Source organism: Paenibacillus sp. MZ03-122A (assembly GCF_024213325.1).
Lineage (GTDB): Bacteria > Bacillota > Bacilli > Paenibacillales > Paenibacillaceae > Paenibacillus > Paenibacillus polymyxa_B.
Genome location: NZ_JANAVI010000021.1, coordinates 1 through 54,856, shown reverse-complemented (window position 1 = coordinate 54,856; position 54,856 = coordinate 1). Strand labels below are relative to the sequence as shown.

The following is a 54,856-nucleotide window of genomic DNA, read 5'->3' as shown; positions in this document are numbered from 1 at the left end:
CTTCACGCTTTATGCGAATTGCCAAGGGGCTAGGTATTGCTACGGTATTGGTAGGACATGTGACCAAGGAAGGGGCCATTGCAGGTCCGCGTTTGTTGGAGCATATGGTTGATTGTGTACTTTATTTTGAAGGAGAGCGTCATCATACGTATCGGCTTTTGCGTGCAGTTAAAAATCGTTTCGGTTCTACAAATGAAATTGGTATTTTTGAAATGGCTGAAAGCGGTTTGCGTGAGGTGTCGAATCCTTCTGAACTTTTCCTGTCTGAACGACCACTGGGTGTGGCAGGTTCTACTGTTGTAGCCAGTATGGAAGGAACCCGACCTGTATTGGTTGAACTGCAAGCATTGATTGCAGCTACACATTTTCCCTCTCCACGCCGAATGGGCACAGGAGTCGACCATCATCGAATGGGATTAATCATAGCCGTGCTAGAAAAGCGGATGGGCATGTTTTTGCAAAACCAGGACGCTTATCTCAACGTAGCCGGAGGCGTGAAGTTGGATGAACCGGCGGTGGATTTGGCTATAGCTGTGAGTATTGCTTCCAGCTTTAGGGATGCTCCTACAAAGCCATATGATGTGATTTTTGGCGAGGTGGGACTGACAGGTGAGGTGCGCGCGGTATCCCGAGCAGAACAGCGAGTACGAGAAGCGGAGAAACTAGGTTTCAAACGGGTGATCATGCCGGAGAAAAGCTTGAAGGGCTGGACACATCCGAAAGGGATACAAATTATAGGAGTAGGAACGGTGGCAGATGCACTGGCAGCCGCATTAGATTAGGGGGCATTGAGAATGAAAGAAGCGAGCCAACTGGATAAAATGAACGATTTGCTGCGGCTTGTGGCACCGGGAACTCCCTTTCGCGACGGGTTGGAAAACGTTTTGCGTGCCAAAACGGGTGCTCTTCTGGTCGTTGGCTATAGCCCAGAAGTTATGGAAGTCGTGGATGGCGGTTTCTCCATCAATTGTGATTTTTCACCGAACTATTTGTATGAGTTGGCTAAAATGGACGGCGCAATCATATTGAGCGAGGATTTAAAACGAATTTTATATGCCAATACGCAACTGATTCCGGACTCCTCCATTTCTTCAATTGAGACGGGAATTCGGCACCGGACAGCAGAACGAGTTGCAAAGCAGACTGGAAAATTAGTTGTGTCTATTTCCCAACGGCGTAATATTATTACCTTGTATCAGGGGACATTACGGTATGCGCTTAAGGAAATCGGGGTTATTCTAACGAAAGCCAATCAGGCTATTCAGACGTTAGAAAAATATAGATCTGTGTTGGGGCAAGCCTCTACGAATTTGACAGCATCTGAATTTGAAGAGCTGGTTACCATGCCGGAAGTCGTTAATGTCATCCAGCGGATCGAAATGGTGCTGCGCATCAAAATGGAAATCAAACGATTTATTAACGAGCTCGGAAATGAGGGCCGTCTGATTAGTATGCAGATGGAAGAGCTTGTCAGCAACATTGAGGAAGAAGCTTGGTTGCTGTATAAGGATTATGCCAAAGACGATAGCGACGAGAAGATTCGTGAAATTATATTGGGACTCAAACGTTCTACGGACGATGAATTGTTGGATGTGAATCATATTGTACGTTTACTAGGCTACCCTTCTTCAGCTGCGACATCAGAGGAGTATATTGCTGCACGTGGCTACCGGGTACTGAACAAGATACCGCGTTTGCCGAATGTGATTATTCATAATCTGGTGGAGCGGTTTGGACGTTTTCCACATGTCATCACAGCAACGATAGAAGAATTGGATGAAGTGGATGGTATTGGAGAGGTTCGTGCGCGTACGATTAAAGAGGGTCTTAAACGTTTGCAGGAACAAGTTTTCATTGACAGGCAAATGTAAATGTAATACAGTGAAAGGATTATAATGGAACAATTCATACATTGAGGTGAAGAGATGATTACCAAATCAATTCCGAACATGTGTACCTTAGGTAACTTGTTTCTCGGAATGATCGCCATTTTATTGGCTGTAGACGGAAAATACAGTCTTGCCGCTATTATGGTTATTGTCGCCATGTTGTTGGACGGACTGGATGGTAGGATGGCCCGGGTCCTGAATGCCCAAAGCGAATTCGGTAAAGAACTGGACTCCTTATCAGATATGATATCTTTTGGTGTTGCTCCCGCAGTTATTATGTACATGGTTGCTTTTCATGATGCGAATTCGGCTCTCGCTTGGACGGTTACTGCCATTTTCCCAATGTGCGGAGCGTTGCGTTTGGCTCGATTTAACGTACGTCCTGGTGTACCAGGTTATTTTACGGGGTTGCCAATTCCGGCAGCAGGTGGCGTATTAGCCACTTTGTCCTTATTCCATAACGATATTTCATTGTTATACATGTCGATTGCCATGTTGCTGGTTTCTTATTTGATGGTCAGCTCCATGAGATATCCGAATTTTAAAAAGGTCGGCCTTCCGAAAAAAGCGATCTGGGTTGCTCCATGGGTCGTAATTGCAGCGGTGGTGTTGGCTGTTAAATTCCCTGACCAGCTGTCGAAGCTGATTTTTGTGCCGCTGGTGCTGTATGCATTGTATGGTATGAAGCTGAACATTCGTAAGCTGTCACGCAGACGTGGACGTGATCGGGAGCGTTCCAGTCAGGAAGAACAGGACGATCAATATCGTCATTCACAGCGCTAGTATCAAGCAAGAACAAGAATAAGCATTTATTTCCTTGAATCATTTTAGGGAGATAAATGCTTTTTTTTATGCATAAAAAGTGAAATTACAGGGTTAGTTATGTGGGAAATGGATCATACTGGTAAGAGAAATGCTATGTATCCAACAAGCAGCAGACTATATGCAAAGAAAATAAAGGAGGTATAGAGACTCAATGTGGAGAAAGGCTATTTTAACTTTTACAGGATTGTGCGGAGCATGGTTTGGCTATACGTTATACCAGCGGGTAGGAGGCATTGTATCGTGGATGCCACAATGGTTGAGTGATGGGTCTTTACCGGGAATGATTGTTTGGATGATGGCGGGAGCAGTGCTATTTATGGCTGGGTGTTCATTCGCAGGGGCATCCGTGGCAAATCGATTGCAGCAGGGCATTGAAGGCTTGGTACGAATTCCGATGAACGAGATGATGGCAGGTGTGATTGGTTTAGCAGTGGGATTGATGCTTTCCTTAGCAGTTTATCCGCTTTTTTCATGGTTGGGGGCCCCGGGTCAACTTATCCAGACCGCTGTTACCGTGATATGCGGATATGTAGGATTGATGGTTGGACTAGAAAAGCGGGACGAGCTGTCTTCCTTTTGGAGTTCTGGTTTTTTTGGTCGGGGAACGGGTGTAGAAGAACGCAAGCTGGAGGAACATAAAATATTGGACACCAGCGTCATTATAGATGGACGTATTGCAGATATTTGCAAGACAGGTTTTATTGAAGGAACGATTGTGATACCTGAATTTGTGCTGGAGGAGCTTCAGCATATTGCAGATTCATCAGATTTACTTAAGCGTAATCGTGGACGCCGGGGTCTGGATATTTTGAATAAAATCCAAAAAGAGCTGGATGTGAATGTGCTCATTTACGAAGGTGATTTTGAGGAAATTTCAGAGGTCGACAGTAAGCTGGTCAAGCTGGCAAAGGTGTTGCAGGGTAAAGTTGTAACTAATGATTTTAACCTGAATAAAGTATGCGAACTGCAAGGTGTATCGGTGCTAAATATTAACGATTTGGCGAATGCAGTGAAGCCTGTCGTATTGCCCGGCGAGGAAATTATGGTGCAGATTATTAAAGACGGCAAGGAGCATGGGCAGGGTGTAGCCTATCTGGATGATGGCACGATGATTGTTGTAGAAGGCGGACGTGACTATATTGGCTCTCTGATGGAGGTACTGGTCACGAGTGTACTTCAGACCTCTGCCGGCCGTATGATCTTTGCTAAACCAAAATTATTGGAAAAAGCTCAATAAACGCGGTATGATGAAGTAGATGTGTTATCATACGGATCGTCCAAAGCGATCAGGGCAGGAGTTATTTGAATGAACAATCGGGTAGGAGTTGTCATTGTGGCAGCAGGGCGCGGCTCCCGTATGGGGACGCAGGAGAGCAAGCAATTTCTGCTTTTGCGGGACAAGCCCATCTTCATACATACACTTGAAATATTCGCAGCTATGCCCGAAGTGGATGAAATGGTGATGGTGACTGGGACAGGAGATGTGGAACGCTGCCGTGATTGGATTCATCAATACAAAATCGGTAAAAATGTACGGGTGGTGGCTGGTGGCAATGAACGCCAGCATTCGGTTTATCGCGGTCTGCGCCACTTACAAGCGGATTGGGTGATGGTGCATGATGGTGTGCGTCCACTCATTCAACCTGAGCTTGTACGTTCATGCCTTGAGGCAGCCCAGCGTACTGGTGCTTCTGTAGCGGCAGTACCTGTAAAGGATACAGTCAAGCAAGTGAACGGGGATGGTATCATTACAGCAACGCCGGATCGCCGAAGTCTGTGGAGTATTCAAACGCCACAGACTTTTCGTCTTTCCGATCTGCTGCGAGCCTATGAGGAAGCGGAGCAGTCGGGATTCTTGGGAACAGATGATTCTATGCTGATAGAGCGGCTAGGAATTCCGGTTACTGTCGTTCAAGGCAGCTACAAGAACATCAAAATTACTACGCCTGAGGATTTGGATATGGCGGCGTTATGGGTAAAAACAGAGGGAGAGGATATCAAATGATCAGAGTGGGACAAGGATTTGACGTCCACCAGCTGGTGGAAGGAAGGCCATGCATCATCGGAGGTGTGAATATTCCGTATGAAAAAGGTTTGTTGGGCCATTCCGATGCAGACGTGCTGCTGCATGCCATTAGTGATGCTATCCTAGGCGCGCTTGGCTTGGGAGACATCGGGAAGCATTTTCCGGATAATGACCCAGAATTTAAGGATGCCGACAGTCTTAAGCTACTGGAGCATGTGTGGGGGCTAGCTAAAGAGCGAGGATATCGCTTGGGGAATATTGATTCTACGATTATCGCACAAAAGCCCAAAATGGCATCGTATATCCCGCAGATGAATGAAGTCATTGCACGGGCTTTGGAAGCAGAGGAGCTATCCCAGGTGAACGTCAAGGCGACCACGACAGAGCAACTCGGGTTTCCCGGACGGGGTGAAGGAATCGCGGCTCAATCGGTTGTCTGTCTTATCAAGTAAATGCTATCATCTTGAGTAATTCAATTTGGAGGAGATTATATGAGCACGGAAGTTCGTGTACGCTATGCACCAAGCCCTACAGGGCATCTGCACATTGGAAATGCCAGAACGGCATTATTTAATTATTTGTTTGCTCGCAATCAAGGTGGAAAATTTATTATTCGTATTGAAGACACAGATGTGAAGCGCAATATTGAGGGCGGAGAAGAAAGCCAACTTAAATATTTGAAATGGTTAGGTATGGACTGGGATGAGAGCGTAGACGTGGGAGGCGAGTTCGGACCTTATCGTCAGACGGAACGCTTGGACATATATAAAACGTACTGGCAGGATTTGCTGGATCGTGGTTTGGCTTATCGCTGTTACTGCACTGAAGAGGAGCTGGAGCGCGAGCGTGAAGAACAGACGGAACGTGGGGAGACACCACGCTATTCTGGAAAGCATCGTGATCTAACAGAAGAACAGTGCCGGGCATTCGAAGCAGAGGGCCGTGTACCAAGTATTCGTTTTCGCGTACCGGAAGATCGTGAATATACGTTTGACGATATCGTTAAAGGTCAAATTACGTTTAATTCCAAGGAAAGCGGCGATTTTGTTATCGTCAAAAAGGATGGTATTCCGACATATAACTTCGCTGTAGCGGTTGATGATTATTTGATGAAAATATCGCATGTACTACGGGGCGAAGACCATGTTTCCAATACACCGCGGCAGTTGATGATTTTTGAAGCTCTCGGCTGGGAACCGCCACGCTTCGGTCATATGACGCTGATTGTAGGCGAGGATCACAAAAAGCTCAGTAAGCGTAACGAATCCATTATTCAGTTCATGGAGCAGTATGACAAGTTGGGCTATTTACCAGAAGCTATATTCAACTTCATTGCACTACTGGGCTGGTCCCCGGAAGGCGAAGAAGAGATCTATGATCGGGAACAACTGATTTCGATTTTCGATCCTAATCGTTTGTCCAAAAGTCCAGCTGTGTTTGATACAAATAAGCTTGCTTACCTAAACAATCACTATATTAAAAAGGCTGATCCTGAGCGAATTGCCAGTATGGCGATTCCACATCTCCAGGCAGCGGGGCTGTTGCCAACTGAACTGTCTTCGGAACAACTGGATTGGGCTAAGGCCCTTGTTCGTTTATACCAGGAACAGATGACTTCTGCATCCGATATTGTAGCGTTGTCTGAGTTGTTTTTCCGTTCACATCTGGAACTGGATGCTGAAGCAGCAGCTGTATTGGCCGAAGAGCAGGTTCCTGAGGTACTTAGAGCTTTTACGGTTAAAGTTGAAACGAGCGAGGAATTTACAGCTCCACAAATGGCTAAGCTGATCAAGGAAGTTCAAAAGGAAACGGGTTTTAAGGGAAAACAACTATTCATGCCGATTCGTGTGGCTCTTACAGGCCAAACGCATGGACGAGATCTGAATGAAACCATCTTTTTGCTCGGACGTGACAAGGTACTGGATCGTCTCAAGGCACAAATTAAAGGCTGATATTTCTTGTCAATTTGTTGTCTTTTCGCTATAATGACTCCATTGATACGGATTGATATTTACGTGTAAAGGCTGCGAACAGGAGAAGTACACTGCATAGGGGCATCTGCCAGAGAGGACGGTCGAGGGGAAACTCCAGGCTGAGAGCCGTCCAGATGACCTGCGGAGGAAATGCGCCTGGGAGCCGTGCGCCCGAACTTTCATTAGCGTCAAATGCTGATGTGACAAGGGCGTGCCGAGTCGTTCCCGTTACAGGACGCCAAAGACGGACTGTCTGCTTTTTATGCAGCAGATATGTTCGAAGCAGAGTGGGACCACGTTCATGCGTCTCTGCAGCTTAGGCTGCGGAGACGCTTTTTCTTTTTTATCAGACTCAGACTCGTTATAGATTGAAAAATGTCGAAGAGTGCTGGTGGATGCGAAAATTGGCGGAACGTGAAGTGTAGTGATGATGCGGCAAGGATATGAAGGGAATAGGAGGGCGACATGTTCAGACATTTCAAATCCGACATTCAGACTGTTTTGGATAATGATCCGGCCGCCCGGAGTAAGCTGGAGGTCATTTTTACGTATTCCGGCGTTCATGCCCTTTGGGCACATCGAATCGCACATTGGTTTTATTTGCGAAACTGGTGTACTCTAGCCCGTGTTATATCCCAGGTATCAAGGTTTATGACAGGCATTGAAATTCATCCTGGCGCTCGTATCGGAAATCGGCTGTTCATTGATCATGGCATGGGAGTTGTCATCGGTGAAACCTGTGAGATTGGCGACGATGTCATATTGTATCAGGGGGTCACACTCGGCGGGACTGGGAAAGAGAAAGGGAAGCGCCATCCGACCATTGGGAATAATGTTGTTATCGGCTCCGGTGCAAAGATATTAGGCTCTTTCACGATTGGGGCACAATCCAACATTGGATCTAACTCGGTTGTGCTCAAAGAAGTTCCACCAAACAGTACGGTGGTGGGCATCCCGGGGCGAGTTGTCAGACAGGATGGTAGGCGTCCAGACCGACTTAGTCATCAATTGCCTGATCCGGTTGTGGACTCTATGCGAGAACTTCAACGGGAAATAGAACGTTTGCGTGCAGAAATGTCTGATTTGAAGGATGAGGCATCTGCTCAGAAACATCAGGTGACCCAAGAGAATAAATTAGAAAAATGATTTTCATGAGGGAGGAACATAACAATGCCGCTTCAAATTTATAATACAATGACGAGGAGTCGGGAGCCTTTTGTGCCACTGGAGCCTGGAAAGGTTAAAATGTATGTATGCGGACCTACCGTGTATGATTACATTCATATTGGCAATGCACGACCTGTAATTGTATTTGACGTGGTGCGCAGCTACCTGGAGTACTTGGGCTATGATGTAAACTATGTGGTGAATTTTACGGATGTCGATGATAAATTAATCCGCAAAGCTCGGGAACTTGATACGGATGTCTCGGCAGTTGCTGAGAAATTTATTGCTGCCTATCATGAGGATCTGGCAGGATTGAATGTTCCTGCTGCCAGTATGAACCCTCGTGTAACAGAGAGCATGGACCTGATTATTGATTTTATTAAGGAATTGGTAGACAAGGACTATGCCTATGAGAATGATGGCGATGTGTTCTATCGAACCAAAAAGTTCAAAGATTACGGACAACTGTCAGGTCAAAATCTGGAAGAGCTTCAGTTCGGTATTCGCATCAATGTGGATGAGCGCAAGGAAAATGCTGAGGACTTTGTACTCTGGAAGGCAGCGAAACCGGGCGAAATTTATTGGTCGAGCCCTTGGGGAGATGGACGACCGGGCTGGCATATCGAATGCTCTGCTATGGCTCGCCATTATTTGGGGGATACACTGGATATTCATGGGGGCGGACAGGATCTGCAATTTCCGCATCATGAATGTGAATGCGCACAATCCGAAGTGATCACGGGTAAGCCATTATCCCGCTACTGGATGCATAACGGCTATATTCGCATAGATAATGAAAAAATGTCGAAATCACTCGGTAATGGTATTTTGGTTAAAGATTTGCGCGCTCATCACAAGCCGGAGGCTTTACGTTATTTTATGTTGTCGACGCATTACCGGAATCCGTTGAACTACAACCAAGAGACTATGAGTCAGGCAGAGAACAGTGTCGAGCGGATCGCCAATGCAGTTGCCAATGTGAAGCATCGTTTAGCTAATGCGCTGGAAGGTAATGGGGGAGTATCGACAGAACTGCAAACGAAGCTTGACGGAATTTTGCAGCAGTTTGGCGAAAAAATGAATGATGATTTCAATACACCTGATGCGATTACTGCTGTATTTGATTGGGTTAGCGAAGCAAACCATTTGTTGCAGCGAGATGTCGTACATCAGGCGGAACTACAAGCTGTATTGCATACCTTTCAATCGATGAATAACGTTCTTCGCATTTATTCGGAACCGAGTGAAGAGTTGCTGGATGACGAAATTGAGCAGTTAATTGCAGAACGTGTCGAAGCTCGTAAGACCAAAAACTGGGGTAGAGCTGACGAAATTCGCGATCTGTTGGCTGCAAAAGGCATTGTGCTTGAAGATACGGCGCAGGGTATGCGGTGGCGGCGAAAATGAGTGATAAGCCACTGAACTCAGGAGCATTGGCAGATACGGGGAACTGGTTCCCGTACCCTGCGTCCAAGCCAGCTCGTTTGATGCCTCCCATTGCACTAGCTTATATTGGTGATGCAGTGTATGAGGTAGCTGTCCGGCAATATTTGTTGGCACAGCCCAACCTGCGTCCCAATCATCTGCACCGCCGAGCCACAGGGCTAGTCTCCGCCAAGGCGCAGAGTCGCATGTTGGGGCTTTTGGAAAAGATACTGACGGAAGAAGAACGCGATATTGTCCGACAAGGAAGAAATGCTAAATCAGGAAGTTTGCCCAAAAATGCTGATGTGCTTGAGTATCGGCACGCCACTGCACTGGAAGGGTTGATTGGATCTCTTTATTGTGATGGACATTTGGACAGATTAAGAGAGTTGATTACGTACGGAATTGCACAGATGGAAAATACAGAAAAATCATAAATGGGAACGGACTGGATGGAACAAGCATCGGCCGTTTCCCGGGAGGAAGCTAGAGATGGAAGAAGAATGGATTGCCGGTAAGCATTCGGTAACGGAGGCATTGCGTTCAGGCAGAACAATAAATAAAATATGGATTGCGGATAATGCACAAAAACATTTGACGCTGCCGATTACAGCGGAGGCCAAAAAAGCAGGAATTATTGTCTTGCAGGTGGACAAGCGTAAGCTGGATCAAATGGTTCCGGGCATTCAGCATCAGGGAGTGGTCGCACAAGCTGCGCCTTTTGCCTATGTTGAAGTGGAAGAATTGCTCGCCACTGCTCGTGATAAGGGAGAAGAGCCGTTTTTAATTTTGCTGGATGAGATTGAAGATCCTCATAATTTGGGCTCCATCCTTCGTACAGCGGACTGTACTGGAGCACATGGTGTTATTGTGCCGAAAAGGCGCTCTGCAGCTGTAACTGTAACAGTGTCCAAAACATCGGCAGGTGCTGTGGAGTACGTCCCGGTGGCGCGTGTAAACAATCTGGGACAAACCATTGATCGTCTTAAAGAAGAAGGTGTATGGGTAGTTGGCACGGATGTTACAGCGACAGACCCTGTCTTTGGGAATGGAGTATTCACGGGGCCAGTAGCCATTGTCATTGGTAACGAAAATAAAGGAATGGGCCGTTTGATCCGTGAAAAATGCGATGTACTCGTCAAGCTGCCAATGGCGGGGCAAATTAATTCCCTTAATGCTTCTGTAGCTGCGGGTGTTGTCATGTACGAAGTATTGCGCGGACGACAGGCACGGGGCTAACGATATGGCTGACACGCGGGATGTTCTGCTTGTGGACGGTTACAACATGATTGGAGCCTGGCCCGAACTTTCCGCACTGGTACAATCTGGTATGCAGGAAGCGAGGGACAGACTTCTTGAACGACTGGCGGATCATCAGGCGTATTCCGGCAGAAGAGTCATCGTCGTATTTGATGCTTACAGGGTGCCAGGATTAGGTAAAACTTTTGCTCAGAGCAAAGTCCAGATTTATTTTACCAGAGAAAAAGAAACTGCTGATGAGTGTATCGAGCGATTGGTTCGGGAGCTGAGCAGTAAAAGAAGAAGTATTTACGTAGCGACAAGCGATCAGGTAGAGCAACATGTCGCATTTGGACAAGGTGCACTCAGGGTGTCGGCGCGGGAATTACTGATCGAGATTGAGGAATCCGAAAGGGAAGTACAGAAGCGAATCCAGCAGGATAGTGCCAAATTATCCCGTAACTCGCTAGATGCCAAACTGAGTCCGGAGCTTCGAAAGTTGTTTGAACGATGGAGAAGAGAATAAACCAATAATTGGGGACTCCTCCATTTTGAAACCATTGACAATTTTGTTAGCGCTCTTCTTTTTTAGGTTGTTGTGGTTGACGGTATCAGGTTACATCGCGTATACTTGTCGTATATTTGAGAGAGTAACGGGTACCTTGCGTTGCAGCCGGAGGGATTGTTAGTGAGTGTGGACCTCAAGGATATCATGTTGTCAAAGTTTGATTACAAAAATGATGAAGACATTGTCGGAGCAGTCCATGAAGGTGATGGGGAAGCGCTGGAATTTCTGATTAACAAATACCGGAACTTTGTGCGGGCCAAGGCCAGATCCTACTTCTTGATTGGTGCTGATCGCGAGGATATTATTCAGGAGGGCATGATTGGTCTCTACAAATCCATTCGTGATTTTAAGGGAGACAAGCTTGCTTCGTTCAAGGCTTTCGCCGAGTTGTGCATTACACGACAGATTATTACGGCAATTAAGACGGCTACACGACAAAAGCACATTCCTCTGAACTCTTACGTATCTCTGGACAAACCCATCTATGATGAAGAGTCAGACCGCACGTTGCTCGATGTGATTTGCGGAACACAAGTAAGTGACCCTGAAGAGCTGATAATCAATCAGGAAGAGTTTGTGGGCCTTGAGGACAAGATGTCCGAGATTCTGAGCGAGCTGGAACGCAAGGTGCTTATGTTGTATCTGGACGGACGTTCGTATCAGGAGATTGCAGAGGATCTTGACCGCCATGTGAAATCCATTGATAACGCGCTGCAACGGGTCAAGCGTAAACTTGAAAAGTATCTGGAAGTAAGAGATAGTTGAAAGTAGAGGCTGACAGGGAAAAGGCTCGAGTCCGAGTCTTTTTTTATTCGTTATAGGTAGGCTATGCAGGTTTATAAGTGTTACAAATGATTTATACTAAAAAAGATGAATAATAGATATCGCCTTGATTTTTGAAGCAGCTTTTCAGAGAACAGTTTTAAAGGATGCACAGATGTTAAAATGCACCACAGCCGGGACTGCGAATTGTATGCAAACATTCGTTGACATGGAAAACTCCGTGTGATAAAGTGTTTTAGGTAGGCCTAAATTCGCGGTTTTTTTTAGGATCAATTATGAGACTTCCGGTGTTGGATGTCTTCGGGAGGTGCACATCATGCGGGTAATTATTACTTTGGCTTGTACAACATGCAAACAAAGAAATTACACAACGACGAAAAACAAGCGTAATCACCCCGACCGCATGGAGATGAAGAAATTCTGTAAGTCCTGTAACGAACAGACTTCTCATCGGGAAACCAGATAGTTTTTGGAGGTGTAGTCGGCGTGAAACGCAGTTTCAAGTCTCTGTTTTCCTTTTTCTCTGAAAGCTGGGCTGAACTCAAGAAGGTTCGCTGGCCCAATCGTAAAGAACTGACCAACTATACGTTGATTGTCATAGGGACAATTGCGTTCGTCACGATTTATTTTTGGGTTCTCGATATCGGCATTTCCGCTGTGATCGAAGCGATTATCTAGGAAGGGTTCCAGGTGGCTTGATATGGAAAAAAGATGGTACGTCGTTCATACCTATTCAGGGTATGAGAACAAAGTCAAAGCCAATTTGGAAAAACGCGTTGAGTCCATGGGCATGGAAGACAAGATATTCCGTGTTCTTGTTCCTATGGAAGAAGAACTGGTAACCAAGGACGGTAAGAAAAAAACCGTTATGCGTAAAGTCTACCCTGGTTATGTCTTAGTCGAAATGGTCCAAACCGACGACTCTTGGTATGTTGTGCGCAATACACCAGGTGTTACGGGATTTGTAGGGTCGACAGGCTCGGGTTCCAAACCGACGCCATTGCTTCCAGAAGAAGTTGAACAGATTCTGAAGCATATGGGCATGGTAGAGCCGAAACCGAAGATTGAATTCGATGTTAAGGAATCCGTGCGAATTAAAGTTGGTCCTTTTGCGAATTTTGTGGGCTCCGTGGAAGAAATTTTGGTTGAGAAGAGCAAGCTTAAAGTTCACGTCAACATGTTTGGACGGGAAACCCCGCTTGAGTTGGATTATACTCAAGTGGAGAAAATATAGATTTTTCTTACAGGTTTCTTGTGGGAGGATCGATAGGTCCGTCTACCACTATTGAGTCAAGGAGGTGTCATCCATGGCAAAAAAGGTAATTAAAATGGTAAAACTGCAGATTCCTGCAGGGAAAGCTAATCCAGCGCCTCCAGTAGGTCCAGCTTTGGGTCAAGCAGGTGTCAACATCATGGCATTCTGTAAAGAGTTCAATGCTCGTACTGCTGATCAAGCAGGCCTGATTATTCCGGTTGAAATTTCGGTGTTTGAGGATCGTTCTTTTACGTTCATCACCAAAACTCCACCGGCTGCTGTTCTGTTGAAAGTTGCTGCTAAAATCGAAAAAGGTTCCGGTGAACCGAATAAAACGAAAGTTGCAACTGTAAATCGCGCTGCTGTTCGTCAAATTGCAGAGCAAAAAATGCCTGACCTTAACGCAGCTTCCGTAGAATCGGCAATGCGTATGGTTGAAGGTACTGCTCGCAGCATGGGTATCACCATCGTAGATTAATTTTATTAATCTACGTGTGCCGGCAGTTTGACTGTCCGGCAAGTGTGGGAGGAATATCCGCTAATACCACATAAGGAGGAAAACATTATGGCTAAACATGGTAAGAAGTACCTGGAAGCTGCTAAGCTGATTGACAGCGAAGCAACTTACGAGCCTTTAGAAGCCGTTGAACTGGTGAAAAAGGCTGCGACTGCTAAATTCGACGAAACCGTTGAAGCAGCAGTTCGTCTGGGCGTAGATTCCCGTAAACAAGACCAGGCTGTTCGTGGTGTTGTTGTCCTGCCGCATGGTACGGGTAAAACACAACGCGTTCTGGTATTTGCAAAAGGTGACAAAGTGAAAGAAGCGGAAGCGGCTGGCGCTGATTTTGTTGGCGATCAAGATATGATCAACAAAATCCAACAAGGCTGGTTCGAATTCGACGTCTGCGTTGCGACACCTGATATGATGAGTGAGGTTGGTAAACTGGGTCGTTTGCTCGGTGGTAAAGGTTTGATGCCTAACCCTAAAGCAGGCACAGTTACTTTCGACGTTGCCAAGGCTGTTCAAGAAATTAAAGCCGGTAAAATCGAATACCGTCTCGACAAAGCCGGTCAAATTCATGCGCCAATCGGCAAAGCTTCCTTCAGTGCTGAACAGCTGAACGAGAATCTTAAAGCCTTGGTTGAAGCCTTGAACCGTGCGAAGCCAGCGGCTGCTAAAGGTGTATACCTGAAAAACATCGCTATTTCTTCGACTATGGGACCAAGTGCACGTGTGAACGCATCTGTTTACAGATAATATTTTGATTGACATGTTCAATCAAATTTGTTATTCTATAAAAGTTGTGAGTCCTTGTGACTTACCATTAAAGTTGAATATGCTTACCGTAGACAGTAGGTGCTTTTGGGCTTAATTTCCTACCGAGGTGTTATGATAGAACGTTTCATGTGACGGGCTTGTCCCGTCCATGTAGATTTATCAAGCCTTCGTACTCTACGGAGGCTTTTTTCATGCTTATGAAAGCAAGCTTTGTAAGATCGCCAGATTGGGTGCTTTGAACAAAGCGGATAAATTGATCAGGAGGTGTACAGTTTGGCAAATGCAAAGGTGATTCAAGCAAAACAAGAAGCTGTTGAAGTTGTAGCTGCAAAATTGCGCGAGAGCGTAACGACTGTGGTTGCAGACTATCGCGGTCTGAATGTTGCCCAAGTAACTGAGCTGCGTAAGCAGCTTCGCGAAGCCGGAATCGAATTTCAAGTGCTGAAAAACACACTGCTCCGCCGTGCAACTGCGGCAGCAGAATTGACTGAACTGGACGCAGTATTGACAGGTCCTACTGCAATCGCGTTCGGCAAAGATGATGCAGTGTCTGCAGCTAAAATCTTGAACGATTTCGCTAAGAAGAACAATGCACTGGAACTGAAAGGTGCAGTTGTAGAAGGTCGCGTTATCGGTGTTGAGGAAATCAAAGCACTGGCAGAACTGCCATCCCGCGAAGGTCTCCTTTCCATGCTCCTCAGCGTGCTTCAAGCTCCTGTGCGCAACTTCGCGCTTGCAGTTAAAGCTGTTGCAGAAAAAGAAGAGCAAAGCGCATAAGTTAAGGATTAAACCTGCTGTATAGCAGTTGAGAACAAAAAAATACGAATTTAAATGGAGGTTCAACCATGAGTAAAGAGCAAATCTTGGAAGCAATTAAAGGTATGTCCGTATTGGAACTGAACGATCTCGTGAAAGCAATCGAAGAAGAATTCGGCGTAACTGCAGCAGCTCCAGTAGCTGTAGCAGGTGGCGCAGCAGGTGGCGCAGCAGAAGCTGAGCAATCCGAGTTCGACGTAATCTTGACAAGCGCTGGCGCTTCCAAAATCAACGTTATCAAAGCAGTTCGCGAAATCACAGGTCTTGGCCTGAAAGAAGCAAAAGAACTGGTTGACAACGCTCCAAAACCACTGAAAGAAAAAATCGCTAAAGAAGAAGCTGAATCCATTAAAGCAAAATTGGAAGAAGCAGGCGCTTCTGTAGAAGTAAAATAATTGACTGCTTTCTAGCAGACAATGAACTAAAACAAACCCCTTGAGGTGATCTTCAAGGGGTTTGTTGCTGTAAAACGGTAGTACCAGCATGTCTGAAAGGTTACTGTAAAGGCTATGATGGTAGTACAACCGAAAGAGGTGGGCATGAATGGCTGATCATTATTACTCCAAGCGGCCAGAGATGGCGCATGAACGACGGAGCCTGGAAACAGTGCTGCGGGGGCGGTCATACCGTTTTGTCAGCGATTCAGGCGTTTTTTCGAAGCAGGGAATTGATTACGGGAGTCGTGTGCTGATTGAAGCGATGCAGCTTCCTGCACAAGCCTCGGTATTGGATGTAGGATGCGGTTACGGCCCGATTGGTCTGACGGCAGCCGCGCTTGTCCCAGAGGGACACGTCACAATGGTTGATATTAATGAGCGAGCCGTTCAACTTGCGATAGAGAATGCGGAACGTAATGGGGTTAAGAATGTCACCATTAAGCAAAGCGATTTGTTTGCGGAAGTGAAGAATGAACGTTTTGACGTGATCTTGACGAATCCTCCTATACGTGCAGGAAAAGAAACAGTGCATACCATTTTTGAGCTTGCTTATGAGCATTTAAACGAAGGTGGAGCTTTGTGGGTAGTCATTCAGAAAAAGCAGGGTGCCCCTTCGGCGAGTGCTAAGATAGAGAGCCTTTTCGGTAATGTAGAGGAAGTTACAAAGGATAAAGGTTATCGAATTTTGAAGGCTGAAAAAAGTTTTTAAGAAAATGCAATAGGACCATTGACTTGAATCCTGGTCTGTGATATTATTATAAAATGTCAGTATTAGGATGCCCTCCATGGCTTTAGTTTGTTGAAATGTCAATAGATTTATGCGTAGTAGGTATAGTATTTATCTCTATTACGTATAATACAACCATTTTGGGCAAATCTACAAGTGATGAAGATCTTCCGGTAAGAGGATTCTGCAGATACGGTGCTCTTTTTTCGAATGCATTCGAGTAAGGGCTTTTCTGTATTTGTAAGATTGAATCTTCTGTATGTGTCTTATTATAAGGTCACAAACAGAGGTTCGCAATGTATTTTTAAAGTGAGTAGACATGAGGGGTGAGTTTAAGTTGGCAGGACATCTTGTTCAATATGGTCGACGCACTCGGCGCAGTTATGCACGTATTAATGAGGTACTCGAGGTTCCGAACCTGATTGAGATCCAACAAAAATCCTATGATTGGTTTTTGGAGGAAGGATTAAGGGAAATGTTTCGGGATATTTCTCCAATTCAGGATTTCACTGGAAATCTGATTCTGGAGTTTATCGACTATTCTCTCGGAGAACCCAAATATACCGTTGACGACGCAAAGGAACGCGACGTTACGTATGCAGCACCGCTTCGGGTAAAAGTCCGGCTTATTAATAAAGAAACCGGGGAAGTGAAAGAGCAGGAAGTATTCATGGGAGACTTCCCGCTGATGACTGAAACGGGTACGTTTATTATTAACGGTGCGGAACGGGTTATTGTCAGCCAGTTGGTTCGCTCTCCCAGCGTCTATTTCAGCACAAAAGTCGACAAGAATGCGAAAACAACATACACCGCAACGGTAATTCCTAACCGGGGGGCTTGGCTCGAACTGGAGATGGATGCGAAGGATATTATCTATGTCCGGATTGACCGTACCCGTAAAATTCCGGTTACGGTGTTGCTGCGTGCGCTGGGCTTTGGCACTGATGCTGAGATTCTGGATTTGCTCGGCAATGACGAATATATCCGCAACACACTTGATAAAGACAACACGGATTCCACCGAGAAAGCGCTGATCGAAATTTATGAGCGTCTTCGTCCAGGTGAGCCGCCTACACTGGATAACGCAAAGAGCTTGCTAGTTGCTCGCTTCTTTGATCCTAAACGTTACGATCTGGCCAACGTAGGCCGTTACAAAATCAATAAAAAGCTTCACATCAAAAACCGTTTGTTCAATCAACGACTTGCTGAGACTTTGATTGATACAACAACTGGTGAAATCATCGCTGAAGCCGGTCAAATGGTAGATCGCCGCCTGTTGGACGAGATTTTGGCCCAACTGGAGGAATCAGTAGGACATCGTACGTATCATGTTGCGAGTGGTGTGCTAGAAAGCAATGATATTCCACTTCAAACAATCGATGTATTCTCACCAATTGAGGATGGTAAAGTAGTAAAACTGATTGCTAACGGAAATATTGATAAATCGGTTAAGAATATTACGCCTGCCGATATTATTTCCTCCATCAGTTATTTTATTAACTTGCTTCACGGAATCGGAAGTACGGATGATATTGACCATTTGGGTAACCGTCGTTTGCGTTCTGTAGGTGAGTTGCTCCAAAACCAGTTCCGTATCGGTTTGTCCCGTATGGAACGCGTGGTGCGCGAAAGAATGTCGATTCAGGATGCTAATGTAATTACGCCACAGGCATTGATTAACATACGTCCAGTAATTGCTTCGATTAAAGAGTTCTTTGGTAGCTCGCAGCTGTCTCAGTTTATGGATCAAACGAATCCGCTTGCTGAATTAACGCACAAACGTCGTCTGTCCGCACTCGGACCCGGCGGTTTGACGCGCGAACGCGCGGGTATGGAAGTGCGTGACGTCCATCCGAGTCACTACGGCCGCATGTGTCCTATCGAGACACCAGAGGGACCAAACATTGGTTTGATCAACTCTTTGTCCACTTTTGCACGCATTAACGAGTATGGATTTATCGAAGCTCCTTATCGTTGGGTAGATCCAAAAACCGGAAAAGTTACAGACCAGATTGATTACCTGACTGCTGATGAAGAAGATAACTACATCGTAGCTCAGGCGAATGCAGAATTGACGGAGGAAAACACCTTTAAGGATGAGGTTGTCATTGTCCGTTATAACAAACAGTCTGATAACATTATTCCGATGGCTAGTAGCCGTGTCGATTACATGGACGTATCGCCTAAACAGGTCGTATCGGTCGCGACTGCACTGATTCCGTTCTTGGAGAATGATGACTCTAACCGCGCATTGATGGGTTCCAACATGCAGCGTCAGGCTGTCCCGCTTCTGATTCCGAAGTCTCCATTGGTCGGAACAGGAATGGAGCACAAGTCTGCAAAAGATTCCGGTGTTTGCGTTGTATCCAAATACAACGGAGTTATCGAACGTTCTTCGGCTAACGAAATTTGGTTGCGTCGTATCGAAACTGTAGATGGCGCTGAAGTGAAGGGCGACATTGTTAAGTATAAATTACACAAATTTATGCGATCTAACCAAGGAACTTGCATCAACCAACGTCCGATTGTGAACAGAGGAGATATTGTCAAAGTTGGCGATATTCTTGCGGATGGTCCATCTACAGAGATGGGTGAGTTGGCGTTGGGACGTAACGTTGTCGTTGCCTTCATGACTTGGGAAGGTTACAACTACGAGGATGCGATCTTGCTGAGTGAGAAACTGGTTAAGGAAGATGTATACACCTCAATCCATATTGAGGAATACGAATCCGAGGCTCGTGATACGAAGCTTGGACCTGAAGAAATCACTCGCGACATTCCAAATGTCGGTGAAGAAGCGCTTCGCAACTTGGATGAGCGTGGAATCATACGTATTGGTGCTGAAATTGGCGCAGGTGACATTCTCGTTGGTAAAGTAACACCTAAAGGTGTGACTGAATTGACAGCTGAAGAACGTCTCTTACACGCAATCTTTGGTGAGAAGGCACGCGAGGTTCGCGATACTTCTTTGAGAGTTCCTCACGGAACAGACGGGATTGTTGTAGATGTAAAGGTATTTACACGTGAAAATGGCGATGAACTGCCACCAGGTGTAAATCAGTTGGTTCGTGTATATATTGCTCAAAAACGTAAAATCTCCGAAGGCGATAAAATGGCTGGACGTCACGGTAACAAGGGTGTAGTTGCCCGTATTCTGCCTGAAGAAGATATGCCGTTCCTGCCGGATGGCACACCAGTACAGGTCGTTCTGAACCCGCTGGGCGTACCTTCACGGATGAACATCGGACAGGTGCTTGAAGTCCATCTGGGTATGGCTGCAATGCGTCTTGGTATTCATGTGGCAACTCCAGTATTCGATGGTGCCAAGGAATATGACGTATTCGATACAATGGAAGAGGCAGGCATGCAGCGTAATGGTAAGACTGTGTTGTATGACGGACGTACGGGTGATCGTTTTGAACGTGAAGTTACTGTCGGTGTCATGCACATGATCAAACTGGCGCACATGGTCGATGATAAAATCCATGCTCGTTCTACAGGTCCTTACTCTCTCGTTACGCAACAACCATTGGGTGGTAAAGCTCAATTCGGTGGACAGCGCTTCGGGGAGATGGAAGTATGGGCATTGGAAGCCTACGGTGCAGCGTACACGCTTCAGGAAATTTTGACTGTGAAATCTGATGATGTGGTTGGACGTGTTAAAACTTACGAATCCATTGTCAAAGGTGAAAATGTACCTGAACCGGGTGTTCCAGAATCATTTAAGGTCTTGATCAAAGAGCTGCAAAGCTTGGGTATGGACGTGAAGATTCTGTCTGAAGACGAACAAGAGATCGAAATGAGAGAGCTTGATGATGAGGATGACACAACCGGCGATAAGTTGAGTTTGAATCTGGAAGGCTCTGAGGTTGGCGTAGAGTAGTTTGACTGCTGACTGACTCATATCAGCTTTGTTATATACCTTGATCCATTCTAGGATGGATCAGGTTTCTTGATACCGCCCGGTGCTGCTGGGCGGTATCAAACCTAAAAACTCAGGATTTGGTTAAGGAGGGTTGCTCCTTGTTGGACGTTAACAATTTCGAATATATGAAAATCGGGCTTGCTTCCCCCGAAAAGATTCGTTCTTGGTCCCGCGGAGAAGTCAAAAAACCGGAGACGATTAACTATCGTACGCTTAAACCGGAAAAAGAAGGACTATTTTGCGAGAAAATTTTCGGACCTACGAAAGACTGGGAATGTCATTGCGGTAAGTACAAACGTGTACGTTATAAAGGTGTTGTCTGTGACCGTTGTGGAGTAGAAGTTACTCGCGCTAAGGTTCGCCGTGAGCGTATGGGCCATATTGAGTTGGCTGCTCCTGTATCGCACATTTGGTACTTTAAAGGCATTCCAAGTCGTATGGGTCTTGCTCTTGATATGTCTCCAAGATCTCTGGAAGAGATCATTTACTTCGCATCTTATGTTGTAACCGATCCAGGAGATACGCCTTTGGAGAAAAAGCAACTCCTGTCCGAGAAAGAATACCGTAGCTACCGTGAGAAATACGGCTATGGCTTCCAGGCAGGTATGGGTGCTGAAGCGGTTAAAAAGCTTCTTCAAGATTTGGATATAGACAAAGAATTAGAATTCTTGAAAGAAGAGCTGCGTACAGCTCAAGGACAACGTCGTAACCGTGCGATCAAACGCCTTGAAGTTATTGAGGCATTCCGTAACTCGGGCAACCAACCGGATTGGATGATCATGGACGTACTTCCTGTTATTCCTCCTGAGCTTCGTCCGATGGTACAGTTGGATGGTGGTCGTTTCGCTACCTCTGACCTTAACGACTTGTATCGTCGTGTTATTAACCGTAATAACCGTCTGAAACGGTTGTTAGATCTAGGTGCGCCAGATATTATCGTGCAAAATGAAAAACGGATGTTGCAGGAAGCTGTTGACGCCTTGATTGATAATGGTCGTCGTGGTCGTCCTGTTACAGGTCCAGGTAACCGTCCTTTAAAATCCCTCAGCCACATGCTGAAAGGTAAACAAGGACGTTTCCGTCAGAACTTGCTCGGAAAACGTGTTGACTACTCTGGTCGTTCCGTTATCGTTGTAGGCCCGTACTTGAAAATGTATCAATGCGGTTTGCCAAAAGAAATGGCACTGGAACTGTTCAAACCTTTTGTTATGAAGGAACTGGTGAACAAAGGTTTGGCGCACAATATCAAGAGCGCGAAGCGTAAAGTTGAGCGTGTGAGTGCAGAAGTATGGGATGTGCTGGAAGAAGTAATCAAGGAGCATCCAGTTCTTCTGAACCGTGCCCCTACGCTGCATAGACTCGGTATCCAGGCGTTCGAACCGATTTTGGTTGAAGGCCGTGCGATTCGTCTGCATCCGCTCGTATGTACTGCATATAATGCCGACTTTGACGGTGACCAAATGGCTGTTCACGTTCCGTTGTCTGCGGAAGCCCAAGCTGAAGCTCGTTTGCTTATGCTAGCATCCGGCAACATTTTGAATCCGAAAGACGGCAAGCCAGTTGTTACACCTTCCCAGGATATGGTTCTTGGTTCTTTCTATCTGACTATGGATAACAAAGAAGAAGAAGGAAGCAATATGATCCTTCGCAACATGAATGAAGCTATATCGGCTTACCAACGTGGTACAGCTGGACTTCATGCTCGTGTAGCTATTCCGGTTAAAGCTTTGAATAAAACGAGCTTTACGGAAAAACAACAGGAAGCGATGTTGATCACAACGGTTGGTAAAATTATCTTTAATGAAATTTTCCCGGCAAGCTTCCCGTACATCAATGATGCTACCCGTGCGAACCTGCTTTATGGTACTGCGGAGGAGTTCTTTGTTTACGAGAAGGGTGTAAATCTTACAGAAGCCATTCAAAACGCTCCGCAAGCTAGCGGGGTAGGCAAGGATTACCTTGGTAATATCATTGCACGTTGTTTTGAGACTTACCATACAACAGAAACAGCTGTAATTCTGGATAAAATCAAGCAGCTTGGCTTTACGTATTCCACTCGTGCAGGGGTAACCGTTGCTGTGTCGGATGTAATCGTGCCGGTGGAAAAACAAGAGATTCTTAAGGGATCCGAAGACAAAGCGCAAGTTGTAACGAATCAGTACCGTCGTGGTCTGATTACGAATGAAGAACGCTATGACCGGATTATCGATATTTGGTCTAAAGCGAAAGATGATATTACTGAAGTATTGATGAAGTCCATGGATCGCTACAACTCCATCATGATGATGGTGGACTCCAAAGCGCGGGGTAACAAATCACAGATTACTCAGCTCGGCGGTATGCGTGGTCTGATGGCCAATCCATCCGGACGTATTATCGAACTCCCAATCAAATCAAACTTCCGTGAAGGTCTGACAGTACTCGAGTACTTCATCTCTACTCACGGAGCGCGTAAAGGTTTGGCGGATACAGCCCTTCGTACGGCTGACTCCGGTTACCTGACTCGTCGTCTCGTAGATGTGGCGCAGGATGTTATCGTGCGCGAAGAAGACTGCGGAACGGATAAAGGCTTCACAGTAAGTCGTATCCAGGACGGTAAAGAAGTAATTGAGGATCTCTATGACCGTCTGGAAGGTCGCTATTGCTTTGAAACAGTACGTCATCCTGAGACTGGCGAGATTTTGGCTAGACGTAACGAATTGATTGACTCCGATAAAGCTGAAGCGATTGTTAAAGCTGGTGTACACAAAGTTCAGATTCGTTCTGTACTAAGTTGCCGTGCTAAACATGGCGTCTGCAAGAAATGTTACGGTCGCAATCTGGCTACTGGTAAACACGTTGAGATTGGTGAAGCAGTTGGTATCATCGCTGCACAATCCATCGGTGAGCCAGGAACACAGCTTACTATGCGTACGTTCCACACAGGCGGCGTAGCGGGTGACGATATTACACAAGGTTTGCCTCGTATCCAGGAGCTTTTTGAAGCACGTAATCCTAAGGGTCAGGCAACTATTAGTGAAATTGACGGTACAGTTAAAGAAGTTCGTGAAGGTAAAGACCGCCGTGAGATCGACATTCAGGGTGAAGCCGAAACGAAAACATACTCAGTAACGTATGGTTCCCGCCTGCGCGTAAGCGAAGGTATGACTGTTGAAGCTGGGGACGAACTGACGGATGGTTCGATTGATCCTAAAGAAATGCTGCGTATTAAAGGTATTCGCGGGGTACAGAACTATATCCTTCAGGAAGTTCAACGCGTATACCGGAACCAGGGCGTAGAAATCAACGACAAGCACGTAGAAGTTATGATTCGTCAAATGTTGCGTAAAATCCGTATCATTGATGCGGGCGACACGATCTTACTTCCAGGCTCCTTTGTTGATGTCCATGAGTATGAAAATGCAAACAAGATAGCGATTCTCAGCGGCCAAGAACCAGCGGTAGCCAAGCCGGTACTGCTCGGTATTACCAAGGCATCTCTGGAAACTGACTCCTTCTTGTCAGCAGCATCCTTCCAGGAAACTACTCGTGTCCTGACTGATGCAGCTATTAAAGGCAAGGTCGATCAGTTGCTTGGACTGAAAGAGAACGTAATTATTGGTAAATTGATTCCTGCGGGAACAGGTATGAACCGTTACCGTAGCGTGAAATTTGCCCAACCGGAAGAGGGGCAGTCTCCATCTGAGGAGCTCGAACCAATTTCGGCCGAGTAATATAAAAATAGTATGATTGCCGGAACACCGTAGACATAAGCTTTGCATAAAAGCTACAGCAGACGGTGCTCCGGTGCTTTTCAAAAATGAATCGTACTATTCTGTTTAAATGAATTATAGTTTATAATTGTCTTGACATTACTTATAGTCAATGCTAATATAGCAAAGGTGCGTGAGCAGCCTATATGCTATTGGGTCTTTTCGGAGGAATGAGATATGTCTAAAGAACAAGGACTGCAAGATGCTCATGTCAAAATCGGTACCAAACAAACCATTCGTATGGTAGAATTGGGCTTTGCCTCAGAAGTATATGTGGCAGAAGACGCAGATCAGCGTCTCACTTCCAACATCATTGCTTTGTGCAACAAGCAAGGAGTCAAAGTGACTCTCGTAGACACAATGAAAAATCTCGGAGCTGCATGTGGGATTGAAGTGGGAGCCGCAATGGCTGCTATCGTAAAACAATAGGGTAAGGAACGTTTTTGTCTAAGGAATTGTTATTCTTGGCGGCAAAGACTTTTCATTTGTTCTTTTATGAACCGCCTGGGTCTGTGGGCTTAGATAAGGTTTGTAAAGTAACAGCAAAAATTGAGGAAGGGGGTGGCAACCAACATGCCAACTATTAACCAACTGGTTCGTAAAGGACGTCAAGCCAAAATCGAGAAATCGAAATCACCGGCTTTGCAAAAAGGTTTTAATGCCTTGAAACGTGAAGCTACCGACATCAGTGCCCCGCAAAAACGCGGAGTGTGCACTCGTGTAGGTACTATGACTCCGAAAAAACCAAACTCCGCACTTCGTAAATATGCTCGTGTTCGCTTGACGAACCGTGTAGAGGTGACTGCTTACATTCCAGGTATTGGACATAACCTTCAAGAACACAGCGTAGTGCTGATTCGCGGCGGTCGTGTAAAAGACCTTCCGGGTGTGCGTTACCACATCGTTCGCGGTGCTTTGGATACTGCAGGCGTAAACAACCGCATGCAAGCTCGTTCCAAATACGGCGCAAAACGCCCTAAAGCTAAAAAATCCTAATGAATATAAACCGCGTATGTCGGTTTAACATGTAAGAAAGGGGGATATCCATGCCACGCAAAGGTCCAGTTACCAAAAGAGACGTGTTGCCAGATCCGGTATACAACAGCAAGTTGGTTACCCGCTTGATCAACCGCATCATGCTCGACGGAAAACGAGGCGTTGCTCAAAGCATTCTGTACAATGCGTTCAAGCTTATCCAAGAACGTACGGGGAATGACCCGATGGAAGTTTTTGAAGCAGCTATCAAGAATATCATGCCAGTCCTGGAAGTTAAAGCACGCCGTGTCGGCGGTGCCAACTACCAAGTACCAATCGAGGTAAAACCAGAAAGACGTACGTCCCTGGGATTACGTTGGCTCGTAAACTACTCCCGCAACCGCGGTGAGAAAACCATGGAAGAGCGTTTGGCGGCTGAAATTATTGATGCTTCCAACAACACAGGCGCTTCCGTGAAAAAACGTGAAGACACGCACAAAATGGCTGAAGCGAACAAAGCGTTTGCTCACTATCGTTGGTAGGATTCAGCTCAAAAAAATAACTTCAATTTTGAAGGGAGACCCATTTCATGGCAAGAGAGTTCTCCTTGAAAAATACACGTAATATCGGGATCATGGCTCATATTGACGCGGGTAAAACCACAACAACAGAGCGGATCTTGTTCTACACAGGCCGTACGCACAAAATCGGTGAAGTTCACGAAGGCGCTGCGACAATGGACTGGATGGAACAAGAACAAGAGCGCGGAATCACGATTACTTCCGCTGCGACGACCGCTGCCTGGAAAGGTCACCGCGTCAATATCATCGACACCCCGGGGCACGTTGACTTCACTGTTGAAGTTGAACGTTCCCTTCGTGTATTGGACGGAGCAGTTGGTGTTTTCAGTGCGAAAGAAGGCGTTGAGCCTCAGTCCGAAACCGTATGGAGACAGGCTGATCGCTACGGCGTTCCACGGATCGCATATGTAAACAAAATGGATATCATTGGTGCCGACTTCCTGAATGTTGTCTCTGACATGCGTGATCGCCTTCAAGCGAACGCAGTTGCGATTCAATTGCCAATCGGCGCAGAAAATGATTTTACTGGTATTATCGATATCGTTGAACAAAAAGCTCATATGTACAAAGATGATCTTGGTCAAGATATCGAAGAAGTAGAAGTTCCTGCGGAATTCAAAGATCAAGTTGAAGAACTTCGTAATGAATTGATCGAGAAGGTTGCTGAACTGGACGAAGAATTGACAATGAAATACCTGGAAGGCGAAGAAATTTCGGTTGCCGAAATTAAAGCCGCTCTCCGTAAAGGTGTTGTAGAAGTTAAAATCTTCCCAGTTATCTGTGGATCTTCTTACCGCAATAAAGGTGTTCAGCTGATGTTGGATGCTGTTCTCGACTATTTGCCGGCTCCTATTGATGTGCCAAGTATTCAAGGGCATTTGGAAGACGGTACGGAAGTTGAACGTCACTCTTCCGATGAAGAGCCATTCTCCGCATTGGCATTCAAAATCATGACGGATCCTTACGTTGGTAAGTTGACATTCTTCCGCGTATACTCCGGTGTTCTTCAATCCGGTTCTTACGTATTGAATGCAACAAAAGGTAAACGCGAACGTATCGGACGTATTCTTCAAATGCATGCGAACAGTCGTCAAGAAATCACTGTAGTTTACTCTGGTGATATTGCGGCTGCCGTAGGTTTGAAAGATACAGGTACAGGTGATACACTGTGTGATGAGAAGAGTCCTGTTATTCTCGAGTCCATGAACTTCCCTGATCCGGTTATTGAAATCGCGGTTGAGCCTAAAACCAAAGCTGACCAAGATAAAATGTCTGTAGCTCTCGGTAAGTTGACTGAAGAGGATCCAACTCTTCGCGCTCATACTAACGAAGAAACAGGTCAAACCATCTTGGCGGGTATGGGTGAGCTTCACTTGGACATCATCATTGACCGTATGCGTCGTGAGTTCAAGGTAGAAACAAATGTGGGTAAACCACAGGTTGCTTACCGTGAAACGTTCCGTGCTCCAGCACGTGTCGAAGGTAAATTCGTTCGTCAGTCCGGTGGTCGTGGTCAATATGGTCACGTATGGGTTGAGTTCGAACCACTCGAGCCAGGTACTGGTAGTCAATTCGAAAGTAAGGTAGTCGGCGGCTCTGTTCCTAGAGAGTACATCGCTCCTGCTCTTGCTGGTATTGAGGAACAAATGAAAAACGGCGTTATCGCAGGCTTCCCGCTTGTGGACGTTAAAGCTACAATCGTGGACGGATCATACCATGATGTCGATTCCAATGAAATGGCATTTAAAATTGCCGGATCAATGGCGCTGAAAGCAGCGAAAGACAAATGTAAACCAGTATTGCTCGAGCCGATTATGAAAGTTGAAGTAACGGTTCCTGAGGAATATATGGGTGACGTAATGGGTATGTTGAACTCCCGTCGTGGTCGGATTGAAGGTATGGATTCCCGCAGTGGAGCTCAAATCATTCGTGCGAAGGTGCCTTTGTCCGAAATGTTCGGATACTCGACTACACTTCGCTCCGGTACACAAGGACGCGGCGTGTTCTCCATGGAACTCTCTCATTATGAAGAAGTACCGAAGAGCATTGCTGAAGAGATCGTTGCCAAAACCAAAGGCGGCGAGTAATACAATGTATCAGCTGACCGGTATGCTTAAGGTTTTACCAAAAAGGCATCCGGCAGCCTAAAATAAAACAAGTTATTGAGGAGGAATTGTTCAAATGGCAAAGGCTAAGTTTGAACGTAACAAACCGCACGTTAATATCGGTACTATTGGTCACGTCGATCATGGTAAAACTACTTTGACTGCTGCAATCACAACTGTATTGTCCAAAACTTACGGTGGTGCTGCTGTAGCATTCGATCAAATCGATAAAGCTCCAGAAGAGCGCGAACGCGGTATCACAATCTCCACTGCACACGTGGAATATGAAACACCTAACCGTCACTATGCACACGTTGACTGCCCAGGTCACGCCGACTATGTTAAAAACATGATCACTGGCGCTGCACAAATGGACGGAGCGATCCTGGTTGTATCCGCAGCTGACGGCCCAATGCCGCAAACTCGTGAGCACATCCTGTTGTCCCGCCAAGTTGGTGTTCCTTACATCGTTGTATTCCTGAACAAATGCGACATGGTTGAAGACGAAGAGTTGCTGGAATTGGTTGAAATGGAAGTTCGCGACTTGCTGAGCGAGTATGACTTCCCAGGCGACGACACTCCAATCACTCGCGGTTCCGCTCGTGAAGCACTGCAAAACCCAGATGGCGACTGGGCTAAAAAAATCGTTGAAATGTTCGAAACAATCGACACTTACATCCCAACTCCAGAACGCGACACTGACAAGCCTTTCCTTATGCCTGTCGAGGACGTATTCTCCATCACTGGTCGTGGTACAGTTGCTACAGGCCGTGTAGAGCGTGGTACAGTTAAAGTGGGCGACGAAATCGAAATCATCGGTATTCAAGAAGAATCCCGTAAATCCGTAGTAACAGGCGTAGAAATGTTCCGTAAATTGCTTGATTCCGCTCAAGCTGGTGACAACATCGGCGCACTGCTTCGCGGTGTAGATCGTGCACAAATCGAGCGTGGCCAAGTATTGGCTAAACCAGGTTCTGTTAACCCACATACAGAATTTTCTGCTCAAATCTACGTTTTGACTAAAGAAGAAGGCGGACGTCACAAACCTTTCTTCACTGGTTACCGTCCACAGTTCTACTTCCGTACAACTGACGTAACTGGTATCATTACTTTGCCAGAAGGTTCCGAAATGGTAATGCCTGGTGATAACATCACAGTTACTGTTCAACTGATCAACCCGATCGCTATCGAAGAAGGAACTAAGTTCTCTATTCGTGAAGGTGGACGTACAGTTGGCGCTGGTGCTGTAGCAACAATCTCCAAATAAGAAGGCTTTAGCCTTTAAATAGAGCAACAGTGTACTGGAACGAGTAACGTTGTATTGGAACGAAGCTGAACGAGCCCCTGCCCTGGTGCGGGGGCTTTTCTCTTGGGGAAAATCGCGAGCTGCGAGCACAACTGCATCTCTTGAAAATAAGATGCATTGTTTTTTCGTTTTTGCTTGCAATAGGCAGAACTATTCGATATAATAACTAATGTTGTTTGTGACTGTGCGATGATGTGAGAGGTTACTGACACACCCGGCCCCTTTGCCATGGGAGGGCTGTCGGAAAATTTTCACGGAGTATGTCCGATACCAAATTGGGCGATAGAAGGAGGGACTAAAATGGCAAAGCAAAAAATTCGTATTCGTTTGAAAGCTTACGATCATAGAATTCTTGATCAATCCGCTGAGAAAATTGTTGAAACAGCTAAACGTTCGGGCGCAGGTGTATCCGGGCCAATTCCGCTGCCAACTGAAAAACAAATCATTACTATTCTCCGTGCGGTACACAAGTACAAGGATTCCCGGGAGCAGTTCGAAATGCGCACACACAAGCGTTTGATCGACATTGTTAACCCGACTCCACAAACTGTGGATGCCTTGATGCGCTTGGACCTGCCGTCCGGTGTAGATATCGAAATTAAATTGTAATATGTAATTAGGAAAAGAAATGAGGTGTCAACATGAAAGGTATCTTAGGAAAAAAACTCGGAATGACTCAAGTGTTTACCCCTGAAGGTAACGTACTTGCTGTTACGGTTATCGAAGCAGGTCCTTGTGTTGTTCTGCAAAAGAAAGATCTGGAAAACGATGGATACGAAGCTATCCAACTCGGTTTCTCTGATAAGAAAGAAAAAAGATCCAACAAACCTGAAGCAGGACATGCGAAAAAAGCAAATACTGCACCTAAGCGCTACGTTCGTGAACTTCGTGGCATCGACCTTGCTGCGTACGAGGTTGGCCAAGAACTGAAGGCTGATGTCTTCACAGAAGGCGAGTTCGTTGACGTAACAGGTATTTCTAAAGGTAAAGGTTTTGCCGGCGTTATCAAACGTTGGGGACAAAGCCGCGGACCAATGGCACACGGTTCGCGTTACCACAGAGGTCCAGGTTCTATGGGTTCCATTCAAGCTAACCGCGTTCCTAAAGGTAAACACCTTCCAGGACACATGGGGCATGAAACGGTAACGATCCAACGTCTTGAAGTTGTTAAGATCGATACAGAACGTAATGTATTGCTCGTGAAAGGTTCCATTCCAGGACCTAAAAATAGCTTCGTTAAAGTATTAGAAACGGTGAAAAAATAAACAACTGAAGAAAGGAGGAACACGAAATGCCAAAAGTAGCACTATTTAATATTAGCGGCAGCCAAGTTGGTGAAATTGAATTGAACGACGCAGTGTTCGGTATCGAGCCGAATAAGCACGTTCTTCATGACGCTGTTGTTATGCAATTGGCTTCCCTGCGTCAAGGTACTCACAAAGTAAAAGGACGTTCTGAAGTACGTGGTGGCGGACGTAAACCTTGGAAACAAAAAGGTACTGGTCGCGCTCGTCAAGGTTCGATCCGTGCACCGCAATGGGTTGGTGGCGGTACTGTATTCGGTCCGACTCCACGCAGCTATGCTTACAAATTGCCTAAAAAAGTTCGTCGTCTGGCGATCAAATCGGCGTTGTCATCCAAAGTGATTGAGAATGAAATTATCGTATTGGACGCTCTTACACTGAACGGACCTAAAACGAAAGAATTCGCAGCCATTTTGAATAACCTTAAAGCTGATCGTAAAGCATTGATCGTAGCTCCTAGCTATGATGATAATGTAGCACTGTCCGCTCGTAATATTCCTGGTGTGAAGTTTGTAGCCGCAGACGGCATTAATGTTCTTGATGTGCTCGGACACGACAAACTGATCATTACGAAGGAAGCAGTTCAGAAGGTAGAGGAGGTGCTCGCGTAATGAAGGATCCTCGTGATATTATCAAACGTCCGGTTATCACCGAACGTACGGCTGGTATGATGAATGACTTGAAATACGTTTTCGAGGTTGACATTCGTTCTAACAAAGTCGAAGTAAAAAAAGCAATCGAAGCCATTTTTAACGTGAAAGTAAGTAACGTAAATACGCTTCGTGTTCCTGCAAAACCAAAACGCTACGGACGTCATTCCGGCTATACGAGCGAGTGGAAGAAAGCGTTCGTAACGCTGAGCAAAGACAGTAAGCCGCTTGAGTTTTTTGAAACGGTATAATTGAAACTGTAAAGTAAGGAGGGAAACTCAGTGCCAATTAAAAAGTATAAACCAACGTCCCCGGCCAGACGTGCTATGTCTGTATCTACTTTCGAGGAGATTACAACTAATCAGCCCGAGAAATCGTTGCTGGCACCTCTGAGCAAGCAAGCTGGACGCAATAACCAAGGTAAAATTACAGTTCGTCATCAAGGCGGCGGACACAAACGTAAATACCGTATTATTGACTTCAAACGTAACAAAGATGGAATACCGGGCCGCGTTGCTACGATCGAATATGATCCAAACCGTACGTCCAACATCGCACTTATCCACTATGTGGATGGTGAAAAACGTTACATCATCGCTCCTAAAGGTCTGAAAGTAGGAGACGAAGTGGTATCCGGTGCAGGTTCCGATATCAAAATCGGTAACTCCTTGCCGTTGGAAAACATTCCAGTAGGTACGGTTATCCACAACATCGAATTGAAACCGGGTAAAGGTGGCCAACTCGTTCGCGCCGCTGGTACGGAAGCCCAACTTCTTGGTAAAGAAGAAAAGTATGTTACAATTCGTTTGACTTCTGGTGAAGTTCGTCGCATTCTGAAAGTTTGCCGCGCTACAATCGGTTCTGTAGGTAACGAAGACCACGAACTGGTGAAAATCGGTAAAGCTGGTCGTAGTCGCTGGTTGGGACAACGTCCTGAAGTTCGCGGTGTTGTAATGAACCCTAACGATCACCCACACGGTGGTGGTGAAGGTCGCGCTCCAATCGGACGTAAATCTCCAATGTCTCCATGGGGTAAACCAACCCTTGGTTACAAGACACGTAAAAAAGGTAAAGCATCTGATAAGTACATCGTTCGTCGTCGTACTAAGTAATAAAACGTGCGCTTGAGTCGCACGTTAACATATTAAAGAACGACTACGTTTTAACGAAGGGAGGATTCATAAATGGGTCGCAGTCTCAAAAAAGGACCATTCATTGATGGTTACCTGTTGAAAAAAGTAGAGGTTTTGAATGAGTCGGACAAAAAAGTGGTAATCAAAACTTGGTCCCGTCGCTCTACGATTTTCCCACAATTTATCGGACATACGTTTGGTGTATATGATGGTCGTAAACACGTGCCAGTATACGTAACGGAAGATATGGTCGGACACAAATTGGGCGAATTTGCTCCAACACGTACCTACAAAGGCCATACGGATGACGATAAGAAAACAAGAAGATAATCAACACAGCGTAGTGTTTGAGAGGAGGTAAACTCAATGGAAGCAAAAGCACATGCTAAGTCCGTACGGATTTCTGCTCGCAAAGTGAAACTTGTTATCGATTTGATTCGCGGTAAGCAGGTTGGTGAGGCGATCGCAATTCTTCGTCACACTCCAAAGTCCGCTTCTCCAGTCGTTGAGAAATTGTTGAATTCTGCGATTGCAAATGCAGATCACAACTACTCTTTGGACGTAAATAAATTGGTAGTATCTCAGGTTTTTGTAAACCAAGGTCCTACAATGAAACGATTCCGCCCGCGTGCAATGGGTCGTGCAAGTCGCATCAACAAACGCACCAGTCATATTACTCTGGTGGTATCTGAAAAATAAGGAGGGAAAACGTGTGGGCCAAAAGGTAAATCCCGTCGGACTCCGAATCGGTATTATCCGTGATTGGGAATCCAAATGGTATGCAGGCAAAGATTTCGGTGATCTTTTGCTGGAAGACGTTAGAATTCGTGAACATCTGAAAAAAAGATTGAAAGACTCCGCTGTATCCCGTGTTGAAATCGAGAGAGCAGCTAACCGTGTCAACGTAACGATTCACACTGCGAAACCAGGTATGGTTATCGGTAAGGGTGGTTCCGAAGTTGAAAATCTGCGTAATGAAATTACTAAAATCGCAGGCGGTAAAAAGGTACACATCAATATTTCTGAAATTAAAAATCCTGAACTGGATGCAATTCTGGTTGCTGAAAGCATTGCACAACAATTGGAACGTCGTGTTTCTTTCCGTCGTGCTTTGAAACAAGCAATTCAAAGAACTATGCGTTCCGGAGCAAAAGGAATTAAAACTCAAGTAGGCGGACGTCTTGGCGGTGCCGAAATCGCTCGTTCCGAAGGGTACAGCGAAGGAACTGTTCCACTGCATACGCTTCGTGCCGACATTGACTATGGTACAGCGGAAGCTCATACTACTTACGGTCGTCTTGGCGTAAAAGTATGGATCTATCGTGGAGAGGTTCTTCCTCCAGCTAAGAAACAAGCTCCTCAGGAAGGAGGCAACTAATCATGTTGGTACCAAAACGCGTAAAACATCGTAAACAACAACGTGGTCATATGAAGGGTCGTGCAAAAGGCGGTACTACACTGAACTTTGGTGAGTACGGTTTGCAAGCTACTGAACCTGCATGGATTACTAACCGTCAAATCGAAGCTGCTCGTATTGCGATGACTCGTTACATCAAACGTGGTGGTAAGGTTTGGATTAAAATTTTCCCTGACAAACCTATTACTCAGAAGCCTCTTGAGGTTCGTATGGGTAGTGGTAAAGGTAACGTAGAAAAATGGGTTGCAGTAGTGAAACCAGGCAAGATTATGTTCGAACTTGCTGGTGTTCCGGAAGAGATTGCTCGTGAAGCAATGCGTCTTGCCGCTCACAAACTGCCAATCAAAACTAAGTTTGTGAAACGTGAAGAATTGGGTGGTGAAGCAAATGAAGGCTAGTGAATTCCGCAACCTAACCACTGCTGAAATCGAACAAAAGATCTCCGGTTTTAAAGAAGAACTTTTCAACCTTCGTTTTCAACTCGCTACCGGTCAGCTTGATAACCCGACTCGGATCGGCGCTGTGCGTAAGGAGATTGCTCGTGCTAAAACTGTGATCCGTGAAAGAGAACTTGGGATTAGCTAAGATATCAGACCGGGTGGAAAATCCGCCTGTAATTAGGAAGGAGGCCAACAATGAGCGAACGTAATGCCCGTAAAGTATTAGTCGGTAAAGTAGTCAGCGACAAAATGGATAAAACGATTGTGATTGCTGTAGAAACTTACAAAAAACATGATCTCTACCATAAACGCATTAAAGTAACTAAGAAATTCAAAGCTCATGATGAAAACAACACCGCACAAATTGGTGATACTGTTAAAATCATGGAAACTCGCCCTTTGTCCAAAGACAAAAACTGGAGACTGGTCGAAATCGTTGAAAAAGCTGTTATAATCTAATGTAGTGTAGTTTTTCCGAAAGGAGGATAAATAAATGATTCAACCATTTACACGTTTGACTGTAGCTGACAATTCCGGCGCGAAGGAACTGATGTGTATCCGTGTGCTCGGTGGTACGGGACGTCGTACAGCTCAAATTGGTGACCTGATCGTTTGTTCCGTAAAACAAGCAACACCAGGCGGCGTTGTCAAAAAGGGTGATGTAGTAAGAGCGGTTGTTGTTCGTACTAAACGTTCTATCCGCCGTAAAGACGGTTCCTACATCGGATTTGACGAAAACGCAGCAGTGGTCGTTAAAGAAGACAAGAGCCCACGTGGTACTCGTATTTTCGGACCAGTTGCTCGCGAACTTCGTGACAAGGACTTCATGAAAATCGTTTCCTTGGCTCCGGAAGTGATCTAAACTCACCTTAAAATGTGCCCGTAGGAGGTGTACGAAATGCCAAAAGTGAAAAAAGTTCTGGAATCCCATAACAACAAGCTGCACGTCAAAAAAGACGACACTGTTCTGGTGATTACAGGTAAAGATAAAGGTAAAAAAGGTCGCGTTATCGCTGCTTACCCTCGTCAAAACCGTGTGCTTGTGGAAGGTGTTAACATGATTAAAAAACACCAAAAGCCTAATCAGCTGAATCCACAAGGCGGCATCATCGAGAAAGAAGCTCCGATTCACGTTTCCAACGTTATGCACATTGATCCGAAGAGCGGAAAAGTAACTCGTGTTGGTTACAAAGTTTTGGACAACGGAAAAAAAGTGCGCATTGCAAAACGTTCTGGCGAAGTGATCGACTAATTATTTTTTGAAGAAAGGAGGTATATGATTCATGGCTACAATAAGAATGAAAGAACGTTTCTTGAAAGAAATCACTCCTGCTTTGATGCAGAAGTTCAACTATACAACAGTGATGCAAGTGCCTAAAATCGAGAAAGTTGTAATCAACATGGGTGTTGGCGACGCAGTCCAAAACTCCAAAGTGCTTGATTCAGCTCTCAACGACATGCAGCTGATCGCTGGTCAAAAACCAGTAATCACTCGCGCAAAAAAATCTATTGCAGGTTTTAAATTGCGTGAAAACATGCCGATCGGTGTAAAGGTAACACTTCGTGGCGAGCGTATGTATTATTTCTTGGACAAATTGTTCAACATTACTCTTCCTCGCGTACGTGACTTCCATGGTGTATCGACAAAAGCTTTTGACGGACGTGGTAACTACACGCTTGGTCTGAAAGAACAGTTGATCTTCCCGGAAATCGAGTATGATCAAGTTGATAAAGTTCGTGGTATGGACATCGTTATCGTAACGACTGCCAAAACTGACGAAGAGTCCCGTGAGCTTCTGACTCAGCTGGGCATGCCTTTCGCAAAATAATGTTGGCATAACGTTTCGGGCGTCTGATTTTAAAGACACCCTGTTCTCCGAAACTATTTAGGAGGTGTCAGGCTAAGTGGCAAAAACTTCAATGAAAGTCAAACAACAACGCGCACCAAAGTTTAAAGTTCGTGCTTACACTCGTTGCGAGCGTTGTGGTCGTCCACATTCGGTACTGCAAAAGTTTAAGATCTGCAGAATTTGCTTCCGTGAATTAGCTTATAAAGGCCAGATTCCTGGCGTGAAAAAAGCAAGCTGGTAAAAAGTCCTGTTTGGGAAGGAGGTTTATACACAATGACTATGTCTGATCCAATTGCAGATATGCTTACTCGTATTCGTAACGCGAACACAGTTCGTCACGAAACAGTAGAAATGCCTGCATCTACAATGAAAAAACAAATCGCCGACATCCTGAAACGTGAAGGATTCATTCGTGATGCGGAATTTGTTGAAGATAGCAAACAAGGGATCATCCGTATTTTCTTGAAATACGGTGCGAACAACGAGCGTGTTATTACAGGTTTGAAAAGAATCAGTAAACCAGGTCTTCGCGTTTACACGAAGAGCAATGAGATTCCACGCGTACTGGGTGGACTCGGGATCGCAATCATTTCAACATCCAAAGGTATCATGACTGACAAAGAAGCGCGTCAGTCCAAAGCCGGCGGAGAAGTTGTTTGCTACGTTTGGTAAGATAACGTTTAAAAGATAGGAGGTGCAACAGATATGTCCCGTATTGGTCGTAAACCAATCACAGTACCAAGTGGTGTTGACGTGACTTTGAACAACACAGCAATCACAGTTAAAGGTCCTAAAGGAACATTGACTCGTGAGCTTCATAAAGACATGTCCGTTACTGTGGAAAACAATGAAATTAATGTAGTTCGTCCTTCGGACAACAAACTTCACCGCTCTTTGCATGGAACAACCCGCAGCGTTGTCAACAACATGGTAAGTGGTGTAACTGAAGGGTTTTCAAAATCTCTGGAGCTGGTTGGGGTCGGATATCGTGCAAGCAAATCCGGAGATAAAATCGTTCTGAACGTTGGATACTCTCACCCGGTTGAAATCACACCGGAAGCGGGCATCGAATTCGAAGTTCCTTCGAACACTAAAATCATCGTTCGCGGAATTGATAAAGAGCGTGTAGGTGCCTACGCTGCTAAAATTCGTTCCGTTCGTGAACCTGAACCGTACAAAGGTAAAGGGATTAAATACGAAGGCGAGCGCATCATTCGTAAAGAAGGTAAAGCCGGTAAGAAGAAATAAGTTTCTTACCGACTTTGTGCGGTCTTTCTGCTGGAAAGACTTCGTACTTCTTTTTTACCCAGTGCGTCTTAGTATAAAGTTTTAAAAGGCAAACTGAAGGGAGTGAAAACTTGAGATGATTACAAAACAAGATAAAAATAAAGCACGTGTCAGAAGACATCTGCGTGTACGTAAGAAAATCGAAGGTACGGCTGTACGTCCTCGTTTGAACGTGTTCCGTTCTTCCAAGCATATCTACGCACAACTGATTGATGATGTAGCTGGTGTAACATTGGTATCTGCATCCACTATGGATAAAGAACTGAGCAGCGAAATCAAAAACGGCGGTAGTGTAGAAGCAGCTCGTAAAGTTGGCGAACTCGTTGCTAAACGTGCGAAAGAAAAAGGTCATGCTAACATCGTATTTGACCGTGGTGGATACTTGTATCATGGACGGATTCAAGCTTTGGCTGATGCAGCTCGCGAAGCAGGCCTTGAATTCTAAGACATTTCTCAAAAGGAGGTTAACGACTTGCGTGTAGATCCGAATACTTTGGAACTGACTGAAAGAGTAGTAAATATTAATCGTGTAGCTAAAGTTGTCAAAGGCGGACGCCGTTTCAGCTTCAGTGCTCTGGTAGTAGTGGGCGACGGCAACGGCTGGGTAGGCGCTGGAATCGGTAAAGCTGGCGAAGTACCTGATGCAATTCGCAAAGGTATTGAAGATGCTAAGAAAAACCTGGTTCACGTTCCACTCGTAGGAACAACAATTCCTCACCTTGTTACAGGTAAGTTCGGTGCTGGCCGGGTTCTGTTGAAACCGGCATCGGAAGGTACTGGAGTTATCGCTGGTGGTCCGGTTCGTGCTGTACTGGAACTTGCTGGTGTAGGTGATATCTTGACAAAATCTTTGGGTTCTTCGAATTCCATGAATATGGTCAATGCGACTTTGGAAGGTTTGTCCCGCTTGAAACGCGCTGAAGAAGTTGCAAAATTGCGCGGCAAATCCATCGAAGAGCTGCTGGGCTAAGGAGGGAATATCATGGCGAAATTAGAAATTACCCTCGTTCGTTCGTTGATCGGCCGTCCTGGTAATCAGAGAACGACTGTTAAAACGCTCGGCTTGCGTAAAATCAACCATAAAGTAGTTCAACCCGACAATGCAGCTATTCGCGGGATGATTAATCAAGTTAGCCATTTGGTTTCTGTTAAAGAAATTGAGGCTTAAGAAATAAAGTATTTTAACAATAATCAAGGAGGTGCAACGAACGATGAAGTTACATGAGCTTTCCCCAGCTCCAGGCTCCCGCAAAGAACGTAAACGTTTGGGTCGTGGTCCTAGTAGCGGTACGGGTAAAACTTCTGGTCGTGGTCATAAAGGTCAAAACGCTCGTTCCGGCGGTGGTGTACGTCCGGGCTTCGAGGGTGGTCAAAACCCACTGTATCGTCGCTTGCCTAAACGCGGTTTCGTAAATCCTACTCGTAAAGAGTATGCGGTTTTGAATATCGAAGATTTGAACAGTTTTGCAGCGGGTACAGAAGTAAGCCCTGAGTTTTTGCTGAACAATGGCATTGTGAAAAACGCCAAATCCGGAATTAAAATTCTGGGTAACGGTGAAATCACTGTGAAGTTGACAGTTAAAGCGAACAAGTTCTCTCAATCTGCGGTAGAGAAAATTGAAGCTGCCGGCGGTAAAACCGAGGTGATCTAATGTTCAAGACCCTGAAAAATATATGGCGGGTTGAGGATCTTAGAACCCGAATCCTGTTTACCCTGTTTATACTCTTTGTATATCGTATTGGCTCCTTCGTGCCGGTTCCCGGCGTGAATAAGCAAGTCTTTACTTCTCAGGATCAGGCAGGAAGCGAGTTGTTTGGACTCCTTAACACCTTCTCAGGGGGCGCATTGTATCAGTTTTCGATCTTCGCTCTCGGGATTATGCCATATATTACAGCGTCCATCATTGTACAGTTGCTGTCAATGGACGTGATTCCGAAACTTGCGGAATGGGCTAAACAAGGAGAGCATGGTAAAAAGAAGTTGGCTCAAATTACGCGTTATGGTACGGTAATACTTGGCCTGATTCAAGCATTCGGAACGTCGATTGGCTTTAATCGACTGTACGGTGCAGCGATGATTCCAGGAGCCACTTTTGCAGATTATCTGGTTATTGCCATTGTGCTTACAGCAGGAACTACGTTCCTTATGTGGCTCGGTGAGCAAATTACTGAAAAGGGAATCGGCAACGGTATCTCTATTGTTATCTTCGCAGGGATTGCGGCGGGTATTCCAAGACATATTCGGACGGTTGTAGAATCTCAGTTTATTCAGGCAGATCAGCTGTTTATGAATATTCTGAAGGCAATTATAATTGCCCTGGTGATTGTTCTGATTATTGTTGGTGTTATCTACATCCAGCAAGGTATTCGGAAAATCCCGGTACAATACGCGAAACGTGTAGTTGGCAACAAAATGTACGGTGGCCAGAATACGCATATTCCGATGAAAATTAATGCGGCAGGCGTTATTCCGGTAATCTTTGCGGTATCATTGCTGCAATTCCCGACAATTATTGCGAGTTTCTGGGCAGATCATGCTTGGGCTAAGTGGATTACCACTTACTTGTACTATGACAAGCCGCTGGGCATGGTTTTGTATGTCGTAATGATTATCGGTTTCACATTCTTCTATACCTTTGTACAGATGAATCCGCAGCAAATGGCCGACAATATGAAGAAAAACGGCGGTTATATTCCGGGAATTCGCCCGGGTAAAGCCACGGAGAAATACTTGACACGAGTAATGTCACGTTTGACAATGACAGGAGCTTTGTTTCTGGCAGTCATATCCGTTTTGCCGGTATTCTTCGGTTCGCTTTCGGGCTTGCCTCGTTCCGTGCAAATTGGCGGTACTTCATTGCTCATCATCATTGGTGTAGCACTGGATACAATGAAGCAAATCGAAAGCCAACTGATCAAACGCCATTACAAAGGCTTCATCAACAAATAGGCAATAGGTACCGGCTTAGGATGTTCGCATGCTTACCGGCACCTTTTGTGCTGTTTCTTGTGTAGGGGTCGTCTTGAGGAGTGACAGATTGTGAATATTTTGATCATGGGCCCTCCGGGGGCTGGTAAAGGTACACAAGCAGATGTCATTGTGAAGGAATTCGGCATTCCTCATATCTCGACAGGTGATGCTTTTCGCCTAGCGATGAAACAGGGAACACCTATTGGCATTAAAGCTAAAGAATATATCGACAAGGGTGAACTTGTTCCGGATGACGTAACAATCGGTATCGTTGAAGAACGGCTACAACAGCCAGATTGCAAGAAAGGGTTCTTGCTGGACGGTTTTCCAAGAACTTTGGCTCAAGCTGAAGCCTTGGATCAAATTTTGGGTCGTTTGAATACGAAGCTAGATGACGTCATCAACTTGAAAGTGGATAGTGACAACTTGTTGGCACGAATCACAGGACGGCGGGTTTGTAAAAGCTGCGGAACTAGCTATCATATTGTCTTTAATCCTCCTAAGGTTGAAGGCATTTGCGATAAAGACGGTGGGGAACTCTATCAGCGTCCTGACGATAATGAAGATAGCGTAAGAACACGACTTGAAGAATATAGTAATAAAACAGCACCACTCCTCACGTTTTATGAGAACCAGAATCTTCTGCGTCATATTGACGGAGAACAGGATATTGATGTGGTTTCCCAAAATATCGTGTCCTTGTTGCGGGGTTAGCTGTAATGATCATTTGCAAGTCGGGGACGGAATCAAGCTTAATGAGGAAAGCTAAGAGAATAGATACGGAGACGGATCATCTCTTGGCAGGACACATCGAGCCCGGTATTACGACCGGTGAACTTGATCATTTAGCTGATCGGTATATTCGCAGTCAGGGAGCTGTGCCGTCTTTTAAAGGTTATAACGGTTTTCCTGCTAGCATTTGCGCTTCAGTCAACGAACAACTGGTGCACGGATTTCCCGGCAAACGCAAGTTAAACAAAGGCGATATCATCGCGAAAACTCGCCAGTTTACAATGTCGCATGCCATTCGGCAATATATTGAGAATCCAAACCGTGGTATTCCTGAGCAGGGGCCGAGGCTGAAAACCGGCATTGGGCTGGCTATTGAATCTATGATTCAGATAGGTTCTCACCATGTAGGGACGCTGGAAGACAACTGGACGGTCGTTACGATGAACGTAACCTCATGTGCTCATAACGAGCAAGCGGTGACGTGCGAAACGGGCGGCATGGACATTTTCACGAAACTGAGTGCGTAGGTGATTGGAATGATTCAGCAAGGAAACCTGCAAATCGGTCAGCTGGTGAAGATTCTGAAGGGCAGAGGTGCCGGACAGATTGCGGTTGTCGTTTCAGTAGCAGATAGCAGGTTTGTATATATTGCGGATGGGGATAAACGAAAGTTTGATCAAGCGAAGAAGAAAAATGTTCTTCATTTGGTGCCTCAGCCAAAGATTAGTAGCGAGATTGTAAACAGTTTAAACGAAAGCGGTCGGGTGACGAACGGAAAGCTGCGCCATGCAGTGAAAACTTTCCTGGACTCGTCCGAATACCAAGCTGAAGAGAAAGGAGACTGACTTTGGCCAAAGAAGATGTCATTGAGGTTGAAGGTACGGTAATCGAGCCACTACCGAACGCTACGTTCAAGGTAGAGCTGGAGAACGGTCATCAAATTCTTGCTCATGTTTCCGGAAAGCTGCGGATGCACTTTATCCGTATTTTGACAGGCGACAAGGTGGTTGTACAGTTATCGCCTTACGATTTAACCAAAGGCCGTATAACGTACCGCAAGTAATTCATGCAGGTTTTTATTAAACGTATGTCATTTAAAAAAACTTGTTTTGCTCGGCAAAACGATGTGAATGTTCACGAAGCGAGTTTTACCAGGGTAAAGCTTGGAGGAGGTAATCAACATGAAGGTAAGACCTTCTGTAAAACCTATTTGCGAAAAATGCAAAGTCATTCGCCGCAAAGGGAATGTAATGGTTATTTGCGAAAATCCGAAACACAAACAAAAACAAGGTTAATAGAAGGGGGTGTAGCGTAAAATGGCTCGTATAGCTGGTGTGGATTTGCCACGTGACAAACGCGTTGAGATCGCCTTGACTTACATTTTCGGAATCGGTAAAACGACTTCTCAGAAAATCTTGAAGGAAACAGGCATCAGTGCAAACACGCGTGTTCGTGATTTGACTGAAGATGAAGTGAGCAAATTACGTGAAACGATCGACAAAGAAGTTAAAGTAGAAGGCGATCTGCGTCGTGAAATTTCCTTGAATATTAAACGTCTGACTGAGATTGGCTGCTACCGTGGTGTTCGTCACCGTCGTGGATTGCCTGTTCGCGGACAACGTACTAAAACTAATGCTCGTACCCGTAAAGGTCCTCGTCGGACTGTAGCGAACAAAAAGAAATAAGAAGGGAGGATAACATTCAATGGCTAAACCGAAAAAAGTTGTACGTACAAAACGCCGTGACCGTAAAAATATCGAGACTGGCGTGGCACACATCCGTTCCACGTTCAACAACACGATCGTTACGATCACAGATCCACACGGTAACGCAATCTCTTGGGCCAGCTCAGGCGGCATGGGATTCCGTGGTTCCCGTAAATCTACTCCATTCGCAGCACAAATGGCCGCAGAAACTGCTGCTAAAGCTGCTATGGAACACGGCATGAAAACTGTCGAAGTCATGGTTAAAGGACCTGGTGCAGGTCGCGAAGCAGCAATTCGCTCTTTGCAAGCTGCTGGTTTGGAAGTTAACCTGATTAAAGACGTAACTCCGGTACCTCATAACGGATGCCGTCCTCCAAAACGTCGTCGCGTCTAATGAGATTTCTCCTCTGCGTGTAGTATAGATCCGGCACAAACTGCCAAGAATGGATGTTTAGGTATACTGCATGATAGACTATGGATAAGGTGAATGTTTCATATAGGAGCGACGTTTTGAAGGAGGGATATTGCAGTGATAGAAATCGAAAAGCCGAAAATTGAGACGGTTGACGTCAATGATGATGGCACCTATGGAAAATTCGTAGTAGAACCGCTGGAACGCGGATACGGTACGACGTTGGGTAACTCGCTTCGCCGTATTCTGTTATCCTCGTTACCGGGGGCAGCAGTCACATCGGTTCAGATCGATGGGGTTCTGCACGAGTTTGCAACGGTTCCCGGTGTGAAGGAAGACGTAACGGAGATCATTCTGAACTTGAAAGCTTTATCGCTTAAAATCCACTCGGATGAAGAGAAAGTACTCGAAATCGATGCGGAAGGCGAAGGAGTTGTAACGGCAGGAGATATCCGTGCGGATAGTGATGTGGAAATTCTTAATCCGGATCTTCACATTGCTACGCTCGGACCGGGTTCGAGACTTCACATGCGTATTTTTGCCAATCGCGGTCGCGGTTACGTTAAGCAGGATCGGAACAAACGTGATGACCAGCCGATCGGCGTCATTCCCGTCGACTCCATCTACACTCCGATTGCACGCGTGAACTACGGCGTAGAAAATACGCGTGTCGGCCAGGTTACGAATTACGACAAGCTGACACTTGAGGTTTGGACTGACGGAAGTATTCGTCCCGAGGAAGCAGTGAGCCTTGGAGCCAAAATTTTGACCGAGCATGTGATGTTGTTCGTGGGTCTCACGGACGAGGCAAAAGATGCTGAAATTATGGTTGAAAAAGAAGAAGACAAGAAAGAAAAAGTTCTTGAAATGACGATCGAAGAGCTGGATCTCTCCGTCCGTTCCTATAACTGCCTTAAGCGCGCTGGTATCAATACGGTACAAGAACTCACGACTAAATCTGAAGAAGATATGATGAAGGTCCGTAACTTGGGTCGCAAATCTTTGGAAGAAGTACAAGAGAAGCTTGAGGAACTTGGTTTAGGACTTCGTACGGAAGAATAGTACAGCAACGTTTTTGTGAAGGAGGGGAAATTACATGGCATACCAAAAATTGGGCCGTAACTCCAGTGCCCGTAAAGCTTTGTTTCGTGATTTGGTAACCGATCTGTTCTTGTATGAGCGTATCCAAACTACTGAGGCTAAAGCGAAAGAAGTTCGTTCTATTGCTGAAAAACTGATCACCAAAGCGAAAAAAGGAGATCTGCACGCACGTCGTCAAGTGGCTGCGTTCGTTCGCCGTGAAACTTTGGATGGTGAGCAGGATGCAATCCAAAAGCTGTTTAGCGAATTGGCTACACGTTACACTGAGCGTCCAGGTGGATACACTCGTATCTTGAAATTGGGACCTCGTCGTGGCGACGCCGCTCCAATGGTATATCTGGAATTGGTTGACCGCGCGTAGACAGGCGAAGATGAGGGAAGGGTGGACAGAATCGGCTTGATTCTGAACAACCCTTTTTTTCTCTTGGAGGAGTCCTTGAGGGGCTTCTCCTTTGTTATGTTCGGTTATTCCTTGTAAGGCCAGAGACTACCCCTATAAAGGTGTGAGAAACATGCGGAACTTGTGCATGAAGGTGAACTATGACGGAACCCACTATGATGGCTTTCAGACGCAGCCTGACGGTAACACCATTCAGGACTGCCTTGAACATGCTATTTACTCATTGACGGGCGAGCGTCTTAAAATTACAGGCTCAGGCCGTACAGATGCAGGTGTACATGCATACGGGCAGGTATTCAATTTTCACACTGAATCGCCGATTCCGTTACAGCGCTGGTGTCTGGCACTTAATGCCTGGTTGCCTCGTGATATCATCGTTACGGATGCGAGAGAGGTGCCACTGTCCTTTCATGCACGCCGCATGGCGAAGCGGAAGACATATCGGTACAGCATTAATGCGAACCGGTTTCCGGACATCTTTCACCGTCGTACACAGGCCCATCATCCAACGAGACTGGATGTAAGAGCGATGGAGGAAGGGTTGGCTCATTTAGTGGGCACCTTTGACTATACTTCGTTCGCATCTCGACGTTCCCAAAAGACGAATCATGTTCGCACTATTTACGAAGCCTATATGACAGTAGACCATTCCTTTTCACGTCCGGGCTCGGATGATCAGGGAATTATCCATACTTATATTACAGGTAGCGGATTTTTACAGCACATGGTTCGGATTATTATGGGTACTTTGCTGGAAGTGGGAGAAGGCAAAAAATCGTCGGATGATATTCCTTCCATTTTGGAGGCGAAAAATCGTTCAAAGGCTGGACCTACGGCCGTTGGACACGCTTTAACGCTCTGGAATGTAGAGTACGACGAAAACATCAAAAAACATTGATTTTACCCTTGCGGAATTGATGGTTATCCTGTAATATAAAAGTTGTGTTTTCTTAATGGCTTTCCCACAGCCCCAATTAAGATGATCACTTTAAATTAACATCTAATCCATCAATAATGCAGCAACTTAACGAACGAAGATAAATGATGATTTCTGTTAACGAACTTAAGGAGGATACTTTTCATGCGTACTACGTATATGGCGAAGCCAAATGAAGTTGAGCGCAACTGGCACATCATTGATGCCGAAGGCAAAACGCTCGGCCGTCTGGCAAGCGAAGCGGCTGCGTTGATTCGCGGCAAACACAAGCCACAATTTACACCACATGTGGACACAGGTGATTTTGTTGTTGTAATCAATGCGGAAAAAATCGTATTGACCGGTAAAAAAATGGAGAACAAGAAATACTACCGTCACTCCCTGCATCCGGGTGGTCTGAAAGTAACGGTTGCACAAGAAATGGTTAAGAACAAGCCTGAGCGCATGTTGGAATTGGCTGTTCACGGTATGCTTCCTAAAACTCGTCAAGGCGAGAAAATGAAGCTGAGACTTAAAGCTTACAGAGGCACTGAGCATCCACATGCAGCACAAAAACCTGAAGTTTACGAACTTCGCGGATAATTAAAAGGGAGGACAGTTTCATGGCACAAGTACAATACTATGGGACAGGTCGTCGTAAACATTCGGTAGCTCGTGTTCGTCTCGTACCGGGTGAAGGACGCATTGTCATCAATAAGCGTGATATTAATGAATATTTTGGTTTGGAAACTCTCAAACTGATCGTAAAACAACCACTGAACCTGACAGAAACAGTTGGTAGCTATGACGTACTCGTTATTGCTCATGGTGGTGGTATCTCTGGTCAAGCCGGCGCAATTCGCCACGGTATTTCCCGTGCTCTGTTGAAAGCAGATCCGGAATTCCGTCCAGCTTTGAAAAAAGCAGGCTTCTTGACTCGTGACCCACGTATGAAAGAACGTAAAAAATACGGCCTCAAAGCCGCTCGTCGTGCACCACAGTTCTCGAAACGTTAATATTTCGAATACAGAAGAACCTTTTCCTTATGGAAAGGGTTCTTTTTTTATTTAGTCATTTCCTGATCATTATCCACATGTGGATAAGTAGACCTACTCTAAAAGTTACGAGCTTCAGCATGTTTCAGCGAATACATAAATAACTGCATGCAAATGCACGGAATACGAAAAGTTATCCACGATGGAATTGAAGATGATATTGTTATACACACATACAGTTTGCTATTTCAACGCAGTTTATTCTGTAATGTTTATAACCTGTGACTAAAAATATAATGTTCGGTTATTCAATATAGCCTCATCTTAATATTTTCTGCTAAGTGCTGTTTCACGAGGATACTTTGCTTTCACTTGTTTATGTAAAGTCCTCCTTGATATGTTCTGGCTGGCACTGTCTATGCCTCTTGTACAGCTGTTTTGGGCTTAGCTAGGGATACGGCAAGGAATTCTTTTTATTTGTATGCCGGTGCAGAAAGACGGTCCTTAGCCTAGCAGTGTCCGCTTCCTAGGCTACTGCAATTGCAACGGCGATGTACATGTTACTGGTAATAGAATTAGTCTACACAGCAATCGCTCCAAACTATAACCGGGAGCACCATGTATTGTCCGACTGTCTACCCTCATAATATCGCCCCTCATTGATGACAGGCTTTAAATAGGCTTCCAGTAGCGATAAGAGTCTTGCTTGTATACAGTGATCAATTCCTCGGGAATTGCCGCTACGAGCGCTTTGGGATTAAATAGAGGTATACTAAGAGTTCAGCGCGCAGTCATTCCTTTTATAATTTTCAGAATGAAGTCATCGCTGACGCCAGAGCTCCAGAATAGTAGAGTGAAACCTAAAGTTGTTCTCAATTCCCTCGGTTAGCATCCTTCGATAATCTTAGATTTAGAAACGATGCTTGCTTTCTTCTACAGATGGTTCTTGCTTGATCAAAGCAACCCAAAGCTGTTCAGCATTACCGATGGCTGCCGCGCACTGGGCCTATGGTCCATTTTCAAATGTTTGGTATAAGAATATTTTATATAAAGTCAATGAACTTGATTGGATACGTAAGAAAGCATTAAAGAATGCTGACAGAGCAACATTCCTGCAAATTTAGGTGGATAAATGCTTGCATCAGGACATTTTGCCGTGGATTGACAATGATTGTGAAAGTTTTATACTGTATTTAATCTTATTAGTTTAGTCGGTATTGGAGTGACACTTATTTATGAATCTTCATATGGAGGCGCATTGATAATGAATTTATTGGAGAAAGAAGCGTTGATTAGAGTCAAGGCAATTGAACTGGAAGAGGCTACGCCAGAGGAAATTATCCAGTATGCTGTTCTTACATTTCCCAATCTTACCTTTGCTTGTAGCTTCGGAGCAGAAGATGTAGTACTAGTAGATATGCTTCAAAAAGTTAGCCCTTCCACCGACATTTTTTACTTGGACACCGACTTTCATTTTCAAGAAACTTATGATACGCGAGATCAGATGAAAGCCAGATATAACTTGGATTTTGTTAGGGTCTCTCCCTTAATTACTCCTGAAGAGCAAGCGGCTGAGCATGGGGAGGAACTGTGGAAAACAGATCCAAACACATGTTGTGGTATACGCAAAGTTGAGCCGCTGACACGTATTTTGTCACAATACGATGCATGGATTACCGGTATTCGCCGGGATCAGGCCCCTACCCGTGCGAATTCAAAAAAGGTAGAGTATGACGAAAAGTTTGGACTCGTTAAATTTAACCCCTTGGCAAGCTGGACATCAGAGGATGTATGGGACTATATCCGTACTCATGAAGTGCTGTATAATCCATTGCATGACCGCAATTATCCCAGTATCGGTTGTGAGCAATGTACCCGTGAGGTCCTACCAGGTGAAGATCCTCGTGCAGGTCGCTGGTCAGGCAATGAGAAAACGGAGTGTGGGCTCCATCAATAAAATGATATTCAGGTAGCTATGAGTCATATTTATGAAGAGAAGGGAAGTGCATTATGACTGCAATTCTTCCGCATGGCGGAACACTTGTTGATAAAATCATTACAGGACCGAAGCAAAAAGCACTTTTGCAGGCCGCAGAGGAATTGTTTCCAATCCGTGTAAACTCATGGACCATTTCTGATCTGGATTTGATTGGAGTGGGGGCATTCTCTCCTTTGACGGGGTTTATGAATGAATCTGATTATCGGTCAGTGGTAACAGATATGCGTCTTGCCGATGGTACAGTCTGGAGTATTCCCATTACTCTTGCGGTTGCAGAAAGTGTAGCCAGTGAATTGAAATTAGGTCAGCAGGTGGCTTTGGTGGGTGAAACAGACGGTATTATTTATGCTGTACTTGATATTGAAAGTATTTATCAGGTAGATCAGGCTGAGGAAGCCAGACGAGTATTCAAGACGGATGACTCGGCTCATCCTGGCGTAAAAAAACTGTTAGATCGACCTGCTACGTATGTTGGTGGATCTGTGCAAGTGCTGAATCGGCCGGAGCCCACACAATTTAGTGAGTTTTACTATACACCATCACAGACACGCGACTATTTTGCAGAAAAAGGCTGGAAAACAGTAGTCGGATTTCAAACACGAAATCCGGTACACCGGGCACATGAGTACATCCAAAAAAGCGCGATGGAGATTGTGGATGCTTTGTTTCTAAACCCACTCGTTGGTGAAACCAAGTCAGATGACGTTCCGGCAGATGTGCGTATGAAGAGCTATCTGGTGCTGTTGGACAATTATTATCCGGCTGATCGGACTTTTCTGGGGGTATTTCCTGCTGCCATGCGATACGCGGGTCCTAGAGAGGCCATTTTCCATGCTATTGTGCGAAAGAACTATGGCTGCACCCATTTTATTGTTGGAAGGGATCATGCTGGTGTAGGAGACTATTATGGTACCTACGAAGCACAGGAAATTTTCAGGCACTTTACACCTGAAGAGCTGGGGATTACTCCTTTGTTCTTTGAACACAGTTTTTATTGCACCCGATGTGGAAATATGGCCTCAAGTAAAACATGCCCACATCCCAAGGAGCATCATTTAACACTCTCGGGCACCAAGGTACGGGAATTGTTGCGCTCTGGGGTTTGCCCGCCACCTGAATTTACACGACCGGAAGTCGCTCAAGTGCTGATTGAAGGTATGAAAGAATTTGTTCATGCCTGAGTTGTACTATCTACACGCCTCGTCCCATATAGATTATTAGTATCTGTATAGGACGGAGGCGTTTTGTTATGCAAAAAAATAATCGTAAAAACGAGGTTACACTGTGGATTCGCTATCGGACGTTGCAAAAAATGCTGTTGGGCTGTTGTCTCGCCGTTCTATTTATTACACTGGCATTGTATGAGATACCTGCTTCGAGAGCTTGGACCCATTGGAGTTTACCCCTTACTGGTAAAGTAATTGCCTTAGATGCTGGACACGGAGGGCCTGATGGAGGGGCGGTTAGCAAAGAAGGGATTATTGAAAAGGATATTAATCTGGCAATCGCTTTTTATTTGCGGGATTATTTACAGCAAGCAGGTGCTGTTGTTGTCATGACACGTGAGGATGATCGCGACCTGGCGCAGCAAGAAACGAAAGGTTATTCCAGAAGAAAAACGGAGGATTTGAAGCAGCGTGTGCGTATAATTGAGGAGCAGAAAGCAGACCTCTTTCTAAGTATCCATATGAACAGTATTCCGTCGAGCCGTTGGAGTGGAGCCCAAACCTTTTACGTACCTAACCATGCAGATAACGGGAATTTGGCGTCTTTAATTCAGGAAGAGATCAAACGCAACTTGGAAAATACGGACAGAGTGGCTAAGACCGTGAACACAGTTTATTTATTGAAAGCTCTCAAAATGCCATCAGCCCTTGTAGAAGTAGGATTTTTGTCCCATCCTGAGGAAGCTAGACGACTTAGCGACGTGAACTATCAAAGGCAGGTGGCGGCGTCCATATATAAGGGGATTTTGCGTTACAGTGCCGGGGAAAAGGGGATCTCACAAGCACCTGAAGCCAGATAGTGGTATACTGTAAGTGTTTACCACTCCGTAATTCATTAAAGCAGAGGTGCTGATAATTCATGCAATCAAGAGAGCAAGTTATAGAGCTACTTCAACAAGTGCGGGAGCCTCATACAGGACGCCGTCTAGTCGATCTCCATTTTATTCGGGATGTGGTGGTTAAAGAGGATCGGGTATCCTTGACCGCCATTACCCTGAATAGCCAGGAAGAGACGCTGACAGAGTTGGAACGAGAAATACGGCAAACATTAGAAGAGGCGGGATTAAGTCACGTTCATATTCGTATTCGTGAGGCATCTGAGCATGAAAAGTCTGCCCTTCAAAATGGAGAGGAGACCGAGGAAGCGGCTGACCCGGTTTTGACCAAAGGACATGCTGTTGGCATGGAAGAACATGAGCTACTTAGCCCAGCATCTGGCGTACGATTTATTGCCATTGCAAGCGGAAAAGGTGGTGTCGGAAAATCGACAGTAGCTGTAAATTTGGCGGCTGCTTTAGCTAGACAAGGAAAGCGTGTGGGGTTGATTGATGCGGATATCTATGGATTCAGTGTGCCGGATATGATTGGGGTAGAGGATGTGCCTTCTGTCGAAGATGGTATCATTCAGCCAGTGGAGCGATTTGGTATCAAAATCATGTCTATGGGCTTCTTTGTCAGAGAGAACAACCCGGTGATCTGGAGAGGTCCCATGCTGGGGAGAATGCTCAGACAGTTTTTTAGTGATGTCGAATGGGGAAAACTGGACTATATGATTCTCGATTTACCACCAGGCACTGGCGATGTAGCGCTTGACGTACATCAAATGATTCCGCAGAGTGAAGAAATCATTGTCACTACTCCACATGCGACGGCGGCTTTTGTAGCTGCACGTGCAGGCGCAATGGCACTTCAAACGGATCATAAGGTCATCGGCGTTGTGGAGAACATGTCTTATTATGTGTCCTCCACTGGAGAAAAGGACTATGTTTTTGGGCGAGGAGGGGGGGCTATGCTGGCAGACACTCTTCATACAAAACTTCTTGCTCAAATTCCGCTGGGTATTCCAGATAACCATCCGTCAGAGGCCGACTTTTCTCCATCTGTATATAAATCTGAGTCTGCCACGGGGACCATTTACAATGATATTGCTGCTCAGATTACGATCTTGCACACAGAATCTGAATAAAGAAAAAAGGCTGGTTTATTAAACCAGCCTTTTTATTATTGGCTTCCTCCTTGTTCTCCTTCGCCTCCACCTTCGCTGCCTCCACCACCTTGCTTTTCGCCGCCTGCACCGCTTTGCTCACCACTTTTTTTCTCAACCTTGGGTTGAAGCTCCTCTTGTACGACGGTTTTGAGTAAATTCATAACCTCAAGTCGGAAAATCGGATTTTGCATGGCATCATGCATGACTGTCATAGATTGTTTGCGATATTCAGGGGTTTTAGTTAAGTCCATATACATTTTGGTTAGTTCTGGTGACTTGAGCATTGCTTCAATTGATTTTTGATAAGAAGGGTCTTTTATAAGTTGCATATGAAGCTGTTTGCTTTGGCTGTTGATGGCTTTGGCAAATTCTCCGGCAAAACGCGGATCAGTCATAATCTTTTCGATTTCTTTTTTATATTCAGGTGATACCAAAGTATCTTTGACTGCGATCTTCATCTGTTCAGCCGATTGCATGGGCATAAGCATTTTCATTCCCATGCTACCACCAGATCCACCATCAGACCCACCCTCTTCACTGCTTTGACCGGATTGTCCTTCTTTGGATGAACTGTTTTCCCCGGTTAAAGCCTCCTCTACCGCTTTTTTTCCATCATCGCTTTTCAGGATATCGACAACCATCGTTTTCATCTCTTTATAACTGTTCTGGGGGGGCGCAGAACCCTGATCCGAGCCGCATCCACTCAGTGCAACGCCCAGTACGCATACCATGCTAACAAATCGCAAACGAGTCCAATTCATGGCCGTATTCCTCCTTCATCATGAATGTGGATAGTATGCGGATGAATGGGGAGAAATATGTCGATTTGCTTTTGGTTTTTAGCTGAGAACGATGTAAAATAACTCCTTAAAGACCCAGTGCCTGATCGCGTACCTCTTTGCCTTTTACTGTACCCTGTTGAAGCAGTTCAGATACAGTCACGAATTCATAGCCTTGTGCTCGCAACTTGTCGATAATGACCGGCAGGGCTTCATGCGTTTGTTTACAGGAATCACTGGCATGCAGAAGGACGATATCGCCAGGATGCGCTTTATTTACAACACGGTCGATTATGACCTGAGTACCAGGGTTTTTCCAGTCCAAGGAATCTGTATCCCACTGAATGGTTTTGTAGCCTAAAGTGCCGGCAACCTGAAGGACTCTTTTATCAAAGTCGCCATTAGGCATGCGGATCAACTTCGGGGACTGTCCCGTCAGTTCGGTTAATGTGGTATGAGCAATTGAAATCTGCTTACGAATATCTTCATCGCTTAAGCTGCTGTAATTTTCGTGTTTATGGCCGTGACTGCCGATCTCAAATCCGCTTTCTTTAATCTGATTCACAAGTTCCGGATGTGTTTTACTCCAAGGGGCAGAAAGAAAAAAGGTGGATTTGGTCACTTTCTTATCCTCAAGGACTTTTAAGATGGGGGCAGTGCGCTTATCGCCCCAACTAATATCAAAGGTGAGAGCGATCAACTTTTTGTCCGTGGGCACACTATAAATAGCGGTTGGTGCTTCCTCGGAAAAAACTGTAACATTATCGGTTTCTACATAAATGACTCCGACAGTAAAGATGGCTGCAGCCATTACGATTAAGAATCGTTTGATTTTTTTACCGTTTAATACATAAAAAAAAGAATTCATGGTTAATAACGCCCCTTTCATCCTAGAAGTGCTTGTTTACTTAAAGCTATGCCAGGGGTTGTCAATTATTCCATTGGACTAATAGGAGGAATTATCAAATGGGACTAAACGCATTTTTTCACGATTTACACATGACAAGACGGTTAATTTTAATCTCTGCACTTCTTTTCTGCACAAGTATTATAGTGGGGTGGTTAAGTACAGGCGCTATTCAATCCATGCTGGCGCAACAAATGGAGGGACTGGGAGAAGTGGCGCAGCGCTTGCAGAATTCTGAGCATCCACAATGGAGTTTTTTTGTATTTATCTTTTTCAATAATGCAATTAAATGTGTGCTGGTCATATTTATGGGGGCTGTATTTGGAATCGTACCGTTTATATTTTTGATTGTGAACGGTATGGTTTTAGGGTTTGTAGTACACTTGCAGACAGATATGGGAAGAAGTATGTATGAAGTTGTTGTAAAAGGGTTACTGCCTCACGGTGTGATTGAATTGCCTGTTTTGATTATCGCCTGTGCCTTCGGATTGAAGTTTGGAATTAACATAATGTCTACTATAGGTACAAGCATAGGGCTAAAGCGCAAAGGAACTGGCCCATCGTGGAATGTATTTATGAAACAAACGTTGAGGGTGTCCCTATGGTCTGTCATCTTACTGCTTTTAGCAGCTGCTATTGAGAGTGGCATAACTTATCGTTTATTGTCACAATAAAATATTATGGCCAATTATTTATATATTTCCTGAAAATTGAACATAACAAAGGGGAGAGCTTAAAGAGAAGCTGAAGATAAATCGGGGGAAGTTTGAAACCTTAGCAGTTGAGTTTAAAAACAGGTAAAGATTGGAACAATAGTTGAGCAAATATAAGTACTATATAATCTGCTGACAAGGGAGTATGGTCATATGTTGGGAATGCTGTTTAACGAAAAAGAATGCAAGGAACTTGACTACGTTCTTCGTAAGGAGCTAGATGAAATGCTGCTTGATATGAGCGATACTCGATTGGATCAAGATATTCGCTACGCAATCGCACTTCGATATAAAACAGTCTTCCGCATGTATGCCCGTTTTGCACCCGCCAAGGAACTATCAAAATATGCTCGCAGAGGGCGAGTCCCACAAACCAAACAATAGATAGGTTAGAAAACATATCAAAGATATCAGGAAGTAAACTATTTTAAAAAGCTTAAACTTTCTGATATCAAAAAAAGTATTGACTCTACTCAATATTCATGGTAAATTAATTTTCGTTCCTTTTTGAAGGATTTGCTCGAAAAAAGAAATTAAAAAAACTCTTGCAAATTCTAAAAAGAGATGATATATTATAAAGGTCGCCACTGAGACGCGGTGACGAAACAAAGTAAGACATTATGCAAGTTTGATCTTTGAAAACTGAACAACGAGTGAGTGCGGATTTTGTTTACAAAATCCAACGCTGAGATTTTGTACATGCCGTCAGGCTGTATGAAATGGAAGCAAGAATGAGATATTTTTATCTCGTCAGTTTCAAAATGAGCTCATCGCTCTTTCTATAAACCGACTTCGGTTGGGCTTTAATGGAGAGTTTGATCCTGGCTCAGGACGAACGCTGGCGGCGTGCCTAATACATGCAAGTCGAGCGGGGTTGT

71 protein-coding genes, 1 rRNA gene and 1 other annotated feature (1 of these 73 cut by a window edge) are annotated in these 54,856 nt (G+C 45.2%); of the genes, 70 read left to right on the top strand and 2 right to left on the bottom strand.

Annotation, left to right across the window (positions count from 1 at the left end; genetic code table 11):
* From radA to NLX74_RS24165, 67 genes are all read left to right on the top strand, one after another.
* Positions 1-782 carry the 3' portion of a DNA repair protein RadA gene (radA, locus tag NLX74_RS24495; RefSeq protein WP_013312184.1) on the top strand. 592 nt of this gene lie to the left of the window's left edge, so 782 of the gene's 1,374 nt are visible here — the last part of the coding sequence; its start codon lies off the left edge, out of view; it ends in the stop codon at positions 780-782.
* Between the two features lie 12 nt (positions 783-794).
* Positions 795-1,871: a DNA integrity scanning diadenylate cyclase DisA gene (disA, locus tag NLX74_RS24490; RefSeq protein ID WP_013312183.1), complete on the top strand. Its 1,077-nt coding sequence runs from the start codon at positions 795-797 to the stop codon at positions 1,869-1,871.
* Between the two features lie 54 nt (positions 1,872-1,925).
* Positions 1,926-2,672, top strand: coding sequence for a CDP-diacylglycerol--serine O-phosphatidyltransferase (pssA, locus tag NLX74_RS24485; RefSeq protein WP_025723803.1), 747 nt, complete (start codon positions 1,926-1,928; stop codon positions 2,670-2,672).
* 193 nt (positions 2,673-2,865) lie between these two features.
* Entirely contained in the window at positions 2,866-3,951 is a 1,086-nt protein-coding gene (locus tag NLX74_RS24480; RefSeq protein WP_254330788.1) for a PIN/TRAM domain-containing protein, read from the top strand.
* A 69-nt stretch (positions 3,952-4,020) separates the two neighbouring features.
* The gene (gene ispD / locus NLX74_RS24475) at positions 4,021-4,719 is read left to right on the top strand and encodes a 2-C-methyl-D-erythritol 4-phosphate cytidylyltransferase (RefSeq protein ID WP_061831389.1); all 699 of its coding nucleotides are present in this window, start codon (positions 4,021-4,023) and stop codon (positions 4,717-4,719) included.
* Complete coding sequence (gene ispF, locus NLX74_RS24470; RefSeq protein WP_025723806.1) at positions 4,716-5,192, top strand: 2-C-methyl-D-erythritol 2,4-cyclodiphosphate synthase; 477 nt, start codon at positions 4,716-4,718, stop codon at positions 5,190-5,192. The genes ispD and ispF overlap by 4 nt, the downstream gene beginning before the upstream one ends.
* Positions 5,193-5,231: 39 nt before the next feature.
* Positions 5,232-6,692, top strand: coding sequence for a glutamate--tRNA ligase (gene gltX, locus NLX74_RS24465; protein WP_254330786.1), 1,461 nt, complete (start codon positions 5,232-5,234; stop codon positions 6,690-6,692).
* Positions 6,693-7,178: 486 nt separating this feature from the next.
* The gene (cysE, locus tag NLX74_RS24460; RefSeq protein ID WP_235306431.1) at positions 7,179-7,859 is read left to right on the top strand and encodes a serine O-acetyltransferase; all 681 of its coding nucleotides are present in this window, start codon (positions 7,179-7,181) and stop codon (positions 7,857-7,859) included.
* Positions 7,860-7,883: 24 nt separating this feature from the next.
* On the top strand, positions 7,884-9,287 hold the full coding sequence (gene cysS, locus NLX74_RS24455; protein WP_254330785.1) for a cysteine--tRNA ligase: 1,404 nt from the start codon (positions 7,884-7,886) through the stop codon (positions 9,285-9,287).
* A complete protein-coding gene (locus NLX74_RS24450; protein WP_254330782.1) occupies positions 9,284-9,742 on the top strand; it encodes a Mini-ribonuclease 3 in 459 nt (152 codons plus the stop codon). Before cysS ends, NLX74_RS24450 begins: the two co-directional genes overlap by 4 nt.
* A gap of 55 nt (positions 9,743-9,797) precedes the next feature.
* Positions 9,798-10,544, top strand: a complete 747-nt coding sequence (rlmB, locus tag NLX74_RS24445; protein WP_013312173.1) for a 23S rRNA (guanosine(2251)-2'-O)-methyltransferase RlmB — start codon at positions 9,798-9,800, stop codon at positions 10,542-10,544.
* Positions 10,545-10,548: 4 nt separating this feature from the next.
* Positions 10,549-11,070 carry an NYN domain-containing protein gene (locus tag NLX74_RS24440; protein WP_007432599.1) on the top strand — a complete coding sequence of 174 codons (522 nt, stop codon included), beginning with the start codon at positions 10,549-10,551 and terminating at the stop codon, positions 11,068-11,070.
* Positions 11,071-11,232: 162 nt separating this feature from the next.
* Positions 11,233-11,877, top strand: coding sequence for an RNA polymerase sporulation sigma factor SigH (gene sigH, locus NLX74_RS24435; protein WP_016324748.1), 645 nt, complete (start codon positions 11,233-11,235; stop codon positions 11,875-11,877).
* A 334-nt stretch (positions 11,878-12,211) separates the two neighbouring features.
* A complete protein-coding gene (gene rpmG, locus NLX74_RS24430) occupies positions 12,212-12,361 on the top strand; it encodes a 50S ribosomal protein L33 (protein ID WP_023990562.1) in 150 nt (49 codons plus the stop codon).
* A gap of 20 nt (positions 12,362-12,381) precedes the next feature.
* The gene (gene secE / locus NLX74_RS24425; RefSeq protein WP_013312170.1) at positions 12,382-12,573 is read left to right on the top strand and encodes a preprotein translocase subunit SecE; all 192 of its coding nucleotides are present in this window, start codon (positions 12,382-12,384) and stop codon (positions 12,571-12,573) included.
* Positions 12,574-12,595: 22 nt separating this feature from the next.
* The gene (gene nusG, locus NLX74_RS24420; protein WP_007432596.1) at positions 12,596-13,129 is read left to right on the top strand and encodes a transcription termination/antitermination protein NusG; all 534 of its coding nucleotides are present in this window, start codon (positions 12,596-12,598) and stop codon (positions 13,127-13,129) included.
* A 73-nt stretch (positions 13,130-13,202) separates the two neighbouring features.
* Positions 13,203-13,628, top strand: coding sequence for a 50S ribosomal protein L11 (rplK, locus tag NLX74_RS24415; RefSeq protein WP_007432595.1), 426 nt, complete (start codon positions 13,203-13,205; stop codon positions 13,626-13,628).
* Positions 13,629-13,715: 87 nt separating this feature from the next.
* Complete coding sequence (rplA, locus tag NLX74_RS24410) at positions 13,716-14,408, top strand: 50S ribosomal protein L1 (RefSeq protein ID WP_013312169.1); 693 nt, start codon at positions 13,716-13,718, stop codon at positions 14,406-14,408.
* Positions 14,409-14,476: 68 nt separating this feature from the next.
* Positions 14,477-14,628, top strand: a sequence feature (ribosomal protein L10 leader region).
* A gap of 74 nt (positions 14,629-14,702) precedes the next feature.
* Complete coding sequence (gene rplJ / locus NLX74_RS24405) at positions 14,703-15,206, top strand: 50S ribosomal protein L10 (RefSeq protein ID WP_013312168.1); 504 nt, start codon at positions 14,703-14,705, stop codon at positions 15,204-15,206.
* Between the two features lie 68 nt (positions 15,207-15,274).
* Positions 15,275-15,640, top strand: a complete 366-nt coding sequence (rplL, locus tag NLX74_RS24400) for a 50S ribosomal protein L7/L12 (RefSeq protein ID WP_010348819.1) — start codon at positions 15,275-15,277, stop codon at positions 15,638-15,640.
* A gap of 148 nt (positions 15,641-15,788) precedes the next feature.
* Positions 15,789-16,391: a class I SAM-dependent methyltransferase gene (locus NLX74_RS24395; RefSeq protein WP_254330781.1), complete on the top strand. Its 603-nt coding sequence runs from the start codon at positions 15,789-15,791 to the stop codon at positions 16,389-16,391.
* Positions 16,392-16,746: 355 nt separating this feature from the next.
* Positions 16,747-20,292 (top strand): DNA-directed RNA polymerase subunit beta, encoded by a 3,546-nt coding sequence (rpoB, locus tag NLX74_RS24390; protein WP_061831396.1) that lies wholly within the window; start codon positions 16,747-16,749, stop codon positions 20,290-20,292.
* A gap of 140 nt (positions 20,293-20,432) precedes the next feature.
* The gene (gene rpoC, locus NLX74_RS24385) at positions 20,433-24,047 is read left to right on the top strand and encodes a DNA-directed RNA polymerase subunit beta' (protein ID WP_029514492.1); all 3,615 of its coding nucleotides are present in this window, start codon (positions 20,433-20,435) and stop codon (positions 24,045-24,047) included.
* A gap of 216 nt (positions 24,048-24,263) precedes the next feature.
* Entirely contained in the window at positions 24,264-24,515 is a 252-nt protein-coding gene (locus NLX74_RS24380) for a ribosomal L7Ae/L30e/S12e/Gadd45 family protein (RefSeq protein ID WP_007432588.1), read from the top strand.
* A 144-nt stretch (positions 24,516-24,659) separates the two neighbouring features.
* The gene (gene rpsL / locus NLX74_RS24375; RefSeq protein ID WP_007432587.1) at positions 24,660-25,082 is read left to right on the top strand and encodes a 30S ribosomal protein S12; all 423 of its coding nucleotides are present in this window, start codon (positions 24,660-24,662) and stop codon (positions 25,080-25,082) included.
* Positions 25,083-25,132: 50 nt separating this feature from the next.
* Positions 25,133-25,603 (top strand): 30S ribosomal protein S7, encoded by a 471-nt coding sequence (gene rpsG, locus NLX74_RS24370; RefSeq protein ID WP_007432586.1) that lies wholly within the window; start codon positions 25,133-25,135, stop codon positions 25,601-25,603.
* A gap of 47 nt (positions 25,604-25,650) precedes the next feature.
* Positions 25,651-27,729, top strand: coding sequence for an elongation factor G (gene fusA / locus NLX74_RS24365; protein ID WP_029514491.1), 2,079 nt, complete (start codon positions 25,651-25,653; stop codon positions 27,727-27,729).
* Between the two features lie 94 nt (positions 27,730-27,823).
* Positions 27,824-29,014 carry an elongation factor Tu gene (tuf, locus tag NLX74_RS24360; protein WP_023990558.1) on the top strand — a complete coding sequence of 397 codons (1,191 nt, stop codon included), beginning with the start codon at positions 27,824-27,826 and terminating at the stop codon, positions 29,012-29,014.
* Positions 29,015-29,353: 339 nt separating this feature from the next.
* Positions 29,354-29,662, top strand: coding sequence for a 30S ribosomal protein S10 (rpsJ, locus tag NLX74_RS24355; RefSeq protein WP_005544556.1), 309 nt, complete (start codon positions 29,354-29,356; stop codon positions 29,660-29,662).
* Between the two features lie 32 nt (positions 29,663-29,694).
* The gene (gene rplC / locus NLX74_RS24350) at positions 29,695-30,318 is read left to right on the top strand and encodes a 50S ribosomal protein L3 (protein ID WP_013312161.1); all 624 of its coding nucleotides are present in this window, start codon (positions 29,695-29,697) and stop codon (positions 30,316-30,318) included.
* A 26-nt stretch (positions 30,319-30,344) separates the two neighbouring features.
* Positions 30,345-30,968 (top strand): 50S ribosomal protein L4, encoded by a 624-nt coding sequence (rplD, locus tag NLX74_RS24345; RefSeq protein WP_013312160.1) that lies wholly within the window; start codon positions 30,345-30,347, stop codon positions 30,966-30,968.
* A complete protein-coding gene (gene rplW, locus NLX74_RS24340; RefSeq protein ID WP_013312159.1) occupies positions 30,968-31,258 on the top strand; it encodes a 50S ribosomal protein L23 in 291 nt (96 codons plus the stop codon). Before rplD ends, rplW begins: the two co-directional genes overlap by 1 nt.
* Positions 31,259-31,288: 30 nt before the next feature.
* Positions 31,289-32,119 carry a 50S ribosomal protein L2 gene (gene rplB, locus NLX74_RS24335; RefSeq protein WP_013312158.1) on the top strand — a complete coding sequence of 277 codons (831 nt, stop codon included), beginning with the start codon at positions 31,289-31,291 and terminating at the stop codon, positions 32,117-32,119.
* Between the two features lie 72 nt (positions 32,120-32,191).
* Positions 32,192-32,470, top strand: a complete 279-nt coding sequence (rpsS, locus tag NLX74_RS24330; RefSeq protein ID WP_007432579.1) for a 30S ribosomal protein S19 — start codon at positions 32,192-32,194, stop codon at positions 32,468-32,470.
* A 36-nt stretch (positions 32,471-32,506) separates the two neighbouring features.
* The gene (rplV, locus tag NLX74_RS24325; protein ID WP_013312157.1) at positions 32,507-32,839 is read left to right on the top strand and encodes a 50S ribosomal protein L22; all 333 of its coding nucleotides are present in this window, start codon (positions 32,507-32,509) and stop codon (positions 32,837-32,839) included.
* 13 nt (positions 32,840-32,852) lie between these two features.
* On the top strand, positions 32,853-33,518 hold the full coding sequence (gene rpsC / locus NLX74_RS24320; protein ID WP_013312156.1) for a 30S ribosomal protein S3: 666 nt from the start codon (positions 32,853-32,855) through the stop codon (positions 33,516-33,518).
* Positions 33,519-33,520: 2 nt separating this feature from the next.
* Positions 33,521-33,955, top strand: a complete 435-nt coding sequence (gene rplP, locus NLX74_RS24315; protein WP_007432576.1) for a 50S ribosomal protein L16 — start codon at positions 33,521-33,523, stop codon at positions 33,953-33,955.
* Positions 33,945-34,142, top strand: a complete 198-nt coding sequence (gene rpmC / locus NLX74_RS24310) for a 50S ribosomal protein L29 (protein ID WP_007432575.1) — start codon at positions 33,945-33,947, stop codon at positions 34,140-34,142. The genes rplP and rpmC overlap by 11 nt, the downstream gene beginning before the upstream one ends.
* Positions 34,143-34,192: 50 nt before the next feature.
* Positions 34,193-34,456 (top strand): 30S ribosomal protein S17, encoded by a 264-nt coding sequence (rpsQ, locus tag NLX74_RS24305; protein ID WP_007432574.1) that lies wholly within the window; start codon positions 34,193-34,195, stop codon positions 34,454-34,456.
* Between the two features lie 34 nt (positions 34,457-34,490).
* Positions 34,491-34,859, top strand: a complete 369-nt coding sequence (gene rplN / locus NLX74_RS24300) for a 50S ribosomal protein L14 (RefSeq protein WP_007432573.1) — start codon at positions 34,491-34,493, stop codon at positions 34,857-34,859.
* Between the two features lie 36 nt (positions 34,860-34,895).
* Positions 34,896-35,249 carry a 50S ribosomal protein L24 gene (gene rplX / locus NLX74_RS24295; RefSeq protein ID WP_013312155.1) on the top strand — a complete coding sequence of 118 codons (354 nt, stop codon included), beginning with the start codon at positions 34,896-34,898 and terminating at the stop codon, positions 35,247-35,249.
* A gap of 31 nt (positions 35,250-35,280) precedes the next feature.
* A complete protein-coding gene (gene rplE / locus NLX74_RS24290) occupies positions 35,281-35,826 on the top strand; it encodes a 50S ribosomal protein L5 (RefSeq protein ID WP_254330775.1) in 546 nt (181 codons plus the stop codon).
* Between the two features lie 76 nt (positions 35,827-35,902).
* Entirely contained in the window at positions 35,903-36,088 is a 186-nt protein-coding gene (locus NLX74_RS24285) for a type Z 30S ribosomal protein S14 (protein WP_010348808.1), read from the top strand.
* Positions 36,089-36,120: 32 nt separating this feature from the next.
* On the top strand, positions 36,121-36,519 hold the full coding sequence (gene rpsH, locus NLX74_RS24280) for a 30S ribosomal protein S8 (protein WP_007432570.1): 399 nt from the start codon (positions 36,121-36,123) through the stop codon (positions 36,517-36,519).
* A gap of 33 nt (positions 36,520-36,552) precedes the next feature.
* Positions 36,553-37,095, top strand: a complete 543-nt coding sequence (gene rplF, locus NLX74_RS24275; RefSeq protein ID WP_013312152.1) for a 50S ribosomal protein L6 — start codon at positions 36,553-36,555, stop codon at positions 37,093-37,095.
* 115 nt (positions 37,096-37,210) lie between these two features.
* On the top strand, positions 37,211-37,579 hold the full coding sequence (gene rplR / locus NLX74_RS24270) for a 50S ribosomal protein L18 (RefSeq protein ID WP_007432568.1): 369 nt from the start codon (positions 37,211-37,213) through the stop codon (positions 37,577-37,579).
* Positions 37,580-37,606: 27 nt separating this feature from the next.
* On the top strand, positions 37,607-38,104 hold the full coding sequence (rpsE, locus tag NLX74_RS24265) for a 30S ribosomal protein S5 (protein WP_013312151.1): 498 nt from the start codon (positions 37,607-37,609) through the stop codon (positions 38,102-38,104).
* A 12-nt stretch (positions 38,105-38,116) separates the two neighbouring features.
* Positions 38,117-38,302 (top strand): 50S ribosomal protein L30, encoded by a 186-nt coding sequence (gene rpmD / locus NLX74_RS24260; protein WP_013312150.1) that lies wholly within the window; start codon positions 38,117-38,119, stop codon positions 38,300-38,302.
* 43 nt (positions 38,303-38,345) lie between these two features.
* Positions 38,346-38,786: a 50S ribosomal protein L15 gene (gene rplO / locus NLX74_RS24255; protein ID WP_013312149.1), complete on the top strand. Its 441-nt coding sequence runs from the start codon at positions 38,346-38,348 to the stop codon at positions 38,784-38,786.
* The gene (gene secY, locus NLX74_RS24250; RefSeq protein ID WP_061831397.1) at positions 38,786-40,084 is read left to right on the top strand and encodes a preprotein translocase subunit SecY; all 1,299 of its coding nucleotides are present in this window, start codon (positions 38,786-38,788) and stop codon (positions 40,082-40,084) included. The genes rplO and secY overlap by 1 nt, the downstream gene beginning before the upstream one ends.
* Before the next feature lie 90 nt (positions 40,085-40,174).
* The gene (locus tag NLX74_RS24245; RefSeq protein ID WP_061831398.1) at positions 40,175-40,819 is read left to right on the top strand and encodes an adenylate kinase; all 645 of its coding nucleotides are present in this window, start codon (positions 40,175-40,177) and stop codon (positions 40,817-40,819) included.
* Positions 40,820-40,824: 5 nt separating this feature from the next.
* On the top strand, positions 40,825-41,364 hold the full coding sequence (locus NLX74_RS24240) for a M24 family metallopeptidase (protein ID WP_061831399.1): 540 nt from the start codon (positions 40,825-40,827) through the stop codon (positions 41,362-41,364).
* A 9-nt stretch (positions 41,365-41,373) separates the two neighbouring features.
* Positions 41,374-41,682: a KOW domain-containing RNA-binding protein gene (locus NLX74_RS24235; protein WP_013312145.1), complete on the top strand. Its 309-nt coding sequence runs from the start codon at positions 41,374-41,376 to the stop codon at positions 41,680-41,682.
* Positions 41,683-41,684: 2 nt separating this feature from the next.
* Positions 41,685-41,900: a translation initiation factor IF-1 gene (gene infA / locus NLX74_RS24230; RefSeq protein ID WP_006212898.1), complete on the top strand. Its 216-nt coding sequence runs from the start codon at positions 41,685-41,687 to the stop codon at positions 41,898-41,900.
* A 118-nt stretch (positions 41,901-42,018) separates the two neighbouring features.
* A complete protein-coding gene (gene rpmJ, locus NLX74_RS24225) occupies positions 42,019-42,132 on the top strand; it encodes a 50S ribosomal protein L36 (protein WP_003333770.1) in 114 nt (37 codons plus the stop codon).
* A gap of 21 nt (positions 42,133-42,153) precedes the next feature.
* Positions 42,154-42,522: a 30S ribosomal protein S13 gene (gene rpsM / locus NLX74_RS24220; protein ID WP_007432560.1), complete on the top strand. Its 369-nt coding sequence runs from the start codon at positions 42,154-42,156 to the stop codon at positions 42,520-42,522.
* Between the two features lie 19 nt (positions 42,523-42,541).
* Positions 42,542-42,937 carry a 30S ribosomal protein S11 gene (gene rpsK, locus NLX74_RS24215; RefSeq protein ID WP_013312144.1) on the top strand — a complete coding sequence of 132 codons (396 nt, stop codon included), beginning with the start codon at positions 42,542-42,544 and terminating at the stop codon, positions 42,935-42,937.
* Between the two features lie 135 nt (positions 42,938-43,072).
* Entirely contained in the window at positions 43,073-44,017 is a 945-nt protein-coding gene (locus NLX74_RS24210; RefSeq protein ID WP_007432558.1) for a DNA-directed RNA polymerase subunit alpha, read from the top strand.
* Positions 44,018-44,051: 34 nt separating this feature from the next.
* Positions 44,052-44,417, top strand: coding sequence for a 50S ribosomal protein L17 (gene rplQ / locus NLX74_RS24205; RefSeq protein ID WP_013312143.1), 366 nt, complete (start codon positions 44,052-44,054; stop codon positions 44,415-44,417).
* A 151-nt stretch (positions 44,418-44,568) separates the two neighbouring features.
* On the top strand, positions 44,569-45,354 hold the full coding sequence (gene truA / locus NLX74_RS24200; protein WP_061831400.1) for a tRNA pseudouridine(38-40) synthase TruA: 786 nt from the start codon (positions 44,569-44,571) through the stop codon (positions 45,352-45,354).
* Positions 45,355-45,537: 183 nt separating this feature from the next.
* A complete protein-coding gene (gene rplM / locus NLX74_RS24195; protein WP_013312141.1) occupies positions 45,538-45,975 on the top strand; it encodes a 50S ribosomal protein L13 in 438 nt (145 codons plus the stop codon).
* Positions 45,976-45,995: 20 nt separating this feature from the next.
* Positions 45,996-46,388, top strand: coding sequence for a 30S ribosomal protein S9 (gene rpsI / locus NLX74_RS24190; protein WP_013312140.1), 393 nt, complete (start codon positions 45,996-45,998; stop codon positions 46,386-46,388).
* Between the two features lie 929 nt (positions 46,389-47,317).
* Positions 47,318-47,491, top strand: coding sequence for a hypothetical protein (locus NLX74_RS24185; RefSeq protein ID WP_190298050.1), 174 nt, complete (start codon positions 47,318-47,320; stop codon positions 47,489-47,491).
* 140 nt (positions 47,492-47,631) lie between these two features.
* Positions 47,632-48,324, top strand: coding sequence for a phosphoadenylyl-sulfate reductase (locus NLX74_RS24180; protein WP_254330773.1), 693 nt, complete (start codon positions 47,632-47,634; stop codon positions 48,322-48,324).
* A 53-nt stretch (positions 48,325-48,377) separates the two neighbouring features.
* Positions 48,378-49,547, top strand: a complete 1,170-nt coding sequence (gene sat / locus NLX74_RS24175; RefSeq protein WP_254330771.1) for a sulfate adenylyltransferase — start codon at positions 48,378-48,380, stop codon at positions 49,545-49,547.
* 68 nt (positions 49,548-49,615) lie between these two features.
* On the top strand, positions 49,616-50,392 hold the full coding sequence (gene cwlD / locus NLX74_RS24170; protein ID WP_254330770.1) for an N-acetylmuramoyl-L-alanine amidase CwlD: 777 nt from the start codon (positions 49,616-49,618) through the stop codon (positions 50,390-50,392).
* A 59-nt stretch (positions 50,393-50,451) separates the two neighbouring features.
* Complete coding sequence (locus NLX74_RS24165) at positions 50,452-51,558, top strand: Mrp/NBP35 family ATP-binding protein (RefSeq protein ID WP_254330768.1); 1,107 nt, start codon at positions 50,452-50,454, stop codon at positions 51,556-51,558.
* Positions 51,559-51,593: 35 nt separating this feature from the next.
* On the opposite strand, the gene gerD is transcribed toward NLX74_RS24165, so the two are convergent.
* Together gerD and pdaB are read right to left on the bottom strand one after the other, a co-directional pair.
* On the bottom strand, positions 51,594-52,340 hold the full coding sequence (gerD, locus tag NLX74_RS24160) for a spore germination lipoprotein GerD (protein WP_254330766.1): 747 nt from the start codon (positions 52,338-52,340) through the stop codon (positions 51,594-51,596).
* 106 nt (positions 52,341-52,446) lie between these two features.
* Positions 52,447-53,226: a polysaccharide deacetylase family sporulation protein PdaB gene (gene pdaB, locus NLX74_RS24155; RefSeq protein ID WP_061831406.1), complete on the bottom strand. Its 780-nt coding sequence runs from the start codon at positions 53,224-53,226 to the stop codon at positions 52,447-52,449.
* 98 nt (positions 53,227-53,324) lie between these two features.
* Between pdaB and NLX74_RS24150 the strand changes: the two genes are divergently transcribed.
* The 3 genes from NLX74_RS24150 to NLX74_RS24140 all read left to right on the top strand — a co-directional run.
* On the top strand, positions 53,325-53,939 hold the full coding sequence (locus NLX74_RS24150) for a stage II sporulation protein M (RefSeq protein ID WP_254330760.1): 615 nt from the start codon (positions 53,325-53,327) through the stop codon (positions 53,937-53,939).
* Between the two features lie 192 nt (positions 53,940-54,131).
* Positions 54,132-54,362 carry a hypothetical protein gene (locus NLX74_RS24145; protein ID WP_013312131.1) on the top strand — a complete coding sequence of 77 codons (231 nt, stop codon included), beginning with the start codon at positions 54,132-54,134 and terminating at the stop codon, positions 54,360-54,362.
* Positions 54,363-54,781: 419 nt separating this feature from the next.
* A 16S ribosomal RNA gene (locus tag NLX74_RS24140) occupies positions 54,782-54,856 on the top strand; the annotation flags it as partial.

What these genes read in the sequence shown, in the direction of transcription:
- disA (WP_013312183.1), top strand. Translation starts at nt 795, where the DNA reads ATGAAAGAAGCGAGCCAACTGGATAAAATGAACGATTTGCTGCGGCTT.
- pssA (WP_025723803.1), top strand. Translation starts at nt 1,926, where the DNA reads ATGATTACCAAATCAATTCCGAACATGTGTACCTTAGGTAACTTGTTT.
- NLX74_RS24480 (WP_254330788.1), top strand. Translation starts at nt 2,866, where the DNA reads ATGTGGAGAAAGGCTATTTTAACTTTTACAGGATTGTGCGGAGCATGG.
- ispD (WP_061831389.1), top strand. Translation starts at nt 4,021, where the DNA reads ATGAACAATCGGGTAGGAGTTGTCATTGTGGCAGCAGGGCGCGGCTCC.
- ispF (WP_025723806.1), top strand. Translation starts at nt 4,716, where the DNA reads ATGATCAGAGTGGGACAAGGATTTGACGTCCACCAGCTGGTGGAAGGA.
- gltX (WP_254330786.1), top strand. Translation starts at nt 5,232, where the DNA reads ATGAGCACGGAAGTTCGTGTACGCTATGCACCAAGCCCTACAGGGCAT.
- cysE (WP_235306431.1), top strand. Translation starts at nt 7,179, where the DNA reads ATGTTCAGACATTTCAAATCCGACATTCAGACTGTTTTGGATAATGAT.
- cysS (WP_254330785.1), top strand. Translation starts at nt 7,884, where the DNA reads ATGCCGCTTCAAATTTATAATACAATGACGAGGAGTCGGGAGCCTTTT.
- NLX74_RS24450 (WP_254330782.1), top strand. Translation starts at nt 9,284, where the DNA reads ATGAGTGATAAGCCACTGAACTCAGGAGCATTGGCAGATACGGGGAAC.
- rlmB (WP_013312173.1), top strand. Translation starts at nt 9,798, where the DNA reads ATGGAAGAAGAATGGATTGCCGGTAAGCATTCGGTAACGGAGGCATTG.
- NLX74_RS24440 (WP_007432599.1), top strand. Translation starts at nt 10,549, where the DNA reads ATGGCTGACACGCGGGATGTTCTGCTTGTGGACGGTTACAACATGATT.
- rpmG (WP_023990562.1), top strand. Translation starts at nt 12,212, where the DNA reads ATGCGGGTAATTATTACTTTGGCTTGTACAACATGCAAACAAAGAAAT.
- nusG (WP_007432596.1), top strand. Translation starts at nt 12,596, where the DNA reads ATGGAAAAAAGATGGTACGTCGTTCATACCTATTCAGGGTATGAGAAC.
- rplK (WP_007432595.1), top strand. Translation starts at nt 13,203, where the DNA reads ATGGCAAAAAAGGTAATTAAAATGGTAAAACTGCAGATTCCTGCAGGG.
- rplA (WP_013312169.1), top strand. Translation starts at nt 13,716, where the DNA reads ATGGCTAAACATGGTAAGAAGTACCTGGAAGCTGCTAAGCTGATTGAC.
- rplL (WP_010348819.1), top strand. Translation starts at nt 15,275, where the DNA reads ATGAGTAAAGAGCAAATCTTGGAAGCAATTAAAGGTATGTCCGTATTG.
- NLX74_RS24395 (WP_254330781.1), top strand. Translation starts at nt 15,789, where the DNA reads ATGGCTGATCATTATTACTCCAAGCGGCCAGAGATGGCGCATGAACGA.
- NLX74_RS24380 (WP_007432588.1), top strand. Translation starts at nt 24,264, where the DNA reads ATGTCTAAAGAACAAGGACTGCAAGATGCTCATGTCAAAATCGGTACC.
- rpsL (WP_007432587.1), top strand. Translation starts at nt 24,660, where the DNA reads ATGCCAACTATTAACCAACTGGTTCGTAAAGGACGTCAAGCCAAAATC.
- rpsG (WP_007432586.1), top strand. Translation starts at nt 25,133, where the DNA reads ATGCCACGCAAAGGTCCAGTTACCAAAAGAGACGTGTTGCCAGATCCG.
- fusA (WP_029514491.1), top strand. Translation starts at nt 25,651, where the DNA reads ATGGCAAGAGAGTTCTCCTTGAAAAATACACGTAATATCGGGATCATG.
- tuf (WP_023990558.1), top strand. Translation starts at nt 27,824, where the DNA reads ATGGCAAAGGCTAAGTTTGAACGTAACAAACCGCACGTTAATATCGGT.
- rpsJ (WP_005544556.1), top strand. Translation starts at nt 29,354, where the DNA reads ATGGCAAAGCAAAAAATTCGTATTCGTTTGAAAGCTTACGATCATAGA.
- rplC (WP_013312161.1), top strand. Translation starts at nt 29,695, where the DNA reads ATGAAAGGTATCTTAGGAAAAAAACTCGGAATGACTCAAGTGTTTACC.
- rplD (WP_013312160.1), top strand. Translation starts at nt 30,345, where the DNA reads ATGCCAAAAGTAGCACTATTTAATATTAGCGGCAGCCAAGTTGGTGAA.
- rplW (WP_013312159.1), top strand. Translation starts at nt 30,968, where the DNA reads ATGAAGGATCCTCGTGATATTATCAAACGTCCGGTTATCACCGAACGT.
- rpsS (WP_007432579.1), top strand. Translation starts at nt 32,192, where the DNA reads ATGGGTCGCAGTCTCAAAAAAGGACCATTCATTGATGGTTACCTGTTG.
- rplV (WP_013312157.1), top strand. Translation starts at nt 32,507, where the DNA reads ATGGAAGCAAAAGCACATGCTAAGTCCGTACGGATTTCTGCTCGCAAA.
- rplP (WP_007432576.1), top strand. Translation starts at nt 33,521, where the DNA reads ATGTTGGTACCAAAACGCGTAAAACATCGTAAACAACAACGTGGTCAT.
- rpmC (WP_007432575.1), top strand. Translation starts at nt 33,945, where the DNA reads ATGAAGGCTAGTGAATTCCGCAACCTAACCACTGCTGAAATCGAACAA.
- rpsQ (WP_007432574.1), top strand. Translation starts at nt 34,193, where the DNA reads ATGAGCGAACGTAATGCCCGTAAAGTATTAGTCGGTAAAGTAGTCAGC.
- rplN (WP_007432573.1), top strand. Translation starts at nt 34,491, where the DNA reads ATGATTCAACCATTTACACGTTTGACTGTAGCTGACAATTCCGGCGCG.
- rplX (WP_013312155.1), top strand. Translation starts at nt 34,896, where the DNA reads ATGCCAAAAGTGAAAAAAGTTCTGGAATCCCATAACAACAAGCTGCAC.
- rplE (WP_254330775.1), top strand. Translation starts at nt 35,281, where the DNA reads ATGGCTACAATAAGAATGAAAGAACGTTTCTTGAAAGAAATCACTCCT.
- rpsH (WP_007432570.1), top strand. Translation starts at nt 36,121, where the DNA reads ATGACTATGTCTGATCCAATTGCAGATATGCTTACTCGTATTCGTAAC.
- rplF (WP_013312152.1), top strand. Translation starts at nt 36,553, where the DNA reads ATGTCCCGTATTGGTCGTAAACCAATCACAGTACCAAGTGGTGTTGAC.
- rplR (WP_007432568.1), top strand. Translation starts at nt 37,211, where the DNA reads ATGATTACAAAACAAGATAAAAATAAAGCACGTGTCAGAAGACATCTG.
- rpmD (WP_013312150.1), top strand. Translation starts at nt 38,117, where the DNA reads ATGGCGAAATTAGAAATTACCCTCGTTCGTTCGTTGATCGGCCGTCCT.
- rplO (WP_013312149.1), top strand. Translation starts at nt 38,346, where the DNA reads ATGAAGTTACATGAGCTTTCCCCAGCTCCAGGCTCCCGCAAAGAACGT.
- secY (WP_061831397.1), top strand. Translation starts at nt 38,786, where the DNA reads ATGTTCAAGACCCTGAAAAATATATGGCGGGTTGAGGATCTTAGAACC.
- NLX74_RS24240 (WP_061831399.1), top strand. Translation starts at nt 40,825, where the DNA reads ATGATCATTTGCAAGTCGGGGACGGAATCAAGCTTAATGAGGAAAGCT.
- NLX74_RS24235 (WP_013312145.1), top strand. Translation starts at nt 41,374, where the DNA reads ATGATTCAGCAAGGAAACCTGCAAATCGGTCAGCTGGTGAAGATTCTG.
- rpmJ (WP_003333770.1), top strand. Translation starts at nt 42,019, where the DNA reads ATGAAGGTAAGACCTTCTGTAAAACCTATTTGCGAAAAATGCAAAGTC.
- rpsM (WP_007432560.1), top strand. Translation starts at nt 42,154, where the DNA reads ATGGCTCGTATAGCTGGTGTGGATTTGCCACGTGACAAACGCGTTGAG.
- rpsK (WP_013312144.1), top strand. Translation starts at nt 42,542, where the DNA reads ATGGCTAAACCGAAAAAAGTTGTACGTACAAAACGCCGTGACCGTAAA.
- rplQ (WP_013312143.1), top strand. Translation starts at nt 44,052, where the DNA reads ATGGCATACCAAAAATTGGGCCGTAACTCCAGTGCCCGTAAAGCTTTG.
- truA (WP_061831400.1), top strand. Translation starts at nt 44,569, where the DNA reads ATGCGGAACTTGTGCATGAAGGTGAACTATGACGGAACCCACTATGAT.
- rplM (WP_013312141.1), top strand. Translation starts at nt 45,538, where the DNA reads ATGCGTACTACGTATATGGCGAAGCCAAATGAAGTTGAGCGCAACTGG.
- rpsI (WP_013312140.1), top strand. Translation starts at nt 45,996, where the DNA reads ATGGCACAAGTACAATACTATGGGACAGGTCGTCGTAAACATTCGGTA.
- NLX74_RS24180 (WP_254330773.1), top strand. Translation starts at nt 47,632, where the DNA reads ATGAATTTATTGGAGAAAGAAGCGTTGATTAGAGTCAAGGCAATTGAA.
- sat (WP_254330771.1), top strand. Translation starts at nt 48,378, where the DNA reads ATGACTGCAATTCTTCCGCATGGCGGAACACTTGTTGATAAAATCATT.
- cwlD (WP_254330770.1), top strand. Translation starts at nt 49,616, where the DNA reads ATGCAAAAAAATAATCGTAAAAACGAGGTTACACTGTGGATTCGCTAT.
- NLX74_RS24165 (WP_254330768.1), top strand. Translation starts at nt 50,452, where the DNA reads ATGCAATCAAGAGAGCAAGTTATAGAGCTACTTCAACAAGTGCGGGAG.
- gerD (WP_254330766.1), bottom strand. Translation starts at nt 52,340, where the DNA reads ATGAATTGGACTCGTTTGCGATTTGTTAGCATGGTATGCGTACTGGGC.
- pdaB (WP_061831406.1), bottom strand. Translation starts at nt 53,226, where the DNA reads ATGAATTCTTTTTTTTATGTATTAAACGGTAAAAAAATCAAACGATTC.
- NLX74_RS24150 (WP_254330760.1), top strand. Translation starts at nt 53,325, where the DNA reads ATGGGACTAAACGCATTTTTTCACGATTTACACATGACAAGACGGTTA.
- NLX74_RS24145 (WP_013312131.1), top strand. Translation starts at nt 54,132, where the DNA reads ATGTTGGGAATGCTGTTTAACGAAAAAGAATGCAAGGAACTTGACTAC.